The sequence below is a fragment of the Moorella sp. E308F genome (assembly GCF_006538365.1).
GTDB lineage: Bacteria > Bacillota > DSM-521 > Neomoorellales > Neomoorellaceae > Neomoorella.
Genome location: NZ_BJKN01000003.1, coordinates 382,602 through 429,000 on the forward strand (window position 1 = coordinate 382,602; position 46,399 = coordinate 429,000).

The following is a 46,399-nucleotide window of genomic DNA, read 5'->3' on the forward strand; positions in this document are numbered from 1 at the left end:
CCTGGTAGTAAAATCCCTGCTGGAGAGCTTTTAGGCCGCGCCGGCCCGGTCGGCCCGCCGGGCGTGGATTGAAGCAAACGGAACGGGGGGAGAAAAATGACCCAGGAGTTTGTCATTCACCTGGCCCGGGAGGCCCTGACCACCGCCCTGCTGCTGGCGGCCCCGGCCCTGGGCTTGAGCCTGATCGTAGGGGTGGGGATCAGCATCCTCCAGGCCACCACCCAGATCCAGGAGCAGACCCTGACCTTTGTACCCAAGATTGTCGCCGTCATCCTGGGGATGCTTCTCCTGGGCTCGTGGATGCTCAATACTCTAATCCAGTTCACCACCGGGATCTTCGGCAACTTGGGAAGTTTAGTAAAGTAGGTGCCCGGGCGGTAAAAAAGCAGGAAACCAGGCCGTTAACTTTTAGAAGGATGGGAACCGATGAGCTACCTAAACCAGGCAGAGTTTTTTTTCCTGGTCCTGGTGCGGGTCACATCATTTTTTGTGACAGCGCCTTTCTTTGGCATTCGCGGCGTCCCGGCCCTGGTGAAGGCCGGTCTGGGGCTGCTGGTAGCTATGCTTCTGTTTCCTGTGCTGCCGGCCGGGCAGCCGGCCTTTACCAGCGCCGGGAACTATGCCCTGGCCGTCTTAAACGAGGCCTTGGCCGGTCTGGCCCTGGGCTACCTGGCCAACCTGATCTTCAGCGCCATCCAGGTGGCCGGGCAGCTCCTGGACCTTCATATGGGCCTGGGGATGGCCAGCCTCTTTGACCCTCAAAATGCGGCTACAACTACCATAATGGGCCAGTTCTTTGCCATCCTGGGTTTGCTCCTGTTCTTCCAGCTGGACGGCCACCACACCCTGCTCCTGGCCCTGCAGGAAAGCTTCCGTCTCCTGCCCCTGGGGGGAGTGCATTTTGACGGTAATATCATCTGGACCGTGGTCAAGCTTTTTAGCGGTATGTTCAGCCTGGCGGTGCGCATCGCGGTCCCGGTAATCGTGGTTCTCCTCATTGCCGACCTGGCCTTAAGTTTAATTGCCAGGACGGTGCCCCAGCTGAATGTCTTTATCCTGGGATTTCCTTTGAAAATAGGCCTGGGGCTCCTGGTCTTAATCGCCATTTTGCCTTTACTGGCAACAGTGTTTCGAAATCTTTTCAGCCAGATGGAACATGACCTGGCCCTGTTACTGCGGGGTTGGCTCCGTTGATGGAAGGCAAAATAGACCTGCAGCTCTTTGCTGAAGAAAAGACTGAGGAGGCTACGCCCCACCGCCTTCAGGAGGTGCGCCGCAAAGGCCAGGTTGCCCGGAGCAACGACCTGAGCGCCGCCCTGGTCCTTTTGGTGAGCATCATCTGTCTCTACTGGCGCCGGGAAGCCTTTTACCTGGAGATGGCCGGCCTTATGAGCAGTGCTTTTCAGGAGGGTTGGAAGCAGGAGCTGGATGGGGCAACCCTGATAGCCATCTTCAGCCACTTTGCTTTTAAGGTGGGCCTTCTCCTGGCTCCCCTGCTACTACTGGCGGCAGTTGTGGGCCTAGTGGCCAATTTTGCCCAGACGGGGTTCATTTTTTCCCTGGAACCCATAAGGCCGCGCCTGGAGAACCTGGACCCGGTGAAAGGGTTGCAGCGGTTCTTTTCCCGCCGCGCCCTCATGGAGCTGGTTAAGAGCCTGGGCAAGGTAGTAGTGGTAAGCCTGGTGGTCTGGACCCTGGTCAAGGGGCAGTTTAACCGGTTGTTGATGACCGTCGATATGAGCCTCCCGGCGGCCCTGGAACTGGTGGGCCAGCTCCTCTACCGGGTGGGGCTGGGAGCCCTGGCTGTATTTTTAAGCCTGGCGGCAGCCGACTACATCTTCCAGCGGCGCGAGTTTCAACGTAATTTAAGAATGACCAGGCAGGAAGTAAAGGAAGAAATGAAGCAGATGGAAGGCGACCCCCTGGTCCGCTCGCGTCTGCGGGAGAAACAGAGGCGGCTCGCCCGGCACCGCATGATGCACGCCGTGCCTGAAGCCACCGTGGTTATTACCAACCCTATCCACTTAGCCGTGGCCCTGCGTTACCGGGAAACAGAAGGGGCGCCGCGGGTGGTGGCCAAAGGGGCAGGCAGCATAGCGGAGCGGATCAAGGCCGTAGCCCGCCGGCATAACATCCCCATCGTCGCCAACCCGCCGGTGGCCCGGGCCCTGTACCGCCAGGTGGAACTGGGGCAGGAAATCCCGGTGGCCCTCTACCAGGCGGTGGCGGAGATCCTGGCCCAGATCTACCGGCTGCGGGGGAGGATATAAAGAGCCATTTATGGAGGAGCCCCTCATGGTGGCTGACGCCTCCACGAGCGAACCATGAAAATGGAGGCTGAGGCAAAAGGCTGGAGGGTACAGGCGGAGGGCGACTTGGTTCGAGGCGTAAGTAAACTAATTTTGGGTGGGGATATGTCCCCACCAGAAGGCACATTTTTGGCAGAACGCTATTTCCGGAGGAAAAACTGCTCTATGGCAGCAAATACCGGCCTGCTGGGCGCCTTAAGGCGCCTCACCCCGTACAACGACATCCTGGTGGCGGCCCTGGTCCTGGGGGTAGTCATGCTTATCGTCATTCCCGTCAGCCCCCTGGTCATGGACATCCTGCTTATCATCAACCTGGGCGTCAGCATGGTTATCCTTCTGACAACCATGTTCGTCTCCCGGAGCCTTGACTTTTCCGTCTTTCCGTCCCTTTTGCTGGTGGTGACCCTGTTCCGCCTGTCCCTCAACATCTCTTCCACAAGGCTTATTTTAAGCCGGGCCGATGCCGGTCATGTTATCGAAACCTTCGGCAGCTTTGTCGTTCGGGGGAATTATATCGTCGGCTTTGTCATATTTCTTATCATTACCATCATCCAGTTTATCGTCATAACCAGCGGCGCCCAGCGGGTGGCCGAGGTGGCGGCCCGCTTTACCCTGGACGCCATGCCCGGCAAGCAGATGAGCATCGATGCTGACCTCAATGCCGGCCTGTTAACGGAGGATGAAGCCCGGGCCAAACGGCGGGAACTGCAGCGGGAAGCCGACTTTTACGGTGCCATGGACGGCGCCAGCAAGTTCGTCCGGGGGGATGTCATTGCCGGCCTGATCATTACCGCCATTAACATCCTGGGGGGGCTGGCCATCGGTGTCTGGCAGCTGAAGATGCCCTTTATGGAAGCCCTGCATACCTATACCCGCCTGACCATTGGCGACGGCCTGGTTAGCCAGCTGCCGGCCCTCATGGTTTCCACCGGGACCGGCATCCTGGTGACCCGCTCCGGGGCTATGGACAATTTTGGCAGAGAGGTAATCGGCCAGCTAACGGGCTTTCCCCGTATTGCCGGTCTGGTGGCAGCCATCCTTTTCCTGATGGGCCTTTTGCCGGGGATGCCCCACCTGACCTTTTTTATAATGGCCGGCGGGGTGGGCTATGCCGCCTATGCCCTGGCCAGGGAGGAAAAGATGCAGGGCCAGCGCCGGCAGGAAGCGGTTGCCGCCCAGAAGGCTTCCCAGCGCCAGCCGGAGAATGTTTTGAGCTTTTTCCAGGTGGACCCCCTGGAAGTGGAAATCGGCTACGGCCTGATTCCCCTGGCCGATGAAACAGAAGGTGGCGACCTGCTGGACCGCCTGGCGGCCGTGCGGCGCCAGTGTGCCACCGAGATGGGCATATACGTCAGGCCCATTCGCATCCGGGACAACCTGCAGCTGCCACCCCATGGCTATATCTTCAAACTGCGGGGCGTGGAAGCGGCCCGGGGAGAAATCCAGCCTGGCTATCTTCTGGCCATGAATCCGGCCGGCAGCGACGGACCGCCGGGGGGCATACCTACCCGGGAACCCACCTTTGGCCTGCCGGCCTGGTGGGTACCGGCGACCAGGCGCCAGGAAGCGGAACTGGCCGGTTTCACCGTTGTCGACGCTACTACCGTCCTCATTACCCATTTGACGGAATTTATCAAAGCCCATGCCGCTGAACTCATGGGCCGCCAGGAAACCAGGGAACTCCTGGATAAAATCAAGGAGAATCACCCGGCAGTAGTCGAGGAATTGGTGCCCAATCTCCTGTCGGTAGGTGAGATACAGAAAGTACTGGCCGGCCTGCTCCAGGAACAGGTGCCCATTCGTGACCTGGTTAGTATCCTGGAAGCCCTGGCCGACGCCGCCCGTACCAGCCGGGATCCGGATTACCTTCTCGGGGCGGCGCGCCAGGCCTTGAGCCGCACTATCAGCCGCCAGTATGCCCGGGAGGGTAAGCTCACGGCCATTACCCTCCACCCCCAGCTGGAGCAGAAGCTGGCGGAGGCCATCCAGCCCACCTCCCAGGGTAATTTCCCGGCCCTGACCCCGGAGGAGGGCCGGGAACTTTTGAACAGGCTGGGCCGGGCCGTGGAGAAAGCCGCCACCGGCGGCGTCCAGCCGGTGATCTTATGCTCGGCCAGGATCCGCCTGCCCCTGCGGCGGTTGCTCCAACGTTCTTTACCTTATGTCCCGGTCCTGGCTTATAACGAGCTGGAACCCAGCCTGGAAATTGAGGCCGTAGAGGCGGTGAATGTGGTGTGAAGATTAAACGCTATCTTGCCCGTGATATGCAGGAAGCCTACCTGGCCATCCGCCGTGACCTGGGGCCGGAGGCGGTTATTGTGGCCACCCGCCGGGTACGCCAGCCGGGACTAAAGGGCTTTTTCTTGCCCCCCCGCATGGAAGTGACGGCGGCCCTGGAGGAGACGCCGGCAAGGAAACTGCCGGAACCGGCGGCGCCGGCAGGTAAGACGGCGTTACAGGCAGGGGCCGGCAAGACGGTGGTAGCACCGGCCGGGTCGGTCAACCCTGCCGGAGGAGGAAATAACGGCCGTCACAGCCTGGAGGTGCTGCAGCGGGAACTGGCCGAGATTAAAGCCGCCCTGAACCGCCTGGTACGGCCCGGCAGCGCTCCGGTACCGGAACAACTGTTAACCTTAAGGGAGCGCCTGCTGGCCCAGGAGCTGGAGGAGGAGCTGGTGGCCTTCCTTTTAAATGGCATTGAGGCCACCGCCGGGAAAGAGATTATTGCCGATGTCATCCGTACCCGCCTGGCCGACCACTTAAGCCATCAGGTGGCGTCCCCGTCCAGACAGCGGGTTCAGGCCTTTATCGGCCCCACCGGCGTGGGCAAGACAACTACCCTGGCTAAGATAGCGGCCCGCTACAGCCTTTATCAGGAGCAAAAGGTCGGCCTGATAACCCTGGATACTTACCGTATCGGGGCCGTGGATCAGCTCAAGACCTATGCCGAAATTATGGGCCTGCCCCTGGAGGTGGCCATGACGCCGCGGGAGTTGCGTGCATCCCTGGAGAACTTAAGACACTGCGATGTAGTTTTAGTTGATACAGCCGGCCGGGCACCGGAAAACAAAGCTATGCTGGCGGAAACGAGGGGGTTCCTGGAGGTTGTCCCTGAGCGGGACGTATACCTGGTCTTGAGCTGCGCCACCAGGCGCCAGGACCTGCTCCAAGCCGTAGAAAATTTCCGCAGCCTCAAATACAACCGGTTGATTTTCACCAAACTTGACGAAACATGCTGCCCGGGGGTAATGCTCACCGTAGCCGCGGCGGCGGGAGTACCCCTGGCTTATATAACTACCGGCCAGGATGTGCCTGATGACCTGGAAGCGGCCGATCCCCACCTCCTGGCCCGGCGCATCTGGGAAGCGGTGGCTGAAGATGGACCAGGCGGGCAGGTTGCGTAAACTGGTATACAGACGGCTGGAAGAGCGGTCCAGGGTAATTGCCATAGCCAGCGGTAAAGGCGGCGTGGGCAAGACCAATATTGCCTTAAATCTGGGCCTGATCCTGGCCCGCCAGGGTCTGCGGACCCTCCTCTTTGATGCCGACCTGGGCCTGGCCAATGTGGATATCCTCATGGGCCTGGTACCCCGTTACAGCCTGAAAGAAGTCATCGGCGGGCAGTGTACTTTAGAAGAAGTGATTATCCGCGGCCCTCATGACCTGCTCCTGGTGCCGGGGGCCTCCGGTATCCAGGAACTGGCCGACCTGGACCCCCCGGCCCGCGACCGGCTTATTCATGACCTGGCGTTTCTAGCGACTAAGGTGGATATAATCCTGGTCGATTCTGGTGCCGGCATTTCCCGGACGGTTTTCAGCTTTGCAGCTGCCGCCGGAGAAGCCATTGTGGTAGCAACGCCGGAACCTACTTCCATAACCGATGCCTATGGTTTAATCAAAGGGTTGCAGCGTTTAAAAGTAAGCATGCATCTTATCGTTAACAGGGCTACCAATAAGCTGGAGGGGCAGCAGGCCGCCGGGCGACTCCAGGGTGCCTGCCGCCGTTTTTTGCAGCTGGAGCTGCCGCTCCTGGGGATTATTCCCGAGGACTCCCGGGTAGGTCAGGCGGTGCGCTGCCAGCAGCCATTCAGCGAATTGTTTCCCCGTTGCCCGGCGGCCCGGGCCCTGGAAGAAGCCGCCGCCAAACTTCAGGGCCAGGAACTGCCGGCAGGCCGGAGCCAGGGATTCTGGCAGCGCCTGGGCCGTTTGCTGGGAAGATAAGAAGGGGGGGTATCATGGCCAGGCCAAACTTTATTATGATAAATCAACCCATAATCATCAAAACTCCTGGCAGTAAAGATCTCCGCACCATTATTCAGGATACGCGGGAAGACGGCTTTGCCGTCCTTGCTCCGGGGAGTGATGAACTGGTCCTGGCACCGGGGAACGTTGTCGAGGTTGCCTGCAACCGGCAGGATGCCCGTTATGAATTCACTACTAAAGTACAGCGTTACCTGCCGGGAGAGCCCCCCCTTTACTACCTGGCCTACCCGGACGATTATCGGCGCATCCAGGCGCGCTCCCATGTGCGGGCCAAGGCGGCCCTGGAATTTCGTTATGCCGTCTGGCTGAAGGACGACTGGCCCTACCGCCCGCCCCGGCCCTATAAAAAGGGGGTAACGGTAGATATAAGCGGCGGCGGTGCGCAACTGGTCCTCCGGGACCCCGTTGAGGTGGGCGACCTCCTTTACCTGGAACTTCACCTGCCCGGTCGCCGCCGCCATATGCCCATGCGCCTGGCGGGGCGCGTCAAGCGCGTGGCCCCGCGGGAAATAGACGGCGTGACGCGTTATGAAGTTGGTGTGGCCTTTGAGGGTATCAGCGAAAGGCAGGAAGACCAAATCGTTGCCTTTGTTTTCCAGCGGTTGCTAGAAGAAAGGCGCCGGGGAGAGAGAGAAAATGGCAGTTAAGGATAGCGCCATGTGGGCCGCGTACCTGGCCGGAAAGGGAGATGCCGGGCGCCGGGAACTGGTCCTCAAGTACCTGCCCCTGGTGAAATACCATGTGGGCCGCCTGGCAGTCAAACCGCCGCGGCACCTGGACCAGGAAGACCTGGTTGGTTATGGCATAATCGGGTTGCTGGAGGCCATTGACCGTTATGATCCTTCCCGGGGCGTTAACTTTGAAAGCTTTGCCTCCCAGCGCATTCGCGGGGCTATCCTCGATGCCCTGCGCCAATCCCACTGGGCCCCCCGCACCCTGGTGGAAAAGCTGCGCCGGGTGAGCCAGGTGTACCGCCGCCTGGAGCAGGAACAGGGGAGCGAGGTAAGTGATGCAGTGGTGGCGGCGGCGGCAGGGATAACGGTGGATGAGCTCAAGGAACTCTTGGAGCGGGGTTCCCAGATGGCTGTCCTTTCCCTGGAAGACTTTCTTTTTGACCGGGAAGGGGAGGAGGGTTCAACCCGGGGAGAACTGCTGGCCGATCCCCAGAGCCCGGATCCTGCCGGCCGTTATGAGCAGGAGGAACTCCGCCGCGCCCTGATAGAGGGTCTCCAGCATTTAAACGATAAAGATCGCCTGGTCCTCACTCTGTATTATTACGAAGGCTTGACCTTAAAGGAGATCGGCAAAATACTGGGAGTCTCCGAATCCCGGGTCTGCCAGCTCCACGGCCGGGCAATCTTAAACCTACGCCGCTATTTAGCCGATTTTATGTAGGTGGTTAAAGTGGCATATCTCTTTTTAGTTACAGGAGCGATATTGATTGTAATTACCTGCCTGCCCGCTTTTAAGATACTACTGGGCGGGGAAGGGAACCGGGGGGCGCCGGCGGTTTGGGGTTTTGACTCCGAGGACGGCCAGGGGCAAACAGGTGGTGACGAACAGCTGGCCGAACGCCTGGCAACCCTCCAGGAAGAAGTAACCGCCCTTACGGCCAGACTGGAGGAGTTGACTGCCGCCTCCGAAGCGGTGCCAGGAACTTTTCGATCCTACCTGGCAACTGCCCTGGCGGAAGGGACTGCAGGAGCGGCAGCCACCGATCTTCAGAGGACGCCCGCCAGGCCGGCGGGAGAAAAAGCTGTACCCGAAAGGACAACGGCGGCCGGGCCGGCAGGGGGGACAACCCCTGGGCCGGAGACGTTAAACATTCAGGAGCAAATCCGCCTGGCCCATGCCGCCGGCGAGAGTATCGACAGCCTGGCGCGGCGGTATGGCCGGGGAAAGGGTGAAATCGCATTAATCCTCAACCTGAAGCGTTAAAGAAAAAAGGATTTTTTCTGGCTCCCTTCGGGCTGGGCCTGGGCCTGGGGTTTTTCCTGGCGGGGCTGATGTTGCTTATTTTCCAGCACGGTCCCACCAGGGAGGAAATTATTGCCCGGGCCCGCGAATACGGTATGGTCTTCCGGGAGGAAGTAGTCCCTTTCGCGCCTGCCTCCGGGGATAATGCCCCGCCGGATCAAGGGATAAAACAACAGTCCGCCGGGCCGCAGCAGGCCGCTCCCGGGGATATGAAAGGTGAAATCCTGGTTACCATCCCGGCGGGGGCCGGCCTGGAGGATATTGCCGCCCTCCTGGAAAAAAAGGGCGTAGCTGCGGCCGCGGCCTTTGAAGCCGAGGTGCACCGCCAGGGCGTAGAACAGAAACTCAAGGCCGGCTCCTATTATCTCCCCGCCGGGGACATAAAGGAAATTATCAGGCGGTTAACCAGTTAGTTAGCAAAAAAGCAGGGGCGGTAGTCATTGGGGGCTACTACCGCCAGTAAATGCCACTGTTGGCAGAAACATTTTCGGAGGGAGGGAAAACAATTGTTAAGGGGTTTATATCTTTCCGCTACCGGCATGGTGGTCCAGGAACTGCGCCAGGATGTCATAACCAACAACCTGGCCAACGCCGCGACGAACGGCTTTAAGGTCGAGACGGCGACCATCCAGTCCTTTCCCGAGATGCTCCTCCAGCGCCTGGAAAAGGGCCGTGTCACCCCGTTAGGCTACTTTAGCCCCGGGGTTATGGTCGACCGCATTCACACCAACTATACCCCCGGGCCCCTGGAAGAAACCGGCCGGGCCACGGACCTTGCCCTTGTGGATACTGCAGGGAGCACGCCGCCGGCTTTCTTCACCGTCCAGGCAGGGGGTACCGAGGCCTATACCCGCGGCGGTTCTTTCCAGGTAGATGCCTACGGCTTTTTAGTTACCCCGGAAGGCTACCCCGTCCAGGGAGAGTACGGCGCCGTCTACGTAGGCACGACCAACTTTAAGGTTGATAGCGGCGGTCAGGTATTGGTTAACGGTCAGGTTGTCGATCGGCTACGGATTGTAACTTTTGATGCGCAAACCTTACCCCTGCTCCAACGCCAGGGCAACAATCTTTTTACAGCCCCCCAGGGGGTGCAGCCACTGCTGGCTGCTAATTTCCAGGTCAGGCAGGGGTGGCTGGAGAAGGCCAATGTCAACGTCGCCCGGGAAATGGTGGATATGCTGGCCGTCTTGAGGAGCTATGAGGCCAACCAGAAGGCCATCCAGGCCGCCGACCAGACCCTAGGCAAGAGCGTCAACGAAGTAGGGAGTTTACGGTAGAGCCGTTCATGGCGGCGAGCAGCAACCATCGAAAGCATGAAAATTGCGGCCTGGCATTTGTCTGTAGCGAGCGACTTGGTCCGAGCGGCGAAGCGGCCCTGGCGAAGCCGAGGAGTGAGGGCGGGGCCGAGGACAGGAGGTCCGAGGCCGGCCTTTGAGGCAAGGATGCCGAATAGGCCGGGAACCCCGCCCGAGCCAGAGGCTGAGCCAGCACTCAACTCACAAAGATACTGTTGGCAACTATAGCTATTTTTCGAATGAGTTGAGTGCTGGCCGCTCCGCGAGGACCATGGAGCGAGCCAGACAAAGCCAGCCTGTGACTAAGTTATTTTCGATAGAGGAGGGCTAACAGATGATTGGCGCACTCTGGCGCGGGGCCAGCGGTATGCTGGCGCAGCAGCTTTCGGTAGACAGCCTGGCCAATGATCTGGCCAATGTTAATACCACCGGCTACAAGCAGGACCGGGTGGAATTTGCCGACCTGGTCTACCGTCCGGTCCAGGAAGGCGGCATGCCCGTCGACCGACCCCAGGCGCCGGCAGCAGCACCGTCCCTGGGCGCAGGAGTAAAAGTGGCTGCCATAGCAAAGGACTTTAGCCAGGGAACCCTGGTGAATACCGGCGACCCTTTAAGCCTTGCCATCCAGGGGGAAGGATTTTTTGCCGTTTATGGACCGGGCGGGGAACGGTTCCTTACCCGGGACGGCAACTTTCACCGCGACGGTGACGGCTATCTGGTCAACGCCGGCGGCTACTACCTGGATGTCCCCTTTACCCTGCCGGCCGGGGCGGAAAAGATCACTATTACCGGTGATGGCACGGTAACGGCGACAATTAACGGGGAAACCTGGTTTCTGGGAGAGATCAACCTCTATAACGTCCCCAATCCAGCCGGGTTGGAAGCCGCTGGCGACAACCTTTTCCGGGAAACGACCGCCAGCGGGACGGCAGCTGCCGGCAGGCCCGGGACGGCAGGCCTGGGCATTATCCGTTCCGGTTACCTGGAGGCGGCCAACGTCGACCTGGCAGCAACTATGACCAGAATGATCCTGGCCCAGCGAGCCTACGAGCTGAATTCCCGTGCCGTACGGGTTGCCGATGAAATGTGGGGCCTGGCCAATAACCTGCGGCGCTAATCCAGCACTCAGCTTTAAAAAGCATCACTCGACATGCAGCTGGGTGCTGGACCGCCGCTTTGACGGGCACCCGGCTGCTGCAATCTTGTTAACCAGGGCCAGGCCGCGCCGGGCACCTTCATGATCGGGAACCCGTTCCAGGACAAAGTTATATTCCCGCCTTGATGCTTCTAAAAGACCCAGGAGCAGGTAGGTAGTACCCAGGTTGATGCGGCCCTCCAGGTAGCCGGGTTTAAGCCGGCGTACCCGGGTCAGGTGGTAGCGGGCGGCCCTTAAATTGCGGTTGTAGAGGAAATATGTTCCCAGATTAAAATGGGCCAAGTAATTGTCAGGGTTTAATTTGAGACTCGCTTCCCAAAAAGTAAGGGCACGTTTGACATCACCCTGCTGCCAGGCCTGGCATCCCAGGTTGAAATAGGCTTTCCAGTTGTCCCGGTCTATCTCAAGGGCGGCGCGGTAGAAAAGGGCGGCCAGCTGGGGACGCTGGTGCGCCAGAGAAAAATTGCCCAGGAGCAGGCAGAGGTTAGTTTCGCGCCGGGGGCTTTCTTTAACGGGATCAGGAAGACACTCAGGACAGAATCGCCATCCCGGGGGCAGGGCTTGCCCGCACCGGGAACAGTAAAGCATAGCAGGACCTCCTACCATAAATATATATTGTATTATGCCCCGGCCGGTGCTAAAATATGTAAGTCAAGCTGAAAAATAAAGAAAACGGAAGAGGTAGGCCCATGGCGGCAGAAATCAAACCAGAAGAGGTTAAAGTTGGCATAGCCGAGTGGCAGGTAGCCCGTGCCCCGGGGCGCCTGGTCACCCTTGGCCTGGGTTCCTGCGTGGGAATTGCCCTTTATGATCCTACCAGCCAGATAGGGGGGCTGGCCCACATTATGCTGCCCGACAGCAGCCAGTTCCAGGCCGGGGGCAACCGGGCCAAATTTGCCGACCTGGCCCTGCCGGACATGCTGACCGAGATGCTCCGCCGCGGCGCCAGGCGTAACAAGGTGGTAGCAAAAATAGCGGGGGGCGCCCAGATGTTTACTTCCGGCGACCGGCACCTTTCCTTTTTAAATATAGGCCAGCGCAATACGGCCATGGTCCGGCAGACGTTACAGAATCTGGGTATTCCCATTACTGGCACTGATACGGGCGGTAATTTCGGCCGCACCATGATCTTTGACCTGCTGAATGGCGAAGTACATATTCGCACCATCGGACGGCCTTTAAAGAAAATATAAAACGGAGGCATCTATGGACTTTGCCGAATTCAAGCGCCAGGTTCACCGGCGCTTAGGCCTTTACCTTGACGGTTACAAAGAGCCCCAGCTCAAAAGACGCATTGACAGCCTGATGTCCCAGCTTAAGGTACCGGATTACGCCACTTACCTGCGCCTCTTGAGCGAGGACAACCAGCAGTGGCAGCGCTTTATCGATAAAATTACCATTAACGTCTCGGAGTTTTTTCGCAACCCGGAAATTTTTGCCCGGCTGGAAAAAGAGGTCCTGCCGGCTTTACTGGGCCGCCACAAAAGCCTCAAGGTCTGGAGTGCCGCCTGCGCCGACGGGCCGGAGCCCTACTCGGTAGCCATTTTATTGGACGAGCTGGCACCAGCCGGCCGCCACCAGATTGACGCTACCGATATTGATACCAGCGCTCTGGCCGCCGCGCGCCGGGGGGTATATCCCGGCCGGGCGGTCCAGGCAGTTACCCGGGAACGGCTGGAACGCTATTTTCGCCGGGAAGGCGATAATTTTTGCCTCCAGGAAAAAATTAAACGCATGGTTAATTTCCGTCAGCACGACCTATTAAAAGATCCCTTTGGCAGTGGTTATCACCTGATCCTGTGCCGCAATGTTGTCATTTATTTTACCTCCGCTACGCAGAATGAGCTTTATCGCCGGTTTTACCAGGCTCTGGCGCCGGGAGGCGTCCTGTTTATCGGGGCTACCGAGAGCCTGTTTCAATACCGGGAACTTGGCTTTACCAAAATCGCACCATGGTTTTACCGCCGCCCTGAGGCTTAACCCGCGGAAGATGACTACAGCCAGCCATGGAGGGAGGACACATGGAACCCTGGGATAAACTCAATGCTCTCCACCTGGATGCCCTGAAGGAAATAGGCAACATTGGCGCCGGCAACGCCGCCACGGCCCTGGCCAGTATGCTGGGCAGCCGCATCCAAATGACCGTCCCCCGGGCCGGGGTATTACCCCTGCAGGAAATAACGGCCCTGGCCGGTAATGAGGAAGATCCTGTTGCCTGCGTCGAATTTACCGTTAATGGCCCGGCGCCCAGCAAGATATTTTTTCTCCTAGATGAGCCCAGCGCTTACCTGTTAATCGATCTTTTACTGGGTAAGCCCCAGGGTACCACCAGGGTACTGGATGAGATGGGGAGTTCCGTCCTGACTGAACTAGGTAATATCTTAACAGGCTCTTTTTTAAATGCTTTTGCCGAATTTTGCCGCCTGGAGTTTAAGCCTACTGTGCCTGCCTTTGCCTTCGACATGCTGGGGGCCGTGTTAAGCTCGGCCTTCCTGGAAGGGGGGTATTTTTCCGACCGCGCCCTGGTCATCGAAACCAGGTTTTACAGCGAGTCCGTTACCATCAGCGGCCATTTCTTCCTTGTTCCTGAAAACGCGGGTCTGGAGAAGATCCTGCAATCTTTAGGCCTGCAGCTGGGCTGAATGGAGTACATCGCCGGCGGCCGGGCGCCGGCGGTACGGAGGTAAAATCGTCTATTTATGGAGGGAGACTAGTTCATGGGAAAGAAAGTGTTAGTAGTAGACGATGCCGCCTTCATGCGCATGATGATTAAGGACATTCTTTTAAAAAATGGTTATGAAATAGCCGGGGAAGCAGAAAACGGGAAAAAGGCCGTAGCCATGTACCAGGAACTCCGCCCCGATGTAGTCACCATGGATATCACCATGCCGGAAATGGACGGCATTGCCGCCGTGAAGGCCATCAAGCAGATTGACCCCAATGCCAGGATAATCATGTGCAGTGCCATGGGCCAGCAGTTGATGGTCATGGAAGCTATCCAGGCCGGGGCCAGGGACTTTATCGTCAAACCTTTCCAGCAGGACCGCGTCCTCCAGGCTCTGGAAAAGGTCCTGGCGTGAGCAGGTGGTACTAATGGCCGAGGTCTTATCCCAGGCGGAGATTGATGCCCTGCTGCAGGCCCTCACCAGCGGGGAAGTCCAGGCGGAAACCATCAAGGATGAGGCGACGTCTAAAGTTAAAAAATACGACTTCCGCCGGCCCAATAAATTTTCCAAAGAACAGCTACGTACCCTGTATATGATTCACGAGAATTACGGCCGCATGGTGGCCAACTTCCTGTCGGCTTACCTCCGGGCCAACATCCAGGTAAAGATTGTTTCGGTGGAGCAGATGACCTATGAAGATTTTATTCTTTCCCTGCCGACGCCGACCTTGATGAATGTCTTTACCCTGGAGCCCTTGAAGGGATCAGCCGTCCTGCAGGCCAACATGAATTTTATCTTTCCTATTATAGACCTCCTCTTTGGCGGCCGAGGAGAAATGCTGGCGTCCAAGAGGGACCTGACGGAGATCGAACTCCATGTCCTGCGGCGGTTAAATAGCCGTATCCTGGAACAGTTGAGCTATTCCTGGTCGGATATCCAAAATTTTTCACCTAAACTAGAAACCATGGAAACCAATCCCCAGTTTACCCAGGCCATTTCTCCCAACGAGACGGTGGCCGTCATTACCTTAAGCACAACGGTCGGCCAGAATGAAGGCCTGTTAAACCTGTGCCTGCCCTACATGCTCCTGGAACCGGTTATTTCCCGCCTGTCGGCCAGCCACTGGTTTGCTGCTCCCAGTGAAGGGGAAGCCAGGCCCGATTACCGGGCCGTGGTGGAACAAATCCTGGCCGGAGTACCGGTGGAGTTAATTGCCTACTGCGGCCGTACCCGGCTGCCGGTGCGAGATTTTATCCAGCTCCAGGTAGGGGATGTCATTACCCTGGAAAAAGTGGTGGGCGAAGACCTGGAACTTTACGTTGACGGTCATCTCAAGTTTAAGGTCCAGCCTGGGGTTGTGGGCCAGAAGATTGCCGTCCAGGTAACGGAGGTGGTATAAATGGCCGACTTCTTGTCCCAGGAGGAAATCGACGCCCTGTTAAACGGCAAGTTGGAACCACCAGCAGAAGAAGCAACTTTAACGGACATGGAAAAGGACGCTCTGGGCGAAATTGGCAATATTTCCATGGGCAGCGCGGCCACAGCCCTGTCGCAAATCCTGAATAAACGCGTCCTGATCACGACGCCGACTACTAAAATAATGACGCCGGCGGAACTTTTAGCTTCTTTCCAAGTGCCCTATATCCTGGTGGAAGTCAACTTCACCGAGGGCCTGCAAGGGTCCAACCTGCTGATCATGAAAGTCAGCGATGCTGCCATTATTGCCGACTTAATGATGGGCGGCAGCGGCCGGGATGTCCAGCCGGAACTGGATGAAATTAAGAGCAGCGCCGTGGCGGAAGCCATGAACCAGATGATCGGCAGCGCGGCCACTTCCATGGCCACCATCTTTCGACGCAGCGTCAAAATCAGCCCGCCCCGGTTGACAGCCGTACATTTTGGAAGTGAAAGCTACACATTTCCCTGGTCTGAGGACCAGGCAATAGCAATAGTATATTTTAAAATGGAAATTGAGGACCTGATTGACAGCCAGATCATGCAGGTCATACCGGTGGAAGTAGCTAAAGCTGAAGTGGCTATGCTTATGAACCCCCAGGCACCGGAAGCAGAACCGGCCGGGAAGGATACTCCTCCGGCTTTGGAAACCATGCCTGGTAGCCAGACAACGGGCCAGGCCGCTGCCCCCGTCACCCCGGTAGCTGCATCGGCGGCAGAGAAATCCGGAAATGGAGCAACCGCCGCATCCCCGGCAGCATCGGTACCCCCGGCTCCGGATCCCAATGAGCATCGTGGGCAGGTGTATGGTACGCCGGCGCGGAATATTGACCTGATCCTGGACGTACCCCTGGATGTGGAGGTCATCCTGGGGACGGCCATGAAGCGTATCCGGGATATTTTAAACCTGGCCCCGGGCGCCATAATCGAACTGGACCGCCTGGTGGAAGAGCCGGTGCAAATAGCCGTTAACGGTACCCCCATTGCCCGGGGAGAAGTAGTTGTCGTCAACGAAAATTTTGGCGTGCGGATTACTCACATTATGGATCCCTATGAACGCATTAACCATTTGCGGCAATAGCTCCTGACTGCCAGGGGATAAAAAATAAGCCGGAAGCCTGCTGGCTTTCCGGCCGGGGGCAGCTACAACTGGTTTTGCATAACCAACTGTTCAGCTTTTTCAATGGCTAGTCGGACCAGGTTGCCGCACTGTCGGGATGGTACGCCGCCCCATCCCTCCCTGACCACGGTGTCGTATACACCCAGCTCCCGGGCCAGTTCATACTTGAGAGCATCGGACATAACCCCGCGCCTTCTGGCCATGATCCAGCCTCCTTTTTGTACTGCCCTCCTATCAATTAGCTTCGGCAGATATCCTCCTCACCATACAAGACATTGCTGGTACGGATGTCATAATAGAGAAGAGAAGGGTACGCTTAAATTTAACAGGCCGGGTTAAAACCCGGCCTGCAAATTTAAGCCTAGTGGAGGCGCACCCGGTCGGCGCCGTGATCCTTCAAGATCCGGTTGGCCTGATCGGCGCGCTGGTCGTCACAACGGACGGAAACGAGGATCTTCCCCTGGCGGACGTCGTTTTCATATTCCCGACCTTCAGCTTCCGGAATACCCCAGTCGATAAGCCCGCCGGCAACGCCGCCTGTGGCCGCCCCTGAAAGCAGGCCGGCAATGGGACCGGCGGCAATAAGGGGACCCAGCCCGGGAATGAACAGGGCCCCGGCCCCGGCTGCCAGGCCGGCCAGGCCGCCCAGGACACCGCCGGTGGTAACACCGTCGCTGATGCCGCCGGCGTCAACGCCCATATTGAGGCCGCCGGCACCTTCCCGGTCGCCCGCCTCACCGCCCTTATCGCGGGCCAGGATGGATATCTCCTTGTCGAAGCCGGCCCGGCGCAGGTCTTCAACCGCTTCTTTGGCTACCTGTTCATTGCTAAAGACGGCAACTACTGTCTTGGCCATGTCTGTATCCTCCTTATGGAAAATCCAAATTCAATCTTATTATGGCCTTTTCCCCGGGCCGTATACAGGTATAATTAAAAGAAAAAGTTACTAAAAAAATATTGTTTTAGAGGAGCAGGTGGGCGTGAAGTATGATGTCATAATCTGCGGTGCCGGGCCGGCAGGCAGTACCTGCGGCCGCATGCTGGCCCGCCGGGGACTTAAGGTTTTACTTTTAGATAAGGCCAGATTTCCCCGCTATAAACCCTGCGGTGGCGGTTTAACCGGCAAAGCGTTGCGGGAACTGGAACCGGGCTGGGAAAAATTAAAGGAAGATAGCACCCGGGAAGTTATTTTTTACCATCGCCAGGAGAAGCCCATTAGCATAACTTACCAGCAGCCGGTCATTCAAATGGTAAGCAGGGAGAAACTCGATGCCTGGTTGCTGGAGCAGGCGGCCGCCGCCGGGGCCACAGTCCGTGACGGCTATAAGGTAACGGCCGTGGCCGAAACGGCGACCGGGGTGACAGTCTCCGGGGAAGACGGTAGTATCATCCAGGGCGATTTCCTGGTCGGGGCTGATGGGGCCAGGAGCCTGGTGCGTAAGAGCCTCCCCTTTAATACCGGGACGGCTGCCGGTGTGACCTTGGAATGCGAGATTCCGGTTGACGAGGGGGTCCTGGCTGCCTACCGGGGCCGGGTGCATTTGAGCTACGGCGGCATCCCGGCCGGGTATGGCTGGATATTTCCCAAGGGGGACCACCTATCGGTGGGGATTGGCTCTTTTACCCGGCAGGTGAAGGGCCTGCAGCGCTATTTTTATGACTTCTGCCGGGGCCTGGGGCTGAAAATACCGGAGGGGATACGCTGCCGCGGTGCCGTTATTCCGGCCGCCAGCGGTAAGGCCGGTACTTTACATACGGGCAGGACGGTGCTGGCCGGTGACGCCGCCGGGTTGGTGGATCCCTTTTCCGGGGAAGGCATTTACTATGCTTTAAGGAGCGGCCGCCTGGCGGCAGAGGCGATTTCAGCCGCCCTGGCCGGCCAGGAGGGTCTGGAAAATTATACAAGGAAAATTCACGCCGAGATAATGCCACCCCTAGGCTATGCCTGGCGTATTGCCAGGGTAGTCTATGCCCTGACGCCGGTGGTGCACCGGCTGGTGACGGCCAACCCGGAGGTGGCCCGGCGCCTGGTGGATGTCCTTTTCGGCGGGGATACTTATGAAGACCTCTGGCAGTACCTTGTAAAGCGTTACGCCATCTTTCGTCTGGCCCGGTAAAAAACTGGCGGCCGGAATTAGCCCGGCAGCAATGTCTCCAGTAGCCTGGCCAGAAGGCTGGTAAAGGGCAGGGCAGCCAGGGAAGAGACCAGGTTAAACAGGGTGTGGAAGTGGGCTACCTGGCGGGGCAGGTCGGGCGTGAGCCAGGTAAGAAGCTGGAGTATTAGGGGCAGGAAGGGCAGGCAGAGGATGGCTCCGGTGACATTGATCACGAGGTGGGCCAGGGCCGTCCTTTTGGCCGCCCGGGAGGAAAAGAGGGCGGCAATGAGAGCCGTCAGGCAGGTGCCGATATTGGCCCCCAGGACAATATGCAGGGCTCCCGAGGGTGGCAGGACGCCGTGGCCGGCCAGGACCATGGCCATACCCGCAACGACGCTACTGGAGTGGAGTAAGCCGGTAAGCAGGGTTCCCGCCAGGATCCCCTGCCAGGGGCTGGCGGCAGCGATGCTTAAAAGCCCAAGGAGGGCAGGGCTGTCCCTAAAAGGCAGGAGAGAGGAAGTCATAAGGTCCAGGCTGAAGAAGATTAAACCTGTGCCAGCGCAGGCCGTCCCGGCAGCCCGGCTGGAGGGGACTAGAATTAAAGGGATGCCGACGACTAAAAGCGGCAGGGTAATTTTACTTAAGTTCAGGGACAGGAACTGGACAGTAACACAGGTGCCGACATTGGCCCCCAGGATTACCCCCAGGCTTTGATAGAAGGAAATAGCGCCGCCGTCTACCAGCCCCACGGTGAGGACGGTGACGGCCGTGCTGGACTGGACCAGGGCGGTAGCCAGCGTTCCCCAGATGAAGCCCTGCCAGGGCGTAGCTGTTGCCCGGCGGATCATAATTTCCAGGTATGAACGGCCCAGGGCCACCAGACCCCGGCGCAGCAGCTGCACCCCCAGGAGGAGGAGACTTACGCCGGCGGCAAACTGCAGGAGAGGGAAGAGCATTATTTCACCCCTTAGCTTTTATGTTGGGGGGCTTTTTTTTATGCCTGGCTTTTTTTCTATCAAAAAGAGGAATCTGGCCGGTAAGCAAGAATATTTAAAGAGAGTGTTTTTTGTGGCCGTTTAAGTTCTGGCAGGAACAAGGGAGAGGGTGAGGAGAATGGAACGGGTGGAATTAGCCGGTGCTTTACGGGAAAGCCAGGCTCTAAAGAAACAGGTAGAAGCCGCCAGCGGCGTCTCTTTAAGCGACTGCTACCAGTGCGGCAAGTGTTCCGCCGGCTGCCCGGTAGCCGCATGGATGGACTACACGCCGCGGCAGGTTATCCGTCTGCTGCAACTGGGCCTGGGGGAAGACGCGCTGAAAAGCCATACCCCCTGGCTCTGCGCCTGTTGCCAGGCCTGTTACACCCGCTGCCCCCGAGAAGTCAACCTGCCGCGGTTGATGGAAGCGGTACGCCAGGAAGCTCGCCGCCGGGGGATGATTAACGAGAAAAAGGTGGATATTTTTGACCAGGCTTTCTTAAGCAGCTTGGAACGTTACGGCCGCGCCCACGAGATGGGGCTCATAATCCAGTACAACCTGCAGTCAGGTCAGCCCTTTAAGGATGCCCTGCTGGCGCCGCCCTTGCTGTTGAAGGGTAAAATCAGTCCTATACCAGCGAAGATCAAGAACATCGCCGAGGTGAAGAACATCTTCGCCCGAGTGCGGGCTAAAGGAGGTGGCCGGCATTGAAATACGCCTATTATCCCGGCTGTTCCCTGGAGGCTACGGCCAAAGAATATAACCAGTCGGCTAAAATAGTGGCCAGACACCTGGGGGTGGAGCTGTGGGAGATCCCCGACTGGAGCTGCTGTGGTGCTACTGCCGCCCACAATAACGACCACCTCCTGTCCCTGGCCCTGCCGGCCCGCAATCTCGCCCTGGCCGAAGCCGAGGGCCTGGATGTTGCCGTGCCCTGCGCCGCCTGTTTTAACCGCCTGCGGGCTGCCGAGGCCGCCGTGCGGGAGTCGGAAAGCATGCGGACGACCATCAGTGAAATCATCGGCCGGGATTACCGGGCTACTAATAGGACACGGGCCTTGCTGGACGTTATGGTCAATGAGGTCGGCCTGGAGAAGATCAAGGAACAGGTGGTCAAGCCCCTGACGGGGCTGAAACTAGCGGCCTATTACGGCTGCCTCCTGGTCCGGCCGCCTAAACTTACGGCTTTTGACGACCCGGAAGATCCCACGACCATGGACCACCTTATTCAAGCCCTGGGCGGCGAGGCCGTCAGCTGGTCCTACAAGACCGAGTGCTGCGGCGGGAGTCTCGCCACCGCGCGGACGGATATCGGAGTGCGGATGATCTTTCAGATCCTGCGCCATGCCCGGGACGCCGGGGCAGAAGGTATCGTAACGGCCTGCCCCCTGTGCTTCTTAAACCTGGACATGCGGCAGAATCAAGCCGCCGCATCCCATGGCGAGCAGATCAATTTGCCCATCTTTTACTTCACCGAACTGATGGGTATAGCCTTGGGCTACGCGCCTAAAGACCTGGGACTGACCACCCACTTTGTTAACCCGGTCCCAATGCTTGAGGCCAGGGACATCCTGCGGCATCCTGCCACAAGGAGGGAAACGGCATGAAGCGTATTGGCGTCTTTGTCTGCCATTGCGGTACCAACATTGCTGCGGTAGTTGATGTCAAAAAGGTGGCCGAGGCCGCCAGGAGTTTTCCCGACGTGGTTTATGCCACCAATTACCAGTATATGTGCTCCGATCCGGGGCAGGAACTAATTCGCAAGGCCATTAAAGAACAGCGCCTGGACCGGGTGGTTGTTGCTTCCTGCTCGCCCCGGCTTCATGAACCCACCTTCAGGAAAACTTGTGAAAGCGCCGGGGTAAATCCTTACCTCTTTGAAATGGCCAACATCCGCGAGCAATGCGCCTGGGTCCATGCTAAAGATAAGGAAGGAGCAACACTAAAGGCCATTGACCTGGTGCGGGCGGCCGTGGCCAAAGTCCGCCGCAATGTTCCCCTCTCTGCCGGTACCATTTCCATTACCAAGAGGGCGCTGGTCATTGGCGCCGGTATTGCCGGCATGCAGGCGGCCCTGGATATCGCCGATGCCGGTTATGAAGTCATGCTCCTGGACCGCGAGCCGACCATTGGCGGCAACATGGTCAAGCTGGACAAGACCTTCCCGACCCTGGACTGTTCTGCTTGAATAAGCACGCCGAAAATGGTTGCTGCGGCGCAGCACCCTAACATTCAATTAATGACCTATGCGGAAGTAGAGAATGTCGCCGGCTATGTGGGCAATTTTGAAGTAACGATCCGCAAGAAAGCCCGGTCGGTGGACCCTGTAAAGTGTACCGGCTGCGGTACCTGCTGGGAGAAGTGCCCCACCAGGGTGGACAGCGAGTTTGACCTGGGTTTAGGCAAGCGCAAGGCCATTTACCTGCCCTTCCCCCAGGCGGTGCCGGCGGTGCCGGTTATCGACCGTGAGCACTGCCGCCAGTTTACGAAGGGTAAATGCGGTGTTTGCCAGAAGGTCTGCCCGGCCAAAGCCATAGATTACGAGCAGCAGGATGAAGTTATCACCGAAAAATTCGGGGCCATTGTCGTGGCTACCGGCTATGACCTCTTTAAATGGGAAGAGGTTTACGGTGAGTACGGCTACGGCAAATACCCCGATGTCATAACAGGCATGCACTTTGAACGCCTGAACAATGCCTCCGGGCCTACGGGCGGCAAGATTGTCCGGCCCTCGGACGGCAAAGAACCCAAAACGGTAGTTTTCATTAAATGTGTTGGTTCCCGGGATGAGGCCAAGGGTAAAAGTTACTGCTCCCGGGCCTGCTGCATGTACACGGCCAAGCACGCCCACCAGGTGCTGGAGAAGATCCCCGAATCCCAGGCCATTGTCTTCTATATGGATATCCGCACCCCCGGCAAGGCTTATGAGGAGTTTCTCCAGCGTACTGTCCATGAAGGGGCCGTCTATGTCCGGGGCCGGGTGAGCCGCGTCTTCCAGGAGGGGGACAAGCTCATCGTCCGCGGTGAGGATACTTTACTCGGCCGCCAGGTGGAGGTGGCGGCCGACATGGTCGTCCTGGCTACGGCCATGGTACCCAGCGAAGGATGGGAGCAGGTAGCCAAGATGCTGGGTCTGCAGGTAGATAAAGATGGCTTCTTCCAGGAGGCCCACCCGAAACTCAGACCGGTGGAAACCTTTACGGCCGGCGTCTTCCTGGCCGGGGCCTGCCAGGGACCCAAGGATATCCCTGACACAGTATCCCAGGCCAGCGCTGCGGCTGTTAAGGTCTGCCAGCTCTTCGCTAAAGATGAAATGGCCACCGACCCCATGATTGCGGCGGTGGATGAAAGCATCTGCGCCGGGTGTGCCATGTGCGAGCCGATCTGCCCCTACAAGGCCATTTCCATGAAGACCATTACTGAACGGGTGGCCGGCAGGCAGGTGAGCCGCCGGGTGGCAGCGGTCAACAGCGGCCTCTGCCAGGGTTGCGGCGCTTGCTCGGTGGCCTGCCCGTCGAGTGCCATGAACCTCAAAGGCTTCACCAATGAACAAATACTGGCGGAGGTGGATGCGGTATGTCTGTAGCGGCCGAAGTCAAAGGCTGGGAGCCCAAGATTGTCGCCTTTTGCTGCCACTGGTGCGCCTATGCCGGTGCCGACCTGGCGGGCCTTAACCGCCTGCAGTACCCGGCCAATGCCCGGATCGTGCGGGTGCCCTGTTCCGGCCGGGTCAATCCCCAGTTTGTCCTGCGGGCCTTCCAGCGCGGTGCCGACGGCGTGCTGGTAGCCGGCTGACACCCCGGCGACTGCCACTATGTTAGTGGCAATTACTTCACCCGCCGCCGTTTCCTCCTCATGCAGCGGGTCTTGCAGTTCATGGGCCTGGAGCCGGAGCGTTTCCAGGCACGCTGGGTGTCGGGTTCCGAGGGACCCCGCTTTGCCGAGATAATCACCCAGATGACGGAGGACATCCGGGCTCTGGGGCCCAACAGAAAGCTGAGGGATGGCGCATGAGCAGCATGCAAGAACAAATGCGTGCCCGGGCCCGGGACTTACTGACCAGGGGCGAGGTTAAAATGGTAATCGGCTGGGAAAAGGGTACCTTCTGGTACCTGTCGCCCCCAGTCTTTATCACCGACCCGGGGGATTGCGACCGCCTGGTCTGGGATGAGTTTTGCACCAATAACCTGGCCAAGTACCTCCTGGACTACAAGCTCTCGGAGGAGAAAATCGCCCTCTTTGTTAAGGGCTGCGACGCCCGGGGCATTGTGCGCCTCCTCCAGGACAACCAGATTGACCGGGAAAAGGTCTACCTAATTGGTATTAAATGCCCCGGTGTGAAGGATGGCCGCCAGGCGGCCGCCCTGGGGGAAGAAAGACGTAGCGAGGTACCCCTGGCCGAGAAGTGCCGCTACTGCACCCATCCCGAACCGGTAATTTATGATGAGCTCCTCCAGGAGGATGGCGGGACCGCTATCAGGGAGGCAGCGGATGCCCAGGAGGGCCGGTTTGCTGGAGTCGCCAGGGTGGAAGCCATGTCCCCCGACGAGCGCTACGCCTTCTGGACAGGTGCATACGACCGCTGCCTGCGCTGCTACGCCTGCCGCAACATATGCCCGGCCTGCAACTGCCGCGAGTGCATCTTTGACCGCAGCCAGTCCGGTTGGTGCGGCAAGCAGATGAGCCGCAGCGAAAATATGTTTTTTGCCATTACCCGGGCCATGCACGTAGCCGGCCGCTGCATCGAATGCGGCGAGTGCGAGCGGGTCTGCCCGGAAGGGATTCCCATTATGACCCTCAACAAGAAGATTATCAAAGACCTGAACGAGCTCTTTGGCGAATATGAAGCCGGGGTAAATTTGGAGGCCCGGCCGCCCCTGGGCCAGTATAAACTTGATGATCCCGAAGAATTTCACTAGGAGGGAGGTGGGGACATGTTAAAAATTGCCAAAGAAAAATTACCCGAACTTTTGCAGGCCTGGGCTGCAGGAGCTAAAGTTTTTGTTCCCCAGGAAAAAGGCGGGGTAAGCGTTTTCCTGCCCTGGGAGGGTCAGGGGAAGCTTACCCTGGGGGAGGGCAATACCCTGGAGCCCCCCAAGGATCTCTTCTTCCCCCGGACCGAAACCATGTACCGTTACCAGGTGCAGGGGAAAGAGGCAAGCCTAACGGAGGTCCCCCCCCTGGAGGAAAAGCGGGTGCTGGTGGGTATCCGTTCCTGCGATGCCCGCAGCCTCCTGATTATGGACGATGTTTTCTTGACCCGCGGGTATGTAGATGAATTTTACCGCCAGCGGCGGGAAAATACCCGCGTGGTAGCCCTGGCCTGTAGTGAAGCCAGCCCCACCTGCTTCTGCACATCCTTTGGTATTGATCCCGGGCGGGCAGAAGGGGTCGATGTCCAGATGTGGCCTGTCGCCGAAGGGTACCTCCTGGAAGCCCTCACCCCGGCAGGCCAGGAACTGCTGGGCCAAGGTTCTTCCCTCCTGCAGGAGGCCGGCTCCGAGAATATACCGGCAGCAGCCAGAACAAGCCTGGCAGTAGAGGTAAGCGGGGTAACGGAAAAACTGCAGGGAATGTTTGAGCACCCCTACTGGACGGCCGTCAGCCGCAAGTGCCTGGGCTGCGGCGCCTGCACTTACCTCTGTCCCACCTGCCACTGCTTCGACATCCAGGGCGAAAACCGGGGCAACAGCGGCTACAAATTCCGCTGCTGGGATTCCTGCATGTTCTCGGAATATACCCGTATGGCCGGCGGCCACAACCCGCGGCCGTCGAAAAAGGAGCGCTTGCGCAACCGCTTCCTGCATAAGCTCCAGTATTTTCCGGAACGCTACGGCAAGTTCGCATGTGTGGGCTGCGGCCGCTGCCTGGATCGCTGCCCGGTGAATGTCGACATTACCCGGGTAATCCGTGAGGTCAAGGAGGTGACCCTGTAATGGCTGAAACAGCGCGGGTCAACCCCCTGGTACCCAGGACGGGGCGCATTATCAAGATCGTGGACGAGACGCCCGATGTAAAGACTTTCCACATCACCACCGACAGCGGCAAGCCCTTTACGCCCCTGCCGGGGCAGCTGGCCATGCTCTCCCTGCTGGATGTAGGGGAAGCCATGTTCTCCATCACCTCCCAGGGACCGGAGCACCTGGAGCTGGCCATTAAAAGGGTCGGCATGCTAACCGATGCCCTCCATGAAGCTGAAGAAGGACAGACGGTAGGTATCCGGGGGCCCTACGGCAACGGCTTTCCCGTGGAGGAGCTTAAAGGCAAGGACCTGCTTTTCATCGGCGGCGGTATCGGCCTGGCACCGGTACGTTCCCTGATTAATTACTGCATTGAGCACCGGCAGGATTACGGCCACCTGTGGATCATCTACGGTGCCCGCTCGCCGGCTGATCTCTGCTTTAAGGACGACCTTTTCAATAACTGGCCGAGAGTGGAAAACTGCCGGGTCGACGTGACGGTGGATAAAGGCGATGCCGGCTGGCAAGGCCATGAGGGTTTTGTGCCGGCCTTCGTGGAAGAGCTGCATCCGGATCCGGCGGGGAGAGTAGCTATTACCTGCGGGCCGCCCATTATGATCAAGTTTGTCCTCCAGTCCATGGAGAAGCTGGGGTATAAAGACGACCAGATTATCACCACCCTGGAGATGCGCATGAAGTGCGGCATCGGCAAGTGCGGCCGCTGTAATCTGGGCAGCTGCTACGTCTGCCTGGACGGCCCCGTCTTCACCCTGGCCCAGCTGAAGCAGCTGCCGAACGAGTATTAAGGTCCTACTCAATAAGTATTTTAGGCGCTGGCTTTGTTTTCGTTCGCTCCATGGCCTTCGCTGAGCGGCCTACGGCTCAGCCTCCGGCTCGGGCGGGGTTCCCGGCCTATTCGGCATCCTTGCCTCAGAGGCCGGCCTCGGACATCCTGTCCTCGGCCCCGCCCTCGCTCTTTGGCTTCGCCAAGGCCGCTTTGCCGCTCAGGCCAAGTCGCTCACTCTCAACAAAGCCAGGCCGATTAGCAAGAAGCTATACTCGAAGGAGTTTATCATGCCGGCTGACTACCATATTCACGGGCTGGCCCATGTGGGGCCGCCCCATACCGTCGAACGCCTTTTACCATACGTAGAAGCAGCTAAGGCTACCGGCCTTACGGAAATAGGTTTTGCCGACCACGACCGCTACCTGGAAGGCCTCGATTTCAACGTCTTTCCTGAGCTGGAGCGGGTAACCGGGATGCCCGTCCGCGCCGGGCTGGAGGTGGACTTCCGACCCGGCAAAGACCACCGCCGGGAACTGGCCGGCCGCCCCTGGGATTACCTCATTGGCTCGGTCCATGCCATCGGTGACTGGGATTTCGACCGCCCGGGCCAGGAGGCGGGCTTTACCGCCTGGGATATAGACGAGCTTTATATCACCTACTTCGACCTGGTGGCCCGGGCTGCGGCAACGGGCCTCTTCCAGATCATCGGCCACCTGGACCTGATTAAAATTTACGGCCACCGGCCCCGGAGGCCGGTCCTGGAGCTGGCCGAACCGGCGTTAAAGGTGATTGCAGGGAGTGGTGCGGCTATGGAAATAAATACTGCCGGCTTATTTAAGCCGGTGGGGGAGATTTACCCGGCCCGGGAACTGTTGGAGCGGGCCTTCAGCCTCAATATCCCCGTAACCATCGGGTCGGATGCCCACGCTCCCGGCGAGGTGGCCCGAGAACGACAACGGGCGCGGGAGCTCCTGCGCCGGGTTGGTTATACCTGCCTGGCCACTTTCTGCCGCCGGGAGATGGCGACGGAACCTATAGACTAGATAAACCCTTGTTAGGGGAGAAAACTCTTTTTATGATAAAATAGTGAAAGTTGCGGTTCAAGGGGAGTAGCCCCGGATATTCCGGTACCAGGTTCGTCAGCACGGCTGCCAAGCCCGGGCCTGGTAGGTAACGTGCGAGACCTTCACCGCCCGCAAGGGCGATGAGGGTTTTTTATTACTCTTATTAAAGCCAGATAATCAGGAGATATTATAGGAGAAGGGAGAAACTATGCTGGATGTAGTCTTGCTTTTAGTCAGCCTGGGAGTTATCCTTGTGGGGGCAGAAGGGTTTACCAACGGTGTCGAATGGCTGGGTAAGAAGCTAAAACTAACAGAAGGCGCCGTGGGGAGCATCCTGGCAGCCGTAGGTACCGCCCTGCCGGAAACGATGATCCCGATTGTTGCCATTCTCTTCGGCGGTGGCGGCCATGCCGGGGAAGAGATAGGTATTGGTGCCATCCTGGGGGCGCCCTTTATGCTCAGTACCCTGGCCTTCTTCATTACAGGTGTTGCTGTGATTGCTTATCGCAGTCGCCGGCCCAATTTCCCCAGGATGAACCTGGATACCAGGACCATGGGGCGGGATTTAAGTTTCTTTCTCCTCGTTTATACCGTGGCCGTCCTGGCCTCATTCCTGGGGGCCCACATCTGGAAGCAAATAATTGCTATTGGGCTGGTGATAGCCTATGCTATTTATGCTTACCTGACGGTCACCAACGGTCATACCCTGGAAGAAGGGGAGGAGCTGAACCCCCTTTACCTGGCTCGGAAAGCAGCTGAGCCGGCTACGGTGGTTATTTTAAGCCAGGTGATCCTGTCCCTGGGGTTGATTGTCGGGGGTGCCCGTCTCTTCGTCAACGGGGTAGAAGACCTGGCGCGGATTATGGGCATCCCGCCCTTTGTCCTGGCCCTCATTATTGCCCCCATAGCCACGGAATTGCCGGAGAAATTTAACAGCATCATCTGGGTGGGCCGCGGCAAGGATACCCTGGCCCTGGGCAATATTACCGGTGCTATGGTCTTCCAGAGTTCGGTGATCCCGGCGGTGGGTATCACCATGACCAGCTGGGAGTTAACCCAGGGAGCGTTGATCAGTGCCGTACTGGCTATTGCCTCGGCCGGCCTGGTGTTCCTCCAGATCAGCCGCAAGAAATACCTGACGCCCTACACCCTGGTGGGTGGCGGCGCTTTCTACAGCATCTTTGTCCTCCTAGTTATTAGTGGCTTTATCCGCTGAAAAAGGTTGCTTAATCCTTACATAACAGGAAAAACCCGGTGTGCAAACGCCGGGTTTTTTAGTATACTGGAACAGGAAGGAAGGTGGCCTAAATATGCCCCGGGTAATCGTAGTGGGTGGAGGTTGGGCGGGCTGTGCGGCAGCCCTGGCTGCCCGCCAGGCAGGTGCGGAGGTAATCCTCCTGGAGCGGACGGATATGCTCCTGGGCACCGGCCTGGTGGGAGGGATTATGCGCAATAACGGCCGTTTTACGGCAGCGGAGGAAATGATTACCCTGGGCGGGGGGAGGTTGTTCGCGCTTTGCGACAGCATTGCCCGGCACCGCAATATCCATTTTGCTGGCCACCGTCATGCCTGGCTTTACGATGTAGCCCGCATTGAACCCCTGGTCCGGCAGGCTTTGCAGGAAGCCGGTATTGATGTACGCCCTTTAAGCCGGGTGACTGCCGTCCAGGTGGCGGACAACAGCCTCCAGGCCGTCCGTACCGAAGAGGGCCGGACTTACCACGGTGAGGCCTTTGTCGACGCTACCGGTACGGCGGGGCCGCCGGCCAACTGCCGCCGTTACGGCAATGGGTGTGCCATGTGCATCTACCGCTGCCCCACTTTTGGCGGCCGCGTGAGCCTGGCCGCCCTGGCTGGGTTAAAGGAATATGCGGCTTTGAGGCGGGGCGGCGGCCGCGGAGCCTTAAGCGGGTCCTGCAAGCTCCATAAAGGTTCCCTGGCTCCCTGGCTGGTGTCCGAACTGGAGGAAAAAGGAGTGGCCGTCCTGCCCGTGCCGCCCGGTTTGCTAGCTAAAGGCGAACTGCTTCAGCGCAAGGCCTGTCAGCAGTATGCCCTGCCCGACTATGCGGCCAACGTTATCCTCCTGGATACCGGTCACGCCAAGCTTATGGCTCCCTTTTTCCCCCTGGAAGCCCTGCGCCGGATAGCCGGCCTGGAAAACGCCCGCTTTGAAGATCCCTATGCCGGCGGCACCGGCAATTCGGTACGCTTCCTGGCCATGGTACCCCGGGACGATACTTTACAGGTACGGGGCCTGGCCAATGTTTTCTGTGCCGGGGAAAAGGCCGGTCCCTTTGTCGGCCATACCGAGGCCATTGTCACCGGGACTCTGGCCGGTCATAACGCTGTGCGCCTACTGACAGGGAGGGAACTCCTGGTTTTGCCTTCTACCCTGGCTGTAGGTGATATAATTGCCTATGCCAGCCGCCAGGTGGATAAGGGCGATGGGCTCTACCAGCGTTTTACCTTTTCCGGGTCCGTTTATTTTGAGCGCATGCAAAACCTGGAGCTCTACACTACCGACCGGGAGGTTATCAGGAAAAGGGTGGCTGACCTGGCCGGTATTTTTTCTGTACCGTTGTTAGGAAGGAAATAGGCGCCAGGTGCCGAATAAGAATTGGTGGCGAGCCACCATTATTGCGAGTATAAAAATGACGGGCTGGCATTTGCCGGAAGCGAGCGAGCTTCTACCGAGCGGCGAAGCGGCCCAGGTGAAGCCGAGGGATGATAAGCGGGGGCGAGGACAGCGAGGCCTGCGGCCGGATTCTAAAGGCAAGGATGCCGAATAGGCCGGGAACCCCGCCTTAAGCCCTGGCTGATCCGCAGGCCGCGCCGCGAGGGCCATGGAGCGAGCACGACAATGCTAAAGTTATTTTGGTGAGGAGAGAAACCTTTTGACTGCAGAATTGCTGGCCCTGTTCACTACCGCCTTTATGGTAGGGCTTTCCGGCGCCCTGATGCCAGGACCGTTATTGACCCTGGCCATCGAAGAAAGTACCCGGCGGGGAGCCAGCGCCGGCCCTCTCCTGGTCCTGGGTCACGGCCTCCTGGAATTACTCATGCTGTTCCTGCTTCTTCTCGGCCTGGGCAGTTTCCTGGCCCATCCCACGGTTAGCAGGGTAGTAGCCGTCCTGGGAGGGGCGGTATTGCTCTGGTTGGGGACAGGCATGATCCTTAGCGTCATGGCCGGCCAGGTCCAGTTTACCTTGCCGGGAGATAAAGATAATCTCCCGGCCCTGCCGCCGCGGCCGGTTTTACGTACAGTAACCGCCGGCGGTTTAATCAGCCTGGCCAACCCCTACTGGTTGCTCTGGTGGGCAACCATCGGCGCCGCCTTTGTCGCCCAGGCGGCCCGTCTTGGTGCCGGTGGGGTAGCTCTCTTTTTTAGCGGCCATATTTTATCAGACCTGGGCTGGTACTCGCTGGTTGCTGCCGGAATAGCCGCCGGACGCCGCGTTATCAGCCAGCGGGCCTACCGGTATTTAATCCTGGCCTGCGGGTTGTTCCTGCTGGTTTTAGGTGTCCTCTTTATTGCGGCCGGTTACCGCGGCCGGATCAGCCTGTAAAATAGCGAGAGAGGTGATCCCCTCATGGAAGTTTATGATCGTGCCCATGAACTGGCACGTGCTTTGAGCAGGAGTAACGAATATAGCGATTATCGCCTGGCCCGGGCCAAACTGGAAAGCAATCCCGCCAACCTTAACATGCTGCGGGATTTCCGCCGGCGCCAGTTGGAGCTGGAAATGGCCGTTTTAAGCGGGAAGGAACCGGATCCAGCTTTAAAGCAGGCTGTGGAGGAAAGTTACCGCATTATCAGCCTCAATCCTTCTATAACAGCCTATCTTGCCGCCGAAGAAAGGGTAGCCCGGCTGCTGGCCGATATCCAGAAAATACTACTTGATGCCATACCTGAATGGGGAAAAGATATGGGTGGTGAGTTTGACAAAAAGTAAAATATTAGTTTACAATAGAAGTGATAATTGTTACCAACAAGCTGGTGAGGATTATGGAGCCAACAGGCAAGCGCATGACCAAACAGAAAAAAGTAATCCTGGACATCCTGCGTAATACCGATACTCACCCTACAGCCGACTGGATTTATGCCCAGGCGCGCAAAATTTTGCCCGATATCAGCCTGGGAACTGTTTACCGTAACCTTGGAGTCTTAAAAGAAGCCGGCGAGATTATGGAATTAAGTTACGGCAGCACCTACAGCCGCTATGACGGTAATCCCGAAAATCATTACCACTTTGTCTGTCTGGAGTGTGGCCGCATTACGGACCTCGATATGCCGGTGCACCACGAACTGGAAAAAGAAGCTGAAGCCAGTGGTTGCGGTAAAATTATCTATCACCGCCTGGAGTTTTACGGTATCTGCCCGGAATGCCAGCAGCAAAGGCAAGGCTAAAACCAGGTGCATAACCCCTGGTTATTTTTTTAAAGGATTCCCACATATAACCGAGAATTTAAATAAAGGCATTAATTTGGTCAGAGGTGGGGGCTGTGGCGGCCGATTGTATAAGGGTTGAAGGAAATACGGTAGAAGAGGCCATCCGCAGGGCTGCAAATCTCCTTAATGTTTTGCCTGAGGAACTGACGGTGGAAATAATCGATGCCGGGAGTAAGGGTTTTTTAGGCATAGGCTGCCGGCCGGCGGTGATATTGGCCCGGCCTGCCGGGGAAGTAGCAGTAACCGGGCAGGAGAGCAAGCCGCAACCTGATTTGGAGGCTGCCGGAGAAAGCAAGCCGGTTATCGAGACAGGTGACGGCGTGACGCCGGCGGGAGAGGAACGTCCCGCTTATGTTTGGGTTGAAGCTGGGCAGGTTCATATCGGCGGGGGGGAACTGCCGGCTACTATTATTCCCGGCGAACATTTCGAACTTTATGTTAACGACCGTCCTATAGCCGGCGAGGCAGCCGTACGGGCCGGCGACACCATTACCGTCAAGCCCAGGGAGGAGCTAAAAGATGGCGAGTGGAAATTGTCGGTAGCCAGCGATGGCCTGATGGCGAAATTAACAATTAAGCCAGGTTATAAACGGACCTGGAAGCTAAAAGACCAATCCCCGGCCAGCCGCCTGGAATTAAAGGGCGAACCGGTAGATGTAGTCCAGCCGGCCGTTACCCGGGAGGAGATCCTGGCCGAGTTAAACCGCCAGCAGGTTGTTTACGGGATTGACGAAGAAGCCATCCAGCAGGCGTGTACAGCGACCAGGGAGATGGAGATAGTCGTTGCCCGGGGCCAGGCGCCCCACCCCCCTGAAGATGCGCGGGTGGAATATCTTTTTTGTACCAGTGAAACTGCTAGAAGAGAAGTGGGCGAGGAGGAACGGGTGGACTACCGGGAGATGGTGGTCCGGGCCTCGGCGGCAGTTGGCGACCTCCTGGCCGTCAAGATACCGCCGCGGCCCGGCAAGCCGGGGATGACGGTTACCGGCAAAGCCATTCCTCCACCTGAACCGAAAGATGTCGAACTGGTGGCCGGGAAAGGGACGGAGGTTATCGATGGCCGGCGCTGTGTGGCCACGGCCGAGGGTCGTCCCCAGTTAAGCCAGCGGAAGGGGAAGGTAATAATTGATATTATCCCGGTCCTGGTACACCGGGGAGATGTGGACCTCGCTTCCGGTAACCTCAAGTTTAAAGGCTGTATCAATATTACCGGCAATGTTACCGAAACCATGCAGGTGGTTGCCAGCCAGGATGTCGAAATCGGTGGTGATGTTACCCAGGCCACAGTTCGCACGGGGGGATCCATTTTTATTCGCCACAACTGCATCGGCTCGCTCTTGATTGCCGGAGGTATGAACAGCATCTACCAGAGCGTAGAGCCAGTCTTAGCCGACCTGGTCGAGCAATTATCCCTTCTCCAGGCAGCCGCCGGGCAGCTGGAACAAGGCGCCAGGAGGCAGAGGGGACCGGCCTACTCCCTGAACACCGGTTACCTGCTTGGTGTCCTGGTGGAAAATAAGTTTAAAAAGTTGCCCTCCCTGGCAGCCAGGTTGGAGCAAATCACCAGGAGCGCGGAAGGAGGACCGGAGGAACAGAAATTAATCCAGCTGGGGCGTGAACTGGCCCAGGCCTTCGGGACGCCGGCTGCCATCCAGGGCCTCGATACGGTAAAACTGGCCCAAATGGCGGCCGCCATCGAGGAGATGGCCGCCTACTGCCGGCAGATACCTCGTGAGGGAGGCAATATTACTTTAAGCTATGCCCTCAACAGTAAACTCCAGGCCAGTGGTTGGGTTAAAGTTACCGGCCGCGGCTGTTTTAATACCGAGATTGTAACCGGGGGCAAGGTGGAGATCCAGGGCGTTTTTCGGGGCGGCAGCATTTATGCCGGTGATGATGTGTATATCAAAGAAATAGGCTCCAGTGGCGGGGCCAAAACCCTGGTAAGGGTTGCCGAAGGTAGGGTAATCAAAACCGGCAAGATCTGGCCGAACTGCACCCTGCAAATAGGCAAGCGTATCCGCCAGATTGATAATGAAGAAAATCAAGTGATGGCCTATTTAAATAGTGAAGGTGATATGATCCTGGGAATATTTTGATGTAAAAGAAGGTGCGGCTAAATGGCCGAGAACTGGGAATTTTTACGCCAGGTACCGGTATTTGCAGATCTAAGCCCGGAAGAGTTACAGCATATTGCTTCCCTGGCCCTTTTGCGCCGCTACCGTAAAAATATGTATATTTTTATGGAAGGCGAGCCCGGCGACGCTATATATTTTGTCAAAAAAGGGGCTATCAAGCTATTCCAGGTGCTGGAGGACGGCCGTGAAAAGATCCTGCACTTCGTCCGGGAAGGGGAAATCTTTGCCGAAGTCCTTTTATTCGAAGGCGGCCCTTACCCGGCCACGGCCGAGACCCTGGAAGATACCGAAGTAGGTATCATTCGTAACGCCGATATGGAAAGGCTTCTCAGCCAGCACGGGGAAATAGCCGTGAAAATCATTAAAGTTATGAGCCGACGCCTGCGCCGGGCCCAGGAACATATCCGGGACCTGGCTCTTAAAGGAGCTTACGGTCGCCTGGCCAGCACCCTGCTCCAGCTGGCCAGGGATTATGGGACGCCCAGGGAAGACGGTGTTACCATTGATCTCAATTTGAGCCAGCAGGAACTGGCCAGCCTGATCGGTACTTCCCGGGAGACGGTGGCCCGGATTTTAAGCGACTTTAAACGCCTGGGGGCCGTGGGAGTAGAACGCCAGCGAATTACCATCCTGTCGCCCCAAAAGCTGGCCGGCTGGGATTAAGCCGCTAATACGGGATTTTATACCTCCCGCCAGTTAAATAATACTGTTTAATCATTAGCCCTTGCGAAAAGAAATACAGGTATTATAAAATAATAACGAAAGCTAAAGGTTAAGGAGGGTTAAACAGAATGGATAGCCGGCAATCACCATCCGGCAGGCCGGAATCCAGCCAGGACTGGGTAGAGCGCCTGCAGTGGCTTGGTATTAAAGTGGAAGAACCACGGGAAAAGGGCGAGGATCACTCTGCTACCGTGTAAGGGATAATACATTGGCTTTGACCCTGCAGGGATCTCCAAACAAGGGGTAAAAACCTGCGGGGTTTTTTGTGTCTACCCCTTTTTACTTCCGGTGTGTTATCATAATATCCGGGAGGACCCCCATTCGCCATTTTTAGCAGAACTCTATATACACCAAGGGGGGTATACAAAGATGGAAAAGTTGCGCATCCTGGTAGCCGACGATGAAGCGGGCCTGCGCCAGCTGGTGCGCTTGTATTTAGAAAAAGAAGGTATGGTTGTTGCCGAGGCGGCCACCGGTCGCCAGGCCCTGGAGAAACTCCAGCAGGATAAATACGATCTCCTCATCCTGGACTTGATGATGCCCGACGGCGATGGGTGGAGTGTCTGCCGGGCAGTACGCCAGAAAATGGACCTGCCCATTATCATGCTTACGGCCCGGGGAGAAGAAATGGATCGTTTATTGGGTTTTGAGCTGGGAGCAGACGACTATGTGGTCAAGCCCTTCAGTCCCCGGGAACTGGTGGCCCGGGTGAAGGCTCTGTTGCGTCGGGCCGGGGCCAGCCCGCAGCGGGGAGAGCAGTTGCAATTTCCCGGCCTCAGCATTGATATTGCCGGCCGGGAGGTTAAAGTCGAAGGGCGGGTGGTAAACAACCTGACGCCCAAGGAGTTTGACCTTCTCCTTTTCCTGGCCCGGCACCCGGGCCAGGTCATGAGCCGGGAAAAGATCCTGGAAAAGGTCTGGGGTTATGATTTTTACGGCGACCTACGGACGGTAGATACCCATATCAAGAATCTGAGGGAAAAACTGGGCCGGGAGCGCGGGTTTATCACCACAGTCTGGGGTGTCGGTTACAAATTTGAGGTAGGTTCATGATCAGCAAAAGCATTACTACCAAGTTGTGGTTGCTCCTGGTTTCCCTGGTGGTGGTCAGCCTCCTGGCCATCGGCTTTTCCCTGCACCAGCTACTGGGTAATTTTTATTACCGGCAGCAGGTGGAAGATATGCTGGCTACAGGAGAGAAGCTGGCCAAGAGCCTGGCCGGTGCTGATGCCGGCAACCTGTCCGTTCATGCTGATATTCTCAGTAAGGTAGCCGGCGCCGGGGTGATGATCATTGACCGCAACGGCCTGGTAATTTCCTGCAGCAGTGATGCCGGGACAGGCATGGGTATGGGTATGGGTATGAGGATGGGCCATGGCTGGAGTCATGGCCTGCACCAGCACGGCGACTGGCCGGCAGCCGGTATGCACCTGGACGGTGACGAAATCCGGCAGGTGCTGGCGGGGAATACGGTTATCAAGCGGGGTTACCAGGACATCTTTAATACCAGGATGTTAATCGTGGCCGTGCCGATAAAGAACGCCGGGGGTGTTAACGGGGCGGTTATCCTGTTTGCCCCTGAGGCTTCTCTGAGTGCAGCTATAGGGGCTGTAGACCGCCTGATCCTTTATTCCGGCGTGGGGGCGGTACTGCTAGCCACCTTGCTGGCCTTTTTTGCCGCCCGTCGGGTAACCAGGTCCTTGAAGCAGATGAGCCTGGCGGCCCGGCAGATGGCCCGAGGCGATTTCAGCGGCCGGGTGCCGGTAACTTCCGAGGATGAACTGGGCCAGCTGGCCGGGAGCTTTAATTTTCTTGCCGAGGAACTGGCCCGGACCGTAGCCGCCCTGTCCCGGGAAAAGGAAAAGCTCGACCGGGTGGTCAGGGGTATGACTGACGGCGTCCTGGCCTTTGCACCTGACGGGCGGGTTCTTTTTGCCAATCCCCAGGCGGAAAAGCACCTGGGGCTGTCCCTGCCACCTGGGTCGACGTTGCCGGCAGAACTGCTGGCACCCTTGCGGGCAGCCGCAGAAGGCGAAGATGCTGCGGGAGAAATCAGGTGGCGGCAGCAAATCTTTGCCGTCCGGGCCGCGCCCCTGCAGGGGGAGGAGCCGGGTAGACCGGTGGCCGTGGCTATTATCCAGGATATAACCGCCCAAAAACAACTGGAGCAACTGCGCCGGGAATTCCTGGCCAGCGTCTCCCACGACCTGCGGACGCCCTTAAGCTTTATCCAGGGTTATGCCGAGGCCCTGGCGGACGGCCTGGCCGCCGGGGAAAAGGAGCGCCAGGAGTATACCAATATTATCCTGACCGAAGCCGGCCGCTTGCGGCGCCTGGTGGATGACCTGTTTGATTTGAATAAAATGGCGGCCGGCCAGCTATCCCTGGAAATGGCCGATGTCGATATCGGGGAATTGCTGGCCGGGGTGGCCCGGAAATACCGGCCCTTGCTGGCGGAGCACAAGCTGGAACTGGCAGTAGAAATACAGCCTTCTTTACCGGGGATCCGGGCCGACGCCGGACGCCTGGAGCAAATCATGGCCAATCTCCTGGACAACGCCCGGCACCACACGCCGCCGGGGGGCAGGATCAGGATAACAGCCGGACTGGTTGGCAATGAAATTAAGGTCAGCGTGGCTGACACAGGCAGCGGCATTCCTCCGGAAGATCTACCTTATATCTGGGAACGTTTTTACAAGGTAGACAAGTCCCGTTCCCGCCGGGATGGGGGCAGCGGCCTGGGCCTCGCCATAGTTAAAAGCCTGGTGGAAGCCCACGGCGGCCGGGTGGAGGTAGAAAGCCAGCTGGGTAAGGGGAGTACCTTCAGTTTCTACCTGCCCTTGTAGATGTGATCTATCTGTGATATTGTCAGGGTGAAATCCATCTGTAAAATTGTCAGTATGAATAAGGAGAGGACTACTATTGATTCAACAAATTTTCAGTTTACCTTCAGTGCAGTTTCAGTTGTGGCACGGATAATATAAACAGAAGGATAACTATGAAGGTGGTATATCAGGAATGCAACAATTAAAGGGGATCAAAATATTAGTAGTGGATGATGAACCAAATATACTACAATTTTTGGAACTCGGTCTGCAAAATGAAGGATTTGAAGTACAGACCGCCCAGGACGGCGTTACAGCCATTACCCTGCTCAAACAATTCCAGCCCCATGTCGTTATCCTTGATGTCATGATGCCAGGAATGGACGGTTTTGAGGTGTGCCGGATGCTCAAAAAAATGGAGAATGTGGCGGTGATTATGCTGACGGCCAGGGATGAAGTAGATGATCGGGTGAAGGGGCTCATGCTCGGGGCCGATGATTACATGGTAAAACCTTTTAGTTTTGAGGAGTTGCTCGCCAGGATATATGCCAGGGTCCGCAATCAATTTCCCAACTTATTTGGGGAAGTGGTGATCGGGCCGTTTCATATTGATGACCGCCGTAAAGAAATCAAGTTCAAAGACCGGGTTTTGGAGCTCTCGCCAACGGAATATGAACTCCTCAAATTATTAGTTCTCAATCACGGGTTGGTTTTAAGTAAAAGGATGATTTTGGATAAAGTTTGGGGTTATGACTTCGGGGGAGAGGAAAATATAGTTGAGGTGTACATACGTTCATTGCGGGATAAATTAAACGACAAAGATCATCAATTAATACGAACCATACGCGGATCGGGCTACCGGGTTGATTTATCATGAACCGCAAGAAAAGCATTTCCTTGAGCTTGTTTTTTGCTCCCAATTCGCTCCGGGTTCAACTGCTATCCCGGTCACTGCTGATCCTTGCCGTTTTGCTGGTGCTTATTGGCCTGTTTCAATATGTTTTCATGCGGGAGTTTATTTATAGGAATAAAGCTGCCAGCCTCCAGAGCCAGATCATGTCAATTCCTCGCTTTGCCTGGGAGCAAGCCGGCCCGGGCCGCCTGGGAAATGGCAATATGCGTCCGCCGCGTATTTTTATTCCTGAGACAAAACTAGCGTTTATTGATGCCAGGGGTAATTTTACCGTTTTATCGAGTGGACCTGACGGATCAGATCCCCCGCGGCTGGAAATGGTAGAGTATTTAGATGTTTTAAAGAAAGGACCGGGGCTGCAATATAAAGTTATTGACGGCGCCGGGGAGGACGAACAATTACTGGTATTACAACCTGTCCCTTCGGCTCCGGGGGAAATGCTGGGCGTTGTTCAGGTCAGTACTTCAACCGTACCCCTAAAGGAACTACTGTTTCGGCAGCTGCTTATCTTTTTGCTCCTTTCTCTTATTGCCATGTTCTTCGGTTTGCTCGCTTTTCTGCCGGTGCTCAACAGGACGCTGGTTCCGTTAATCAACATGGTGGATACCGCGGAACAAATCGATGCCGGGAATTTGGCCAGGCGTTTTCCCACCCGGCAGGGGCAGATGGAAATCGATCGCCTGGCAGAATCCTTTAACGGGATGCTGGAGCGGCTGGAAGCTTCCTTTAAAGCTGAAAAAGAAACCCAGGAACAGATGCGCCGTTTCATAGCGGATGCCTCTCATGAGCTGCGCACGCCGCTAACCTCGATTCACGGGTTTTTAGAGGTATTGCTTCGCGGTGCGGCCAATCAACCGGACCAGCTGCAGAAAGCTTTAAAAAGCATGCACAGCGAATCGGCCCGCCTTAACAAACTGGTCCATGATCTTCTTCTCCTGGCCAAACTGGACCGCACGCCTCATATGGAGCTTAAGGAAGGCTTACTGGATACCGTGGTCCGGGATATGGAGCCCCAGCTGCGTATTCTGGCCGGCAACAGGAAGCTGGACTTATGCCTCGAGCCAAACATGAAATGTAAATTTGATACGGATAAAATGAAACAGGTGATTTTGAACCTGTTTCATAATGCGGTGCAGCATACGGACCCGGAAAAGGGTCATATCAAGATTTCACTATGCAGCCAAAATGGCGGTGTGCAGTTGTCCGTGCAGGATAACGGGCAAGGGATCAGTGATACCCATCTCCCCCACGTCTTTGATCGCTTTTACCGTGTCGATTCTTCGCGGACGCGCAGGCATGGCGGGGCCGGTTTGGGCCTATCGATAGCCAAATCTATTATCGAGGCTCATGGAGGGACGATAGGCGTTAGTAGCCGCGAGGGGGAGGGGTGCACCTTTTACGTATGGCTTCCCCGCTAACCTGGGCATTCATTCTTAAAAATCGTGCCGGTCCGAGCTCTACGACGGCATTCATACACAGCTTAGCTGTGGGTGAATGCCGTTTTTGCTGCAGGCCCAACTAGTCGGTGCGAGTTTTTCAGTATATATTCAGCCATTACTCAATCAAAATTCAGTTGCCATTAAGGGACAATTAAGCTTAAGGGGGTATTATTGTAATAAAGTGAAAAGGCCCGGAATTACCGGTGGATGTTCATAATGACAATGAAACATGAGGAATGAAAGGGGAAACATGACAATGAGATCGAAACAAGGTTCGCGTTTCGATATGATCTTGATATGCATCGCCTTATTATCCGCTTTCTTGAATATCTTCAACATCTGGAAAGACCAGTACGCCAACGCCTATTACACAGCAGCGGTCACCAGTATGCTGCAGAGCTTCCATAATTTCTTCTACGCTTCTTTTGATCCGGCCGGGTACGTTACGGTGGATAAACCGCCGGTGGCGTTCTGGATCCAGACGATATTCGCGTATATCTTCGGGGTGCACGGGTGGAGCGTGATTCTCCCCCAGGCCCTGGCCGGTGTCGGCTCCGTCCTGCTGATGTATTACCTGGTCAGGCCGACTTTCGGGAGAACAGCTGCCCGGCTCGCTAGCCTGGTTATGGCCTGTACGCCTATTGCGGTTGCGGTGAGCCGGACGAACAATATCGACAGCTTGCTGGTATTTGCACTCCTGACAGCTACCTGGATGTTGTTCCGGGGAATTCGCAATCAGAAGTCGGCCTGGGTGCTGGGAGCCTTTGCCATGATCGGTGTCGGCTTTAATATAAAGATGCTGCAAGCTTACATGGTCGTACCGGCTTTTTACGTGTTTTACCTGCTTGCTTTCAAGAGCGAATGGAAAAAGAAACTGGCCGTCGTTGCGGCGGCTACAGTGATCATGGTAGCAGTATCTATATCCTGGGCAGTAGCCGTAGATATGACCCCCGGGGAAAACCGGCCCTATGTCGGCGGCAGTCAGACGAACTCTGTATTGGAGCTGGCCTTCGGTTATAATGGCATATCCCGCCTTACAGGGATGAACCGGGGAGGGCCGGGTCCCGGTGCAGCGCCGGGCCAGCAACAAAAACAGCAGGATCAAGGAAACAGGCCGGACCAGCAGCAAATGCCGCCGGATGGAAACAATGCGCCTGTTCAGCAGACCGGGCAAACGGATGGCAGCAACATGCCCGGCTGGCAGCAGGTGCCGGGTGACGGTTACAGGATGCAGGGCAGGATTTTACCGGAAGGCGCCGGCCCGGGTGCCGGTGGGAGACCGGGCCCGGTGCCCGGTTTTGCCGGCGGTGCTCCCCCGGGCCGGGATGGGGGCGGTGCCTTCGGCACCGGCCAGCCGGGCCCGTTGCGGCTGTTTCAAAGTGAACTCTCGGGGCAAATCAGCTGGTTGCTGCCCTTTGTAGCGGTTGCCTGCGCCGGTTTGCTGGCAGGCATTCGCCGAAGAAAGCCGCTTACCACCAAAGAAAATGAGACGTTGTTCTGGCTGGCCTGGTTGCTACCGGGGATGGCATTTTTTAGCGTGGCGCGCTTCTTCCATCACTATTACCTGATCATGCTCGCCCCCCCGATTGCAGCCCTTGTAGGAGCGGGATGGGTGGAGCTCTGGCAGTTATACCGGGACAAAGAAGGCTGGAAAATGTGGCTGCTGCCGGCAGGCCTTCTGGCAACAACAGCTTTTGAGCTGTATATACTACAGCCCTACCAGGAGCATATCGGTACGGGTTGGCCTGCCGGCATTGGGGCGGCTGGGACGGGTTTGGTCCTGGTATTGTTGCTGGCCGTTAAGAAAGAGAAACTGATTTCTATCGCTGCAATGGCCGGGATGCTGGTCTTGCTGGCGGCACCGCTCTACTGGGCCGCCACTCCCCTTCTGTATGGCGGTAACAGCATGCTGCCCCAGGCCGGCCCCAGTCAGCGGGTACCTGGCCCTGGACAGGGCGGGAGAGGCGGGCCGAACTCCGGTGTTAATTATAAACTGCTTGAATATGTGATCAGAAATAATACGGGGGAGAAATACCTTTTTGCCACCACCGATGCCAATACGGCCGCACCCTATATCATTGCCACCGGGAAAGCCGTCATGGCTATGGGCGGATTCAGCGGTTCCGACCCCATCCTCACGGTGGAGAAGTTGAAACAGATGGTGGCCGGCGGGGAAGTAAAATATTTCCTAATCCCTTCGCGTTCCGGTTTCGGGGGCAGAGGTGGTGCCGGCAGCGAAGTTATAGAGTGGATCCGCGCCAACAGTAACGCGGTGTCGGAGGAGGAATGGCAGGAAGGCAGCTCGGACGGCTTTCCAGGTGGCATGGGCAGGGACGGCTCCCTGACCTTATATGAAATCGATGTGGAGGAGGGAGGAAAAGTATGAACACCGATGTCCGGTATTCAATAGTTATCCCGGTCTATAACGAGGAAGCTGTCCTCGAGCAGACCTACCGGCGCTTGAAGCAGGTGATGGAGCGGGCCAGCGAACCTTATGAACTGATTTTTGTAAATGACGGCAGCTGCGACCGCTCCGCTGAGATAATCAAAGGTTTTAGAACACAGGATTCTTCAGTGAAACTCATAACCTTTTCCCGGAATTTTGGCCATCAAATCGCGATTAGCGCCGGGATGGACCATGCATCCGGGGAGGCTGTTGTAGTAATTGACGCTGACTTGCAGGACCCGCCGGAACTGATCCTGGATATGATCGCGAAATGGAAGGAAGGGTATGACGTCGTTTACGCCCGGCGAACGCAAAGGAAAGGAGAAACTTTTTTCAAGAAGGCAACGGCCCATTTATTTTACCGCCTCCTACGCGCCTGCACGGATATTGATATCCCCGTGGATACCGGCGACTTCCGCTTGATCGACCGGAAAGTATGCGACCAGTTAAAACGGCTGCCGGAAAAAAACCGTTATGTACGCGGGCTGGTGAGCTGGGTCGGCTTCAAGCAAACAGCCGTTGAGTATGTAAGGGATAAAAGGTGGGCCGGGGAGAGCAAGTACCCGCTTAAAAAGATGCTCAAGCTGTCCCTGGACGGTATCACCTCCTTTTCATCCAAGCCTATAAAAATAGCAAGCTATGCCGGAGCCCTGCTTACCTTTGCAGGCTTAATCTACATGCTGATTCTGCCGCTTTTCGAGGTTTTTACCGGAACGCCCCTTGCCGGCTGGCATATAGTCCTGGCCATGCAGCTATTGTTGACCGGTTTTATCCTCCTGATGCTGGGGATTAACGGGGAATATATCGGGCGGATTTATGATGAAGCAAGGGACCGCCCGCTGTATATTGTGGAGGAATACTGCGGGATAAAGGAAAAGAATGGTGAATGAAGAATGTTGTCAAATTTTACCGATCGTCCTCTCCAGTTTTTTAAATTTTGCCTGGTAGGAGCAGTAAACACTAGCGTTGATTTGGCGGTATTTATTTTCCTTACCGCCTGGAGCGTACCGATGATCCTGGCGCAGGGCATATCATATACCTGCGGCTTATTGAACAGTTTTTTCATGAACCGGGCGTGGACCTTCAAACGACGTGGGCAGCTTGCCGGCCAGTTCGCCAGGTTTCTAGCGTTAAATGTTGTCACATTAACCTTAACTTACGGGTTGCTGGTGCTGTTTCACTACTACATGGCATGGTCGACGCTCGCCAGCAAGTTCGTTGCCACGGGCGTGGGTCTGGTACTGAATTTTACCGGCAGCCGCTTATGGGTTTTTAGTTGAATTCATAAATATAATTTGCGGAGGTAGTAGGATGTTCAAAAAAATGCGTAACCTGCATCTATGGATCGGGCTGCTTACTTCTGTCTTAATTCTTCTCGAGGCTGTCACGGGACTGTTATTAATCCACCCGTCACTGCTGGGCGAGCCGGAAAGGGCACCTGCAATAGAAAGAAGTGCCCGTTCTACTAACCCGGAAAACCTTGTACCGGCAGCGACAACAAGCTCCAGACCTGCGGTTACGGATAACCTTGGTGCAGAGGTGCAGGGAGGACGGCCAGCTTTCCACGAAACTGGTGCCGCCGGGGCAGAGGATGCCAGGAGCGGTCTGGTGGGACTTATTCGCGGGTTACATGCCGGCAGGCTTGGCAGTTTAAATATCCGCTGGGCTATAGAGCTGGCAGCTATTAGCATGATCGTCCTCACAGTTACCGGGATCTACCTTTCCATTAAAATTTTAATACGCAGCAATAAGTAGCTGGTAGAAGAAAGGAGCAAATGGAGTGGTGCAGCCTGAGTATCTGTAAGGCCGCCATGGCGGCCTCCAGATAAACAGGAAAATGTGAGGGGGCATTTTATATGAAGCCGGTGCTGGTAACCGGGGGCGCAGGTTATATCGGGAGTCACACGGTACAGGAGTTAATTAAAGATGGGGCCCTGGTGGTCGTGCTGGACAATTTGTCGACCGGCCACCTGGATGCGGTCCATGCCCGGCATTTTTACGAAGGTGATATTGCAGACACCGCGCTGGTGGAACACATTATTAAGGAACACGGGATTAAATCCGTCATTCATTTTGCCGCGAAAAGCCTGGTAGGCGAATCGCTGGCCAAACCGGAGCTATATTTTTACGAGAACACGGTCAAGTCTTTTATGTTCTTCGAGGCGGCTGTGAAAGCCGGGGTAAAACACATTGTCTTTTCCTCTACGGCCGCCGTCTATGGGATACCGCCGGATATTCCCATCAGGGAAGAAACCATGCTTGCGCCGATTAATCCCTATGGCGATTCCAAACGTATGATTGAAAAATACCTGGAATGGATGGGTAAGGTGCATAGCATCAACTGGGTGGCCCTCCGCTATTTTAACGCGGCGGGGGCCTCGCTTGACGGCAGTTTGGGCGAAGACCACCGGCCCGAGACTCACCTCATCCCGTTGGTCCTGCAAACCGCCCTTGGGCTGCGGGAAAAATTAGCTGTCTTCGGTACGGACTATAAGACAGCGGATGGTACATGCATTCGCGATTATGTGCATGTTATCGACCTGGCTAACGCTCATATCCTGGCGCTGCATGCGCTGGAACACGGCTTGCAAAGCGGTATTTTCAATGTAGGCACGGGGAAGGGATATTCTGTGAGGGAGATTATCGCAAAATCACAAGCACTTACCGGCTATAAAATTGCCGTGGAATACGGAGAGCGAAGGGCAGGAGATCCCCCCGTCCTGGCAGCTGATAGTGCGGCTATAAAAGGTATTTTGGGCTGGGAGCCCGGATACAGCGATCTGGAAACCATTCTCTCTAGTGCGTGGCACTGGCATAGCACCCATCCAAAAGGTTACCGGTTATAGATTGAGTATTTAACGGTTTTTGAGAGGAGCAGGCAAAAGGTGGTCTTCAAAAAGGATATCTTCAGAATAAGCCTGGTTCTGATACTGCTTTTAGCAGGATTTTTATGCATTTATGCAATAGGGAATTATAACGGTAATAACGCCCCGGCCCGGAGCCGTATCGGACCTCGGGATACCATCCTGGCTGGAAGCAACCGCTTAGCGGATGCGCCGGCGCAGCTGCCGGGAAAGCAGCCCTCGCCTCCCAGCCCGGGCCTGCGCTTGGCGCCCCATAGTGGCAGCAGGGTGGATGCGGGTACGAATGGGGGTGCCAGGTATGCCCCGCAGCTGGCCGCCTATGCAATAATATTTTTTATTGCCTCAATAGCAACCTACTATTTTTACATACGTAAAAAAATAAAAATTCTTCCCGGCAATGAAAAAATATTGATGCTGGCTTTACTCTGCGCGGGGCTGCTGTTGCGGATTGCCGCCTCGACATTGATGGAAGGCCATCCCTTTGACATAAATATCTTTAAAAGATGGGCAACCGCTGCTGCCAGTAACCTCTTGCGAATTTATTCAAATGCCGGCTCAGTTGACTACCCGCCATTGTATATGTACGTTTTGTTTTTAATTGGCAAAATTGCCGGCCTGGAGGCCGTGCAGCCGTATTTCACCTTGCTGTTAAAGCTGCCGTCAATTTTGGCCGACATTGCCACGTCATACCTTATATACAGGCTGGCCAGGAAATATCTAACCCTGGAAAGCAGCGTCCTGCTGGCCGCGTTTTATATCTTCAACCCGGCTGTCATAATAAATTCCACCTTCTGGGGGCAGGTGGACTCCTTTTTTACCTTCATTGTTGTTGCTGCAGTTTACATGCTTACAGAAAAAAAGCCCGGCTTTGCCTCCGCCCTGTTTACTGCGGCCGTAATGATGAAGCCGCAGGGGATTATCTTCCTGCCGGTGCTTTTCTTTGAATTGGTAAGGGAAAAAAGGCTCAGCAGCTTCCTCGAGGCTGTATTTTTCGCACTGGTTACGGCCGTCGTTATCATCCTTCCGTTTACCTTGCAAAATGATGTGCTGTGGATTATCAAGCTTTTTACAAATACAATCGGCGAGTATCCCTATGCATCGGTCAACGCCTTCAATTTCTTTACCTTAATTGGGAAAAACTATGCTAATGACGCAGCACCCTTCTTTATCTTTAGCTATCACAGCTGGGGGATGATTTTTATAGTCTTGATCACAGCACTTTCATGGTATATTTACACTAAAGGGAATAACAAGACATTCGTTCCGGCAGCAGTGCTTCTCCAGATAGCAGGTGTATTCACTTTTGCCACCAGGATGCATGAAAGATATTTGTTTCCCGCTGCCGCCCTGGCAATTTTAGCATTTATTTATTTAAGGGATAAAAGGCTTTTGCTATTAGCCGCGGGTTTCAGTGCTACCATTTTCGTCAACACCCATCTTGTCCTTTTTGCCACCATTAACGGGATAAATTCGGCGC

Annotated in this window: 51 protein-coding genes (1 of these 51 running past the window's edge); 47 read left to right on the forward strand and 4 right to left on the reverse strand. The window is 56.6% G+C overall.

Annotated features, from left to right (window positions below):
• The 13 genes from fliP to flgG all read left to right on the forward strand — a co-directional run.
• A protein-coding gene (fliP, locus tag E308F_RS14665) for a flagellar type III secretion system pore protein FliP (protein ID WP_141265636.1) crosses the window boundary here: on the forward strand, positions 1 to 34 show its 3' end. 629 nt of this gene lie to the left of the window's left edge; the window shows 34 of its 663 coding nt (coding positions 630-663); the start codon falls outside the window, past its left edge; its stop codon occupies positions 32 to 34.
• Positions 35 to 96: 62 nt separating this feature from the next.
• Complete coding sequence (gene fliQ / locus E308F_RS14670; RefSeq protein ID WP_062282901.1) at positions 97 to 366, forward strand: flagellar biosynthesis protein FliQ; 270 nt, start codon at positions 97 to 99, stop codon at positions 364 to 366.
• Positions 367 to 426: 60 nt separating this feature from the next.
• Positions 427 to 1,194: a flagellar biosynthetic protein FliR gene (gene fliR / locus E308F_RS14675; protein ID WP_141265637.1), complete on the forward strand. Its 768-nt coding sequence runs from the start codon at positions 427 to 429 to the stop codon at positions 1,192 to 1,194.
• Entirely contained in the window at positions 1,194 to 2,270 is a 1,077-nt protein-coding gene (flhB, locus tag E308F_RS14680) for a flagellar biosynthesis protein FlhB (RefSeq protein ID WP_141265708.1), read from the forward strand. The genes fliR and flhB overlap by 1 nt, the downstream gene beginning before the upstream one ends.
• A gap of 204 nt (positions 2,271 to 2,474) precedes the next feature.
• Positions 2,475 to 4,547 (forward strand): flagellar biosynthesis protein FlhA, encoded by a 2,073-nt coding sequence (gene flhA, locus E308F_RS14685; protein ID WP_141265638.1) that lies wholly within the window; start codon positions 2,475 to 2,477, stop codon positions 4,545 to 4,547.
• Positions 4,544 to 5,713, forward strand: a complete 1,170-nt coding sequence (gene flhF, locus E308F_RS14690) for a flagellar biosynthesis protein FlhF (RefSeq protein WP_141265639.1) — start codon at positions 4,544 to 4,546, stop codon at positions 5,711 to 5,713. The genes flhA and flhF overlap by 4 nt, the downstream gene beginning before the upstream one ends.
• Positions 5,706 to 6,530 (forward strand): MinD/ParA family protein, encoded by an 825-nt coding sequence (locus E308F_RS14695; RefSeq protein ID WP_172613386.1) that lies wholly within the window; start codon positions 5,706 to 5,708, stop codon positions 6,528 to 6,530. Before flhF ends, E308F_RS14695 begins: the two co-directional genes overlap by 8 nt.
• A 14-nt stretch (positions 6,531 to 6,544) precedes the next feature.
• A complete protein-coding gene (locus E308F_RS14700) occupies positions 6,545 to 7,219 on the forward strand; it encodes a flagellar brake protein (RefSeq protein ID WP_141265641.1) in 675 nt (224 codons plus the stop codon).
• Complete coding sequence (locus E308F_RS14705) at positions 7,209 to 7,967, forward strand: sigma-70 family RNA polymerase sigma factor (protein WP_141265642.1); 759 nt, start codon at positions 7,209 to 7,211, stop codon at positions 7,965 to 7,967. The genes E308F_RS14700 and E308F_RS14705 overlap by 11 nt, the downstream gene beginning before the upstream one ends.
• Positions 7,968 to 8,510: a hypothetical protein gene (locus E308F_RS14710; RefSeq protein ID WP_216364568.1), complete on the forward strand. Its 543-nt coding sequence runs from the start codon at positions 7,968 to 7,970 to the stop codon at positions 8,508 to 8,510.
• Between the two features lie 68 nt (positions 8,511 to 8,578).
• Entirely contained in the window at positions 8,579 to 8,962 is a 384-nt protein-coding gene (locus E308F_RS14715) for an endolytic transglycosylase MltG (RefSeq protein ID WP_141265644.1), read from the forward strand.
• A gap of 93 nt (positions 8,963 to 9,055) precedes the next feature.
• Entirely contained in the window at positions 9,056 to 9,826 is a 771-nt protein-coding gene (locus E308F_RS14720) for a flagellar hook-basal body protein (RefSeq protein WP_141265645.1), read from the forward strand.
• A gap of 352 nt (positions 9,827 to 10,178) precedes the next feature.
• Positions 10,179 to 10,961 carry a flagellar basal-body rod protein FlgG gene (flgG, locus tag E308F_RS14725; protein ID WP_141265646.1) on the forward strand — a complete coding sequence of 261 codons (783 nt, stop codon included), beginning with the start codon at positions 10,179 to 10,181 and terminating at the stop codon, positions 10,959 to 10,961.
• Positions 10,962 to 10,985: 24 nt separating this feature from the next.
• Here the strand turns inward: flgG and E308F_RS14730 are convergent, their stop codons facing one another.
• Positions 10,986 to 11,588 carry a zinc ribbon domain-containing protein gene (locus E308F_RS14730; protein WP_141265647.1) on the reverse strand — a complete coding sequence of 201 codons (603 nt, stop codon included), beginning with the start codon at positions 11,586 to 11,588 and terminating at the stop codon, positions 10,986 to 10,988.
• A gap of 101 nt (positions 11,589 to 11,689) precedes the next feature.
• Here E308F_RS14730 and E308F_RS14735 point away from each other — a divergent pair, with 101 nt between their 5' ends.
• The 6 genes from E308F_RS14735 to fliY all read left to right on the forward strand — a co-directional run bounded on the left by E308F_RS14735 (position 11,690) and on the right by fliY (position 16,202).
• Complete coding sequence (locus tag E308F_RS14735) at positions 11,690 to 12,193, forward strand: chemotaxis protein CheD (RefSeq protein WP_141265648.1); 504 nt, start codon at positions 11,690 to 11,692, stop codon at positions 12,191 to 12,193.
• A 13-nt stretch (positions 12,194 to 12,206) separates the two neighbouring features.
• On the forward strand, positions 12,207 to 12,980 hold the full coding sequence (locus E308F_RS14740) for a CheR family methyltransferase (RefSeq protein WP_141265649.1): 774 nt from the start codon (positions 12,207 to 12,209) through the stop codon (positions 12,978 to 12,980).
• Between the two features lie 41 nt (positions 12,981 to 13,021).
• Positions 13,022 to 13,642, forward strand: a complete 621-nt coding sequence (locus E308F_RS14745; protein ID WP_172613385.1) for a chemotaxis protein CheC — start codon at positions 13,022 to 13,024, stop codon at positions 13,640 to 13,642.
• Positions 13,643 to 13,717: 75 nt separating this feature from the next.
• Positions 13,718 to 14,080, forward strand: a complete 363-nt coding sequence (locus E308F_RS14750) for a response regulator (protein WP_141265651.1) — start codon at positions 13,718 to 13,720, stop codon at positions 14,078 to 14,080.
• 13 nt (positions 14,081 to 14,093) lie between these two features.
• Positions 14,094 to 15,065 (forward strand): flagellar motor switch protein FliM, encoded by a 972-nt coding sequence (gene fliM / locus E308F_RS14755; RefSeq protein WP_141265652.1) that lies wholly within the window; start codon positions 14,094 to 14,096, stop codon positions 15,063 to 15,065.
• Positions 15,066 to 16,202: a flagellar motor switch phosphatase FliY gene (fliY, locus tag E308F_RS14760; RefSeq protein WP_141265653.1), complete on the forward strand. Its 1,137-nt coding sequence runs from the start codon at positions 15,066 to 15,068 to the stop codon at positions 16,200 to 16,202.
• A gap of 62 nt (positions 16,203 to 16,264) precedes the next feature.
• Here the strand turns inward: fliY and E308F_RS14765 are convergent, their stop codons facing one another.
• Both E308F_RS14765 and E308F_RS14770 read right to left on the reverse strand, forming a co-directional pair.
• Positions 16,265 to 16,444, reverse strand: a complete 180-nt coding sequence (locus tag E308F_RS14765) for a small, acid-soluble spore protein, alpha/beta type (protein ID WP_141265654.1) — start codon at positions 16,442 to 16,444, stop codon at positions 16,265 to 16,267.
• 158 nt (positions 16,445 to 16,602) lie between these two features.
• The gene (locus E308F_RS14770) at positions 16,603 to 17,097 is read right to left on the reverse strand and encodes a hypothetical protein (protein ID WP_141265655.1); all 495 of its coding nucleotides are present in this window, start codon (positions 17,095 to 17,097) and stop codon (positions 16,603 to 16,605) included.
• A gap of 124 nt (positions 17,098 to 17,221) precedes the next feature.
• On the opposite strand from E308F_RS14770, the gene E308F_RS14775 reads away from it, so the two are divergent.
• Complete coding sequence (locus E308F_RS14775; RefSeq protein WP_141265656.1) at positions 17,222 to 18,358, forward strand: geranylgeranyl reductase family protein; 1,137 nt, start codon at positions 17,222 to 17,224, stop codon at positions 18,356 to 18,358.
• A 17-nt stretch (positions 18,359 to 18,375) separates the two neighbouring features.
• Here the strand turns inward: E308F_RS14775 and E308F_RS14780 are convergent, their stop codons facing one another.
• Positions 18,376 to 19,293 (reverse strand): Na/Pi cotransporter family protein, encoded by a 918-nt coding sequence (locus E308F_RS14780; protein WP_141265657.1) that lies wholly within the window; start codon positions 19,291 to 19,293, stop codon positions 18,376 to 18,378.
• Between the two features lie 157 nt (positions 19,294 to 19,450).
• Here E308F_RS14780 and E308F_RS14785 point away from each other — a divergent pair, with 157 nt between their 5' ends.
• From E308F_RS14785 to E308F_RS14910, 27 genes are all read left to right on the forward strand, one after another.
• Entirely contained in the window at positions 19,451 to 20,023 is a 573-nt protein-coding gene (locus tag E308F_RS14785; protein WP_141265658.1) for a 4Fe-4S dicluster domain-containing protein, read from the forward strand.
• Positions 20,020 to 20,919, forward strand: coding sequence for a CoB--CoM heterodisulfide reductase iron-sulfur subunit B family protein (locus E308F_RS14790; protein ID WP_141265659.1), 900 nt, complete (start codon positions 20,020 to 20,022; stop codon positions 20,917 to 20,919). Before E308F_RS14785 ends, E308F_RS14790 begins: the two co-directional genes overlap by 4 nt.
• Positions 20,916 to 22,898 (forward strand): CoB--CoM heterodisulfide reductase iron-sulfur subunit A family protein, encoded by a 1,983-nt coding sequence (locus E308F_RS14795; protein ID WP_141265660.1) that lies wholly within the window; start codon positions 20,916 to 20,918, stop codon positions 22,896 to 22,898. The genes E308F_RS14790 and E308F_RS14795 overlap by 4 nt, the downstream gene beginning before the upstream one ends.
• Complete coding sequence (locus tag E308F_RS14800; RefSeq protein ID WP_172613384.1) at positions 22,889 to 23,326, forward strand: hydrogenase iron-sulfur subunit; 438 nt, start codon at positions 22,889 to 22,891, stop codon at positions 23,324 to 23,326. Before E308F_RS14795 ends, E308F_RS14800 begins: the two co-directional genes overlap by 10 nt.
• On the forward strand, positions 23,323 to 24,231 hold the full coding sequence (locus tag E308F_RS14805; RefSeq protein WP_141265661.1) for a 4Fe-4S dicluster domain-containing protein: 909 nt from the start codon (positions 23,323 to 23,325) through the stop codon (positions 24,229 to 24,231). The genes E308F_RS14800 and E308F_RS14805 overlap by 4 nt, the downstream gene beginning before the upstream one ends.
• A gap of 15 nt (positions 24,232 to 24,246) precedes the next feature.
• Positions 24,247 to 25,248, forward strand: a complete 1,002-nt coding sequence (locus tag E308F_RS14810) for a 4Fe-4S dicluster domain-containing protein (RefSeq protein ID WP_141265662.1) — start codon at positions 24,247 to 24,249, stop codon at positions 25,246 to 25,248.
• Positions 25,248 to 26,078: an FAD/NAD(P)-binding protein gene (locus E308F_RS14815; RefSeq protein WP_141265663.1), complete on the forward strand. Its 831-nt coding sequence runs from the start codon at positions 25,248 to 25,250 to the stop codon at positions 26,076 to 26,078. The genes E308F_RS14810 and E308F_RS14815 overlap by 1 nt, the downstream gene beginning before the upstream one ends.
• 268 nt (positions 26,079 to 26,346) lie before the next feature.
• Positions 26,347 to 27,102, forward strand: coding sequence for a histidinol-phosphatase HisJ family protein (locus E308F_RS14820; protein ID WP_141265664.1), 756 nt, complete (start codon positions 26,347 to 26,349; stop codon positions 27,100 to 27,102).
• 229 nt (positions 27,103 to 27,331) lie between these two features.
• Complete coding sequence (locus tag E308F_RS14825) at positions 27,332 to 28,339, forward strand: sodium:calcium antiporter (RefSeq protein WP_141265665.1); 1,008 nt, start codon at positions 27,332 to 27,334, stop codon at positions 28,337 to 28,339.
• 94 nt (positions 28,340 to 28,433) lie between these two features.
• Positions 28,434 to 29,720, forward strand: coding sequence for an FAD-dependent oxidoreductase (locus tag E308F_RS14830; protein WP_141265666.1), 1,287 nt, complete (start codon positions 28,434 to 28,436; stop codon positions 29,718 to 29,720).
• A gap of 7 nt (positions 29,721 to 29,727) precedes the next feature.
• Positions 29,728 to 29,913 (forward strand): hypothetical protein, encoded by a 186-nt coding sequence (locus E308F_RS14835; RefSeq protein WP_141265667.1) that lies wholly within the window; start codon positions 29,728 to 29,730, stop codon positions 29,911 to 29,913.
• 105 nt (positions 29,914 to 30,018) lie between these two features.
• Positions 30,019 to 30,690 carry a LysE family transporter gene (locus tag E308F_RS14840; RefSeq protein WP_253260490.1) on the forward strand — a complete coding sequence of 224 codons (672 nt, stop codon included), beginning with the start codon at positions 30,019 to 30,021 and terminating at the stop codon, positions 30,688 to 30,690.
• A gap of 24 nt (positions 30,691 to 30,714) precedes the next feature.
• Positions 30,715 to 31,077 carry a YlbF family regulator gene (locus E308F_RS14845; RefSeq protein ID WP_141265668.1) on the forward strand — a complete coding sequence of 121 codons (363 nt, stop codon included), beginning with the start codon at positions 30,715 to 30,717 and terminating at the stop codon, positions 31,075 to 31,077.
• 74 nt (positions 31,078 to 31,151) lie between these two features.
• Complete coding sequence (locus E308F_RS14850) at positions 31,152 to 31,532, forward strand: Fur family transcriptional regulator (RefSeq protein WP_141265669.1); 381 nt, start codon at positions 31,152 to 31,154, stop codon at positions 31,530 to 31,532.
• A 95-nt stretch (positions 31,533 to 31,627) separates the two neighbouring features.
• The gene (locus E308F_RS14855) at positions 31,628 to 33,673 is read left to right on the forward strand and encodes a FapA family protein (protein ID WP_141265670.1); all 2,046 of its coding nucleotides are present in this window, start codon (positions 31,628 to 31,630) and stop codon (positions 33,671 to 33,673) included.
• A 21-nt stretch (positions 33,674 to 33,694) separates the two neighbouring features.
• Positions 33,695 to 34,375, forward strand: coding sequence for a Crp/Fnr family transcriptional regulator (locus E308F_RS14860; RefSeq protein WP_141265671.1), 681 nt, complete (start codon positions 33,695 to 33,697; stop codon positions 34,373 to 34,375).
• Positions 34,376 to 34,503: 128 nt separating this feature from the next.
• Positions 34,504 to 34,632: a hypothetical protein gene (locus E308F_RS16685; RefSeq protein WP_256370609.1), complete on the forward strand. Its 129-nt coding sequence runs from the start codon at positions 34,504 to 34,506 to the stop codon at positions 34,630 to 34,632.
• Between the two features lie 172 nt (positions 34,633 to 34,804).
• Positions 34,805 to 35,488, forward strand: coding sequence for a response regulator transcription factor (locus E308F_RS14865; protein WP_141265672.1), 684 nt, complete (start codon positions 34,805 to 34,807; stop codon positions 35,486 to 35,488).
• On the forward strand, positions 35,485 to 37,281 hold the full coding sequence (locus E308F_RS14870) for a sensor histidine kinase (RefSeq protein WP_141265673.1): 1,797 nt from the start codon (positions 35,485 to 35,487) through the stop codon (positions 37,279 to 37,281). Before E308F_RS14865 ends, E308F_RS14870 begins: the two co-directional genes overlap by 4 nt.
• A 172-nt stretch (positions 37,282 to 37,453) precedes the next feature.
• The gene (locus tag E308F_RS14875) at positions 37,454 to 38,137 is read left to right on the forward strand and encodes a response regulator transcription factor (protein ID WP_141265674.1); all 684 of its coding nucleotides are present in this window, start codon (positions 37,454 to 37,456) and stop codon (positions 38,135 to 38,137) included.
• Positions 38,134 to 39,591, forward strand: a complete 1,458-nt coding sequence (locus E308F_RS14880) for a sensor histidine kinase (RefSeq protein ID WP_141265675.1) — start codon at positions 38,134 to 38,136, stop codon at positions 39,589 to 39,591. Before E308F_RS14875 ends, E308F_RS14880 begins: the two co-directional genes overlap by 4 nt.
• A 277-nt stretch (positions 39,592 to 39,868) precedes the next feature.
• Complete coding sequence (locus E308F_RS14885) at positions 39,869 to 41,998, forward strand: ArnT family glycosyltransferase (RefSeq protein WP_141265676.1); 2,130 nt, start codon at positions 39,869 to 39,871, stop codon at positions 41,996 to 41,998.
• Positions 41,995 to 42,948 (forward strand): glycosyltransferase family 2 protein, encoded by a 954-nt coding sequence (locus tag E308F_RS14890; protein WP_141265677.1) that lies wholly within the window; start codon positions 41,995 to 41,997, stop codon positions 42,946 to 42,948. The genes E308F_RS14885 and E308F_RS14890 overlap by 4 nt, the downstream gene beginning before the upstream one ends.
• A 3-nt stretch (positions 42,949 to 42,951) precedes the next feature.
• The gene (locus tag E308F_RS14895) at positions 42,952 to 43,338 is read left to right on the forward strand and encodes a GtrA family protein (protein WP_141265678.1); all 387 of its coding nucleotides are present in this window, start codon (positions 42,952 to 42,954) and stop codon (positions 43,336 to 43,338) included.
• A gap of 31 nt (positions 43,339 to 43,369) precedes the next feature.
• Positions 43,370 to 43,813: a PepSY-associated TM helix domain-containing protein gene (locus tag E308F_RS14900; RefSeq protein WP_141265679.1), complete on the forward strand. Its 444-nt coding sequence runs from the start codon at positions 43,370 to 43,372 to the stop codon at positions 43,811 to 43,813.
• Between the two features lie 101 nt (positions 43,814 to 43,914).
• On the forward strand, positions 43,915 to 44,904 hold the full coding sequence (gene galE / locus E308F_RS14905; RefSeq protein WP_141265680.1) for a UDP-glucose 4-epimerase GalE: 990 nt from the start codon (positions 43,915 to 43,917) through the stop codon (positions 44,902 to 44,904).
• A 39-nt stretch (positions 44,905 to 44,943) separates the two neighbouring features.
• Positions 44,944 to 46,399, forward strand: a 1,456-nt coding sequence (locus tag E308F_RS14910) for a glycosyltransferase family 39 protein (RefSeq protein WP_141265681.1), incomplete at its 3' end; no start/stop codon positions are given.

Bases quoted from the DNA above. Each gene is read 5' to 3' on its own strand.
- fliY (WP_141265653.1), top strand. From the start codon at position 15,066: ATGGCCGACTTCTTGTCCCAGGAGGAAATCGACGCCCTGTTAAACGGC.
- E308F_RS14730 (WP_141265647.1), bottom strand. From the start codon at position 11,588: ATGCTTTACTGTTCCCGGTGCGGGCAAGCCCTGCCCCCGGGATGGCGA.
- E308F_RS14865 (WP_141265672.1), top strand. From the start codon at position 34,805: ATGGAAAAGTTGCGCATCCTGGTAGCCGACGATGAAGCGGGCCTGCGC.
- E308F_RS14890 (WP_141265677.1), top strand. From the start codon at position 41,995: ATGAACACCGATGTCCGGTATTCAATAGTTATCCCGGTCTATAACGAG.
- E308F_RS14770 (WP_141265655.1), bottom strand. From the start codon at position 17,097: ATGGCCAAGACAGTAGTTGCCGTCTTTAGCAATGAACAGGTAGCCAAA.
- flgG (WP_141265646.1), top strand. From the start codon at position 10,179: ATGATTGGCGCACTCTGGCGCGGGGCCAGCGGTATGCTGGCGCAGCAG.
- E308F_RS14885 (WP_141265676.1), top strand. From the start codon at position 39,869: ATGAGATCGAAACAAGGTTCGCGTTTCGATATGATCTTGATATGCATC.
- E308F_RS14750 (WP_141265651.1), top strand. From the start codon at position 13,718: ATGGGAAAGAAAGTGTTAGTAGTAGACGATGCCGCCTTCATGCGCATG.
- E308F_RS14880 (WP_141265675.1), top strand. From the start codon at position 38,134: ATGAACCGCAAGAAAAGCATTTCCTTGAGCTTGTTTTTTGCTCCCAAT.
- galE (WP_141265680.1), top strand. From the start codon at position 43,915: ATGAAGCCGGTGCTGGTAACCGGGGGCGCAGGTTATATCGGGAGTCAC.
- E308F_RS16685 (WP_256370609.1), top strand. From the start codon at position 34,504: ATGGATAGCCGGCAATCACCATCCGGCAGGCCGGAATCCAGCCAGGAC.
- E308F_RS14810 (WP_141265662.1), top strand. From the start codon at position 24,247: ATGTTAAAAATTGCCAAAGAAAAATTACCCGAACTTTTGCAGGCCTGG.
- E308F_RS14870 (WP_141265673.1), top strand. From the start codon at position 35,485: ATGATCAGCAAAAGCATTACTACCAAGTTGTGGTTGCTCCTGGTTTCC.
- E308F_RS14785 (WP_141265658.1), top strand. From the start codon at position 19,451: ATGGAACGGGTGGAATTAGCCGGTGCTTTACGGGAAAGCCAGGCTCTA.
- E308F_RS14715 (WP_141265644.1), top strand. From the start codon at position 8,579: ATGTTGCTTATTTTCCAGCACGGTCCCACCAGGGAGGAAATTATTGCC.
- E308F_RS14825 (WP_141265665.1), top strand. From the start codon at position 27,332: ATGCTGGATGTAGTCTTGCTTTTAGTCAGCCTGGGAGTTATCCTTGTG.
- E308F_RS14705 (WP_141265642.1), top strand. From the start codon at position 7,209: ATGGCAGTTAAGGATAGCGCCATGTGGGCCGCGTACCTGGCCGGAAAG.
- E308F_RS14900 (WP_141265679.1), top strand. From the start codon at position 43,370: ATGTTCAAAAAAATGCGTAACCTGCATCTATGGATCGGGCTGCTTACT.
- E308F_RS14740 (WP_141265649.1), top strand. From the start codon at position 12,207: ATGGACTTTGCCGAATTCAAGCGCCAGGTTCACCGGCGCTTAGGCCTT.
- E308F_RS14845 (WP_141265668.1), top strand. From the start codon at position 30,715: ATGGAAGTTTATGATCGTGCCCATGAACTGGCACGTGCTTTGAGCAGG.
- E308F_RS14860 (WP_141265671.1), top strand. From the start codon at position 33,695: ATGGCCGAGAACTGGGAATTTTTACGCCAGGTACCGGTATTTGCAGAT.
- fliQ (WP_062282901.1), top strand. From the start codon at position 97: ATGACCCAGGAGTTTGTCATTCACCTGGCCCGGGAGGCCCTGACCACC.
- E308F_RS14700 (WP_141265641.1), top strand. From the start codon at position 6,545: ATGGCCAGGCCAAACTTTATTATGATAAATCAACCCATAATCATCAAA.
- fliM (WP_141265652.1), top strand. From the start codon at position 14,094: ATGGCCGAGGTCTTATCCCAGGCGGAGATTGATGCCCTGCTGCAGGCC.
- E308F_RS14830 (WP_141265666.1), top strand. From the start codon at position 28,434: ATGCCCCGGGTAATCGTAGTGGGTGGAGGTTGGGCGGGCTGTGCGGCA.
- E308F_RS14815 (WP_141265663.1), top strand. From the start codon at position 25,248: ATGGCTGAAACAGCGCGGGTCAACCCCCTGGTACCCAGGACGGGGCGC.
- fliR (WP_141265637.1), top strand. From the start codon at position 427: ATGAGCTACCTAAACCAGGCAGAGTTTTTTTTCCTGGTCCTGGTGCGG.
- E308F_RS14850 (WP_141265669.1), top strand. From the start codon at position 31,152: ATGACCAAACAGAAAAAAGTAATCCTGGACATCCTGCGTAATACCGAT.
- E308F_RS14745 (WP_172613385.1), top strand. From the start codon at position 13,022: ATGGAACCCTGGGATAAACTCAATGCTCTCCACCTGGATGCCCTGAAG.
- E308F_RS14735 (WP_141265648.1), top strand. From the start codon at position 11,690: ATGGCGGCAGAAATCAAACCAGAAGAGGTTAAAGTTGGCATAGCCGAG.
- E308F_RS14765 (WP_141265654.1), bottom strand. From the start codon at position 16,444: ATGGCCAGAAGGCGCGGGGTTATGTCCGATGCTCTCAAGTATGAACTG.
- E308F_RS14875 (WP_141265674.1), top strand. From the start codon at position 37,454: ATGCAACAATTAAAGGGGATCAAAATATTAGTAGTGGATGATGAACCA.
- E308F_RS14780 (WP_141265657.1), bottom strand. From the start codon at position 19,293: ATGCTCTTCCCTCTCCTGCAGTTTGCCGCCGGCGTAAGTCTCCTCCTC.
- flhA (WP_141265638.1), top strand. From the start codon at position 2,475: ATGGCAGCAAATACCGGCCTGCTGGGCGCCTTAAGGCGCCTCACCCCG.
- E308F_RS14895 (WP_141265678.1), top strand. From the start codon at position 42,952: ATGTTGTCAAATTTTACCGATCGTCCTCTCCAGTTTTTTAAATTTTGC.
- E308F_RS14820 (WP_141265664.1), top strand. From the start codon at position 26,347: ATGCCGGCTGACTACCATATTCACGGGCTGGCCCATGTGGGGCCGCCC.
- E308F_RS14805 (WP_141265661.1), top strand. From the start codon at position 23,323: ATGAGCAGCATGCAAGAACAAATGCGTGCCCGGGCCCGGGACTTACTG.
- flhB (WP_141265708.1), top strand. From the start codon at position 1,194: ATGGAAGGCAAAATAGACCTGCAGCTCTTTGCTGAAGAAAAGACTGAG.